52 protein-coding genes and 2 pseudogenes are annotated in these 57,671 nt (G+C 55.1%); 14 read left to right on the top strand and 40 right to left on the bottom strand.

The genetic code is table 11. The annotated features are described in order from the left end of the window. The first annotated feature begins 76 nt into the window (after positions 1 to 76). Genes purM through V3W27_RS20240 form a run of 3 tightly spaced genes read left to right on the top strand, consistent with a single transcriptional unit; the run spans position 77 to position 2,507 of the window. Complete coding sequence (gene purM / locus V3W27_RS20250) at positions 77 to 1,135, top strand: phosphoribosylformylglycinamidine cyclo-ligase (protein ID WP_027614051.1); 1,059 nt, start codon at positions 77 to 79, stop codon at positions 1,133 to 1,135. Continuing rightward, positions 1,135 to 1,785, top strand: a complete 651-nt coding sequence (purN, locus tag V3W27_RS20245; RefSeq protein ID WP_330207377.1) for a phosphoribosylglycinamide formyltransferase — start codon at positions 1,135 to 1,137, stop codon at positions 1,783 to 1,785. The genes purM and purN overlap by 1 nt, the downstream gene beginning before the upstream one ends. Before the next feature lie 8 nt (positions 1,786 to 1,793). Further along, complete coding sequence (locus tag V3W27_RS20240; RefSeq protein ID WP_007962880.1) at positions 1,794 to 2,507, top strand: DUF3108 domain-containing protein; 714 nt, start codon at positions 1,794 to 1,796, stop codon at positions 2,505 to 2,507. Between the two features lie 193 nt (positions 2,508 to 2,700). Here V3W27_RS20240 and V3W27_RS20235 read toward each other — a convergent pair whose 3' ends face one another. Both V3W27_RS20235 and V3W27_RS20230 read right to left on the bottom strand, forming a co-directional pair. Further along, positions 2,701 to 4,326 (bottom strand): methyl-accepting chemotaxis protein, encoded by a 1,626-nt coding sequence (locus V3W27_RS20235; RefSeq protein ID WP_330207376.1) that lies wholly within the window; start codon positions 4,324 to 4,326, stop codon positions 2,701 to 2,703. Between the two features lie 138 nt (positions 4,327 to 4,464). After that, on the bottom strand, positions 4,465 to 5,511 hold the full coding sequence (locus tag V3W27_RS20230) for an amidohydrolase family protein (protein WP_442962672.1): 1,047 nt from the start codon (positions 5,509 to 5,511) through the stop codon (positions 4,465 to 4,467). Between the two features lie 130 nt (positions 5,512 to 5,641). Between V3W27_RS20230 and V3W27_RS20225 the strand changes: the two genes are divergently transcribed. Then, positions 5,642 to 6,058, top strand: coding sequence for an OsmC family protein (locus V3W27_RS20225; protein WP_027614046.1), 417 nt, complete (start codon positions 5,642 to 5,644; stop codon positions 6,056 to 6,058). 61 nt (positions 6,059 to 6,119) lie between these two features. Continuing rightward, the gene (locus tag V3W27_RS20220) at positions 6,120 to 6,983 is read left to right on the top strand and encodes a pirin family protein (protein ID WP_330207374.1); all 864 of its coding nucleotides are present in this window, start codon (positions 6,120 to 6,122) and stop codon (positions 6,981 to 6,983) included. A gap of 145 nt (positions 6,984 to 7,128) precedes the next feature. On the opposite strand, the gene V3W27_RS20215 is transcribed toward V3W27_RS20220, so the two are convergent. The 4 genes from V3W27_RS20215 to V3W27_RS20200 form a co-directional block, all read right to left on the bottom strand. After that, positions 7,129 to 7,857, bottom strand: coding sequence for a dienelactone hydrolase family protein (locus tag V3W27_RS20215; protein WP_258679004.1), 729 nt, complete (start codon positions 7,855 to 7,857; stop codon positions 7,129 to 7,131). Between the two features lie 68 nt (positions 7,858 to 7,925). After that, on the bottom strand, positions 7,926 to 9,830 hold the full coding sequence (gene htpG / locus V3W27_RS20210; RefSeq protein WP_027614043.1) for a molecular chaperone HtpG: 1,905 nt from the start codon (positions 9,828 to 9,830) through the stop codon (positions 7,926 to 7,928). Between the two features lie 82 nt (positions 9,831 to 9,912). Continuing rightward, the gene (locus V3W27_RS20205; protein ID WP_330207373.1) at positions 9,913 to 10,365 is read right to left on the bottom strand and encodes a PaaI family thioesterase; all 453 of its coding nucleotides are present in this window, start codon (positions 10,363 to 10,365) and stop codon (positions 9,913 to 9,915) included. Continuing rightward, positions 10,362 to 10,838, bottom strand: coding sequence for a PaaI family thioesterase (locus V3W27_RS20200; protein WP_330207372.1), 477 nt, complete (start codon positions 10,836 to 10,838; stop codon positions 10,362 to 10,364). Before V3W27_RS20200 ends, V3W27_RS20205 begins: the two co-directional genes overlap by 4 nt. A gap of 158 nt (positions 10,839 to 10,996) precedes the next feature. Here V3W27_RS20200 and V3W27_RS20195 point away from each other — a divergent pair, with 158 nt between their 5' ends. Continuing rightward, positions 10,997 to 11,233, top strand: coding sequence for a hypothetical protein (locus V3W27_RS20195; RefSeq protein WP_007962865.1), 237 nt, complete (start codon positions 10,997 to 10,999; stop codon positions 11,231 to 11,233). A gap of 89 nt (positions 11,234 to 11,322) precedes the next feature. On the opposite strand, the gene V3W27_RS20190 is transcribed toward V3W27_RS20195, so the two are convergent. From V3W27_RS20190 to V3W27_RS20175, 4 genes are all read right to left on the bottom strand, one after another. Continuing rightward, positions 11,323 to 11,724, bottom strand: a complete 402-nt coding sequence (locus tag V3W27_RS20190; RefSeq protein ID WP_007962864.1) for an MAPEG family protein — start codon at positions 11,722 to 11,724, stop codon at positions 11,323 to 11,325. Then, entirely contained in the window at positions 11,724 to 12,461 is a 738-nt protein-coding gene (locus tag V3W27_RS20185; RefSeq protein ID WP_027614039.1) for a DUF599 domain-containing protein, read from the bottom strand. The genes V3W27_RS20190 and V3W27_RS20185 overlap by 1 nt, the downstream gene beginning before the upstream one ends. 256 nt (positions 12,462 to 12,717) lie before the next feature. After that, a complete protein-coding gene (brnQ, locus tag V3W27_RS20180) occupies positions 12,718 to 14,031 on the bottom strand; it encodes a branched-chain amino acid transport system II carrier protein (RefSeq protein WP_330207371.1) in 1,314 nt (437 codons plus the stop codon). A 943-nt stretch (positions 14,032 to 14,974) separates the two neighbouring features. Beyond that, complete coding sequence (locus V3W27_RS20175; protein WP_330207370.1) at positions 14,975 to 15,856, bottom strand: restriction endonuclease; 882 nt, start codon at positions 15,854 to 15,856, stop codon at positions 14,975 to 14,977. A gap of 311 nt (positions 15,857 to 16,167) precedes the next feature. Between V3W27_RS20175 and V3W27_RS20170 the strand changes: the two genes are divergently transcribed. Both V3W27_RS20170 and V3W27_RS20165 read left to right on the top strand, forming a co-directional pair. Beyond that, on the top strand, positions 16,168 to 17,073 hold the full coding sequence (locus V3W27_RS20170) for a hypothetical protein (RefSeq protein WP_330207369.1): 906 nt from the start codon (positions 16,168 to 16,170) through the stop codon (positions 17,071 to 17,073). Positions 17,074 to 17,147: 74 nt separating this feature from the next. Continuing rightward, positions 17,148 to 17,513, top strand: a pseudogene (locus V3W27_RS20165) (Sir2 family NAD-dependent protein deacetylase); the annotation flags it as partial. Positions 17,514 to 17,743: 230 nt separating this feature from the next. Here V3W27_RS20165 and V3W27_RS20160 read toward each other — a convergent pair. The 4 genes and pseudogenes from V3W27_RS20160 to V3W27_RS20145 all read right to left on the bottom strand — a co-directional run bounded on the left by V3W27_RS20160 (position 17,744) and on the right by V3W27_RS20145 (position 20,631). Continuing rightward, positions 17,744 to 18,511, bottom strand: a complete 768-nt coding sequence (locus tag V3W27_RS20160) for a hypothetical protein (protein WP_330207368.1) — start codon at positions 18,509 to 18,511, stop codon at positions 17,744 to 17,746. A 1-nt stretch (position 18,512) separates the two neighbouring features. Continuing rightward, on the bottom strand, positions 18,513 to 19,238 hold the full coding sequence (locus V3W27_RS20155) for a caspase family protein (protein ID WP_330207367.1): 726 nt from the start codon (positions 19,236 to 19,238) through the stop codon (positions 18,513 to 18,515). A gap of 411 nt (positions 19,239 to 19,649) precedes the next feature. Continuing rightward, positions 19,650 to 19,850: pseudogene (locus tag V3W27_RS20150) on the bottom strand (hypothetical protein); the annotation flags it as partial. A gap of 298 nt (positions 19,851 to 20,148) precedes the next feature. Beyond that, positions 20,149 to 20,631 (bottom strand): transcriptional regulator, encoded by a 483-nt coding sequence (locus V3W27_RS20145; protein ID WP_330207366.1) that lies wholly within the window; start codon positions 20,629 to 20,631, stop codon positions 20,149 to 20,151. A 225-nt stretch (positions 20,632 to 20,856) separates the two neighbouring features. Here V3W27_RS20145 and V3W27_RS20140 point away from each other — a divergent pair, with 225 nt between their 5' ends. The 3 genes from V3W27_RS20140 (at position 20,857) to V3W27_RS20130 (ending at position 22,211) form a co-directional block, all read left to right on the top strand. Then, a complete protein-coding gene (locus V3W27_RS20140) occupies positions 20,857 to 21,249 on the top strand; it encodes a DUF6957 family protein (protein ID WP_169902119.1) in 393 nt (130 codons plus the stop codon). Positions 21,250 to 21,290: 41 nt separating this feature from the next. Continuing rightward, positions 21,291 to 21,737, top strand: coding sequence for a hypothetical protein (locus V3W27_RS20135; RefSeq protein WP_330207365.1), 447 nt, complete (start codon positions 21,291 to 21,293; stop codon positions 21,735 to 21,737). A 90-nt stretch (positions 21,738 to 21,827) separates the two neighbouring features. Continuing rightward, positions 21,828 to 22,211 (top strand): hypothetical protein, encoded by a 384-nt coding sequence (locus V3W27_RS20130; RefSeq protein WP_330207364.1) that lies wholly within the window; start codon positions 21,828 to 21,830, stop codon positions 22,209 to 22,211. A gap of 195 nt (positions 22,212 to 22,406) precedes the next feature. On the opposite strand, the gene V3W27_RS20125 is transcribed toward V3W27_RS20130, so the two are convergent. From V3W27_RS20125 to V3W27_RS20090, 8 genes are all read right to left on the bottom strand, one after another. Beyond that, positions 22,407 to 25,163 carry an AAA family ATPase gene (locus V3W27_RS20125; protein WP_330207363.1) on the bottom strand — a complete coding sequence of 919 codons (2,757 nt, stop codon included), beginning with the start codon at positions 25,161 to 25,163 and terminating at the stop codon, positions 22,407 to 22,409. Beyond that, the gene (locus tag V3W27_RS20120; RefSeq protein ID WP_169902233.1) at positions 25,156 to 25,725 is read right to left on the bottom strand and encodes a hypothetical protein; all 570 of its coding nucleotides are present in this window, start codon (positions 25,723 to 25,725) and stop codon (positions 25,156 to 25,158) included. The genes V3W27_RS20125 and V3W27_RS20120 overlap by 8 nt, the downstream gene beginning before the upstream one ends. Further along, entirely contained in the window at positions 25,715 to 28,117 is a 2,403-nt protein-coding gene (locus tag V3W27_RS20115) for an ABC-three component system protein (protein WP_330207362.1), read from the bottom strand. Before V3W27_RS20115 ends, V3W27_RS20120 begins: the two co-directional genes overlap by 11 nt. Positions 28,118 to 28,615: 498 nt before the next feature. Next, entirely contained in the window at positions 28,616 to 29,548 is a 933-nt protein-coding gene (locus tag V3W27_RS20110) for a DUF2971 domain-containing protein (protein ID WP_330207361.1), read from the bottom strand. A gap of 157 nt (positions 29,549 to 29,705) precedes the next feature. Then, positions 29,706 to 30,182, bottom strand: coding sequence for a hypothetical protein (locus V3W27_RS20105; RefSeq protein ID WP_330207360.1), 477 nt, complete (start codon positions 30,180 to 30,182; stop codon positions 29,706 to 29,708). Continuing rightward, positions 30,179 to 30,388: a hypothetical protein gene (locus tag V3W27_RS20100; RefSeq protein WP_177117323.1), complete on the bottom strand. Its 210-nt coding sequence runs from the start codon at positions 30,386 to 30,388 to the stop codon at positions 30,179 to 30,181. The genes V3W27_RS20105 and V3W27_RS20100 overlap by 4 nt, the downstream gene beginning before the upstream one ends. 99 nt (positions 30,389 to 30,487) lie before the next feature. Beyond that, positions 30,488 to 31,168, bottom strand: coding sequence for a competence protein CoiA (locus tag V3W27_RS20095; RefSeq protein WP_330207359.1), 681 nt, complete (start codon positions 31,166 to 31,168; stop codon positions 30,488 to 30,490). Positions 31,169 to 31,334: 166 nt separating this feature from the next. Further along, positions 31,335 to 31,844, bottom strand: coding sequence for a DUF7693 family protein (locus tag V3W27_RS20090; RefSeq protein WP_330207358.1), 510 nt, complete (start codon positions 31,842 to 31,844; stop codon positions 31,335 to 31,337). A gap of 273 nt (positions 31,845 to 32,117) precedes the next feature. On the opposite strand from V3W27_RS20090, the gene V3W27_RS20085 reads away from it, so the two are divergent. Together V3W27_RS20085 and V3W27_RS20080 are read left to right on the top strand one after the other, a co-directional pair. Continuing rightward, the gene (locus V3W27_RS20085) at positions 32,118 to 32,525 is read left to right on the top strand and encodes a hypothetical protein (RefSeq protein WP_330207357.1); all 408 of its coding nucleotides are present in this window, start codon (positions 32,118 to 32,120) and stop codon (positions 32,523 to 32,525) included. Between the two features lie 18 nt (positions 32,526 to 32,543). After that, positions 32,544 to 32,750, top strand: coding sequence for a hypothetical protein (locus tag V3W27_RS20080; protein WP_330207356.1), 207 nt, complete (start codon positions 32,544 to 32,546; stop codon positions 32,748 to 32,750). A gap of 20 nt (positions 32,751 to 32,770) precedes the next feature. Here the strand turns inward: V3W27_RS20080 and V3W27_RS20075 are convergent, their stop codons facing one another. From V3W27_RS20075 to sdhC, 18 genes are all read right to left on the bottom strand, one after another. After that, positions 32,771 to 33,565 (bottom strand): hypothetical protein, encoded by a 795-nt coding sequence (locus V3W27_RS20075; protein ID WP_330207355.1) that lies wholly within the window; start codon positions 33,563 to 33,565, stop codon positions 32,771 to 32,773. 765 nt (positions 33,566 to 34,330) lie between these two features. Continuing rightward, positions 34,331 to 35,185 (bottom strand): ImmA/IrrE family metallo-endopeptidase, encoded by an 855-nt coding sequence (locus V3W27_RS20070; RefSeq protein ID WP_330207354.1) that lies wholly within the window; start codon positions 35,183 to 35,185, stop codon positions 34,331 to 34,333. Then, entirely contained in the window at positions 35,143 to 35,466 is a 324-nt protein-coding gene (locus V3W27_RS20065) for a helix-turn-helix domain-containing protein (protein WP_330207353.1), read from the bottom strand. Before V3W27_RS20065 ends, V3W27_RS20070 begins: the two co-directional genes overlap by 43 nt. Positions 35,467 to 35,790: 324 nt before the next feature. Beyond that, positions 35,791 to 36,342 carry a hypothetical protein gene (locus V3W27_RS20060; RefSeq protein ID WP_330207352.1) on the bottom strand — a complete coding sequence of 184 codons (552 nt, stop codon included), beginning with the start codon at positions 36,340 to 36,342 and terminating at the stop codon, positions 35,791 to 35,793. Between the two features lie 46 nt (positions 36,343 to 36,388). Then, complete coding sequence (locus V3W27_RS20055; RefSeq protein WP_330207351.1) at positions 36,389 to 38,716, bottom strand: AAA family ATPase; 2,328 nt, start codon at positions 38,714 to 38,716, stop codon at positions 36,389 to 36,391. Continuing rightward, positions 38,713 to 39,150, bottom strand: coding sequence for a VPA1267 family protein (locus V3W27_RS20050; protein ID WP_330207350.1), 438 nt, complete (start codon positions 39,148 to 39,150; stop codon positions 38,713 to 38,715). The genes V3W27_RS20055 and V3W27_RS20050 overlap by 4 nt, the downstream gene beginning before the upstream one ends. Positions 39,151 to 39,153: 3 nt before the next feature. Further along, positions 39,154 to 39,816: a gamma-mobile-trio protein GmtX gene (gene gmtX / locus V3W27_RS20045; RefSeq protein WP_330207349.1), complete on the bottom strand. Its 663-nt coding sequence runs from the start codon at positions 39,814 to 39,816 to the stop codon at positions 39,154 to 39,156. Next, positions 39,813 to 42,428 carry a gamma-mobile-trio integrase GmtZ gene (gene gmtZ / locus V3W27_RS20040; RefSeq protein ID WP_330207348.1) on the bottom strand — a complete coding sequence of 872 codons (2,616 nt, stop codon included), beginning with the start codon at positions 42,426 to 42,428 and terminating at the stop codon, positions 39,813 to 39,815. Before gmtZ ends, gmtX begins: the two co-directional genes overlap by 4 nt. 2 nt (positions 42,429 to 42,430) lie before the next feature. After that, positions 42,431 to 43,897, bottom strand: a complete 1,467-nt coding sequence (gene gmtY, locus V3W27_RS20035; protein ID WP_330207347.1) for a gamma-mobile-trio recombinase GmtY — start codon at positions 43,895 to 43,897, stop codon at positions 42,431 to 42,433. A gap of 190 nt (positions 43,898 to 44,087) precedes the next feature. Next, positions 44,088 to 44,969 (bottom strand): succinate--CoA ligase subunit alpha, encoded by an 882-nt coding sequence (gene sucD, locus V3W27_RS20030; protein ID WP_003223019.1) that lies wholly within the window; start codon positions 44,967 to 44,969, stop codon positions 44,088 to 44,090. Continuing rightward, a complete protein-coding gene (gene sucC / locus V3W27_RS20025; protein WP_003223015.1) occupies positions 44,969 to 46,135 on the bottom strand; it encodes an ADP-forming succinate--CoA ligase subunit beta in 1,167 nt (388 codons plus the stop codon). Before sucC ends, sucD begins: the two co-directional genes overlap by 1 nt. A 200-nt stretch (positions 46,136 to 46,335) precedes the next feature. Further along, positions 46,336 to 47,772: a dihydrolipoyl dehydrogenase gene (gene lpdA / locus V3W27_RS20020; protein WP_007962860.1), complete on the bottom strand. Its 1,437-nt coding sequence runs from the start codon at positions 47,770 to 47,772 to the stop codon at positions 46,336 to 46,338. Between the two features lie 97 nt (positions 47,773 to 47,869). After that, positions 47,870 to 49,093: a 2-oxoglutarate dehydrogenase complex dihydrolipoyllysine-residue succinyltransferase gene (gene odhB / locus V3W27_RS20015; protein ID WP_258679000.1), complete on the bottom strand. Its 1,224-nt coding sequence runs from the start codon at positions 49,091 to 49,093 to the stop codon at positions 47,870 to 47,872. A gap of 42 nt (positions 49,094 to 49,135) precedes the next feature. Next, a complete protein-coding gene (locus V3W27_RS20010; RefSeq protein ID WP_027614036.1) occupies positions 49,136 to 51,967 on the bottom strand; it encodes a 2-oxoglutarate dehydrogenase E1 component in 2,832 nt (943 codons plus the stop codon). Between the two features lie 259 nt (positions 51,968 to 52,226). After that, positions 52,227 to 52,931, bottom strand: coding sequence for a succinate dehydrogenase iron-sulfur subunit (locus tag V3W27_RS20005; protein ID WP_003223007.1), 705 nt, complete (start codon positions 52,929 to 52,931; stop codon positions 52,227 to 52,229). 11 nt (positions 52,932 to 52,942) lie between these two features. Continuing rightward, positions 52,943 to 54,715, bottom strand: coding sequence for a succinate dehydrogenase flavoprotein subunit (sdhA, locus tag V3W27_RS20000; protein ID WP_150368038.1), 1,773 nt, complete (start codon positions 54,713 to 54,715; stop codon positions 52,943 to 52,945). 3 nt (positions 54,716 to 54,718) lie between these two features. Beyond that, positions 54,719 to 55,087 carry a succinate dehydrogenase, hydrophobic membrane anchor protein gene (sdhD, locus tag V3W27_RS19995; RefSeq protein WP_003222999.1) on the bottom strand — a complete coding sequence of 123 codons (369 nt, stop codon included), beginning with the start codon at positions 55,085 to 55,087 and terminating at the stop codon, positions 54,719 to 54,721. Next, positions 55,081 to 55,455 (bottom strand): succinate dehydrogenase, cytochrome b556 subunit, encoded by a 375-nt coding sequence (sdhC, locus tag V3W27_RS19990; RefSeq protein WP_016773673.1) that lies wholly within the window; start codon positions 55,453 to 55,455, stop codon positions 55,081 to 55,083. The genes sdhD and sdhC overlap by 7 nt, the downstream gene beginning before the upstream one ends. 363 nt (positions 55,456 to 55,818) lie before the next feature. Between sdhC and gltA the strand changes: the two genes are divergently transcribed. Then, positions 55,819 to 57,108 (top strand): citrate synthase, encoded by a 1,290-nt coding sequence (gene gltA / locus V3W27_RS19985; RefSeq protein ID WP_003222994.1) that lies wholly within the window; start codon positions 55,819 to 55,821, stop codon positions 57,106 to 57,108. Positions 57,109 to 57,671: the final 563 nt, after the last annotated feature.

Raw genomic sequence — 57,671 nt, 5'->3', positions numbered from 1 at the left:
CATCGCCCTCTCGATTTCGATGTTCCCGCTGAACTCGGTCGTTACCCCTGAATCCCCTCCCCTAAAGGCCTGGATCATGAGCAAGCAACCCTCCCTGAGCTACAAGGACGCCGGTGTAGACATCGACGCCGGTGAAGCATTGGTCGAACGCATCAAGAGCGTCGCCAAGCGCACTGCGCGCCCGGAAGTCATGGGCGGCCTGGGCGGTTTCGGCGCCCTCTGCGAGATCCCGGCCGGTTACAAACAGCCGGTGCTGGTTTCCGGTACTGATGGCGTCGGCACCAAGCTGCGCCTGGCGCTGAACCTGAACAAGCACGACAGCATCGGCCAGGACCTGGTCGCCATGTGCGTCAACGATCTGGTGGTGTGCGGCGCAGAACCGCTGTTCTTCCTCGACTACTACGCCACCGGCAAGCTGAACGTCGACGTAGCTGCCACCGTGGTCACCGGTATCGGTGCAGGCTGCGAACTGGCTGGCTGCTCCCTGGTCGGCGGCGAAACCGCTGAAATGCCTGGCATGTACGAAGGCGAAGACTACGACCTGGCCGGTTTCTGCGTCGGCGTCGTGGAAAAAGCCGAAATCATCGACGGCTCGAAAGTCGCCACCGGTGACGCACTGATCGCCCTGCCATCGTCCGGCCCGCACTCCAACGGCTACTCGCTGATCCGCAAGATCATCGAAGTGTCCGGTGCCGACATTGAAACCGTACAGCTCGACGGCAAGCCGCTGACCGAACTGCTGATGGCCCCGACCCGCATCTACGTGAAGCCGCTGCTCAAGCTGATCAAAGACACCGGTGCGGTCAAAGCCATGGCCCACATCACCGGCGGCGGCCTGCTGGACAACATTCCGCGCGTTCTGCCAAAAGGCGCTCAGGCCGTGGTTGACGTGGCCAGCTGGACTCGCCCGGCGGTCTTCGACTGGCTGCAAGAGAAAGGCAACGTCGACGAGACCGAAATGCACCGCGTACTGAACTGCGGCGTCGGCATGGTGATCTGCGTGGCTCAGGAGCACGTTGAAGTGGCCCTGAACACCCTGCGTGATGCCGGCGAGCAGCCTTGGGTCATCGGCCAGATCGCTGCCGCTGCCGAAGGCGCTGCCCAGGTTGATCTGCAGAACCTTAAGGCTCATTAATGTCCGCAACCTGTGATGTCGTGGTGCTGTTGTCCGGCACCGGCAGTAACTTGCAGGCTCTGATCGACAGCACGCGGACCGGCGACAGCCCGGTCCGCATCGCTGCGGTGATTTCCAACCGCGCCGACGCCTACGGCCTGCAACGCGCCAGTGACGCGGGTATCGCCACCCGCTCGCTGGATCACAAGGCTTTCGAAGGTCGCGAGGCCTTCGATGCTGCCCTGATCGAACTGATCGACGAATTCAAACCGAAACTCGTGGTACTGGCCGGCTTCATGCGCATTCTCAGCGCTGATTTCGTGCGTCACTACCAGGGTCGTCTGCTCAACATCCACCCGTCGCTGCTGCCCAAATACAAAGGGTTACACACTCATCAGCGCGCGCTCGAGGCCGGCGATGCGGAGCACGGCTGCTCCGTGCACTTCGTCACCGAGGAACTCGATGGTGGACCACTGGTCGTACAGGCAGTAATACCGGTAGAGTTGCACGACACGCCGCAGACACTTGCGCAGCGAGTGCATATCCAGGAACACCTGATCTACCCGATGGCTGTACGCTGGTTTGCCGAAGGCCGACTGGCACTCGGTGAGCAAGGTGCTTTACTGGATGGCCAGTTACTCGCGGCCAGCGGCCACTTGATTCGACACTAGGAGATTTTATGCGTCGCGCCCTGCTCTTCGCTTGCGCTCTGCTCGCCCTGCCTTTCGCGCAGGCGGCAGACCTTCAACCGTTCTCCGCCAGCTACACCGCCGACTGGAAACAGTTGCCCATGAGCGGCACCGCCGAACGCAGCCTGACCAAGGAAGCCAACGGTGTCTGGAAACTCAGCTTCAAGGCGTCGATGATGATCGCCAGCCTGACCGAAGAAAGCACGCTGACCCTGGACAAGGACACCCTGCTGCCACAGTCCTACCACTTCGAACGTGGTGGTCTGGGCAAAGCAAAAAAGGCTGATCTGGACTTCGACTGGAACAGCAAGATGGTCACCGGCACTGACCGGGGCGACGCGGTGAAGATCCCGCTGAACCGTGGCATGGTCGACAAGTCGACCTATCAGCTGGCGCTGCAGCATGACGTGGCCGCCGGCAAAAAGACCATGAGCTATCAGGTGGTCGACGACGGTGAAGTCGACACCTATGACTTCCGTGTATTGGGTGCCGAGAAAGTCGACACCAAGGCCGGCAAGATCGATGCAATCAAGGTCGAGCGCGTGCGTGACCCGACACAAAGCAAGCGCATCACGGTTCTGTGGTTCGCCAAGGACTGGGATTACCTGCTGGTGCGCCTGCAACAGGTTGAAACCGACGGCAAGGAGTACAACATCATGCTCCAGGACGGTACGGTCAACGGCAAAACCGTTAAAGGCAGCTGATCCGCCGCTACAACGAAAAGCCCCGCAGATGCGGGGCTTTTTTGTGCCTGCGATTTCCAGGCGACACACAAATACTGTGGGAGCGGGCTTGCTCGCGAAGGCGGCCTGCCAGCTAACGAAGATGTATCTGATACAACACCTTCGCGAGCAAGCCCGCTCCCACAGGGGGTGAGTGCAATCGTCAAGGGTCAGCTCAGACCGAAAATCTGGCCACCATATTGTTCAAATCCACCGCCAGCCGCGACAACTCCTGGCTTGCCGCACTGGTCTGATTTGCCCCCGCCGAAGTCTGCATCGCCAGATCGCGGATGTTCATCAGGTTGCGGTCCACCTCCCGCGCCACCGCTGCCTGCTCCTCCGAGGCGCTGGCGATCACCAGGTTGCGCTCGTTGATCAAGGTGAACGCCGAGGCAATTTCCTCCAGCGCCAAACCCGCAGCCTTAGCCAGTTCCAGAGTCGAATTGGCGCGGACGCTGCTCTGTTGCATCGAACTGACCGCCGAATCGGTGCCCTGCTGGATGCCACCGATCATCTGCTCGATTTCCTGGGTCGATTGCTGGGTGCGATGGGCCAGCGCCCGCACCTCATCGGCCACCACCGCGAAGCCACGCCCGGCATCCCCGGCCCGCGCCGCCTCAATCGCTGCGTTCAGTGCCAGCAGATTGGTCTGCTCGGCAATTGAGCGGATCACGTCGAGCACTTTGCTGATGCCGTGAACCTTCTGCGCCAGATCCTCGACCTGCGTGGCATTGGACGTGACGTCGTCAGCCAGGGACTGGATCGAAGTCACCGTCTGGTTGACCTGCTCGCGCCCATGCTGGGCAATCCGGTCAGACTCGCGCGACGCCTCGGAAGTCGCCACGGCGTTGCTCGCCACCTCTTCCACGGCAGCGGTCATCTGATTGACCGCCGTGGCGGCCTGCTCGATCTCCAGGCTTTGCTGGTGCAGCCCGCGCGTGGCGTCCTCGGTGACGCAACTCAGTTCCTCCGAGGCCGACGCCAACTGGCTGGACGACTCGGAAATCTGCCGGATGGTGTCGCGCAGGTTGTGCTGCATGCTTTTCAGCGCCTGCAGCAGCCGCGCCGGTTCGTCCTTGCCGGAGATGTTGATATCGCCCGTCAGATCACCGCCGGCCACCACTTCCGCCACGCCGAGTGATTGCGCCAACGGCAGGACGATGCTGCGGGTCAGCAGCAGCGCCAGACCGATGGTGATCAGCGCGGTAATGCCGATCATCACCCCGACCCACACTCGCGAATTGATGAAAACCAGGCGCGCGGCTTCGGTGGCAAGATTGGCGTTGTGCTTGTTCAGCTCGACCAGCTCCTTCAGGGTGACCGCCATGTCGTCGGCCAACGGGCTCATTTCACCGTTGAGAATCGCCGCCGCCTCCTCCACCCGATTCTGTGCGGACAACTGCATGACCTGCGCCTGAAACTCCAGGTACTTGTGCTCGGCGACCTTGAAGCGGTCGAACAACTTGCGCTCTTCGGGCAGCACGATCAACACGTCATAGCGTTGTTGCGCTTCGCTCAACACACCGCGCAGGTCATTGAGCTTGGCGACATTCTGCGCCAGCGCCTGCGGGTCGCGATTGAGCAGCAGGCGCATGGTCAGCGCACGCAGGCGCAACATGTCCTGACTCATCTCGCCGACCGCCATCACGCTCGGCAGCCAGTTGTTGTCGACCTCATCAGACTGGGCGCGCATGTTCGACATTTGCAGCAGGGCGAACGCCCCCAGGGCAAACACCATCAGCGCCAACACACCAAAACCCAGGCCGGCTCGCGGCGCGATATTGAGACTACGGATGCTCATGACTCTGGTTCCTTCCAAAAGCGCTGCATCAACCCTGCAGCTGGTTGCTTTAGAAGGTATCGGCCCGGCGAAAATTTGCGTAAGACCAAAAGGTGATATCAAAAGGCCTTGATACTTCGAACCCTCGGCATTAACGATTCAGCGCGGTTTCCCGGACTTTGCCGCTGTTCGCGGCAATATCGCCAAGAAGTTATCCCGGGCGACCTTACGCGCAATTTCTTCAGGCAAGGCATCAAGGAACGGCGTGAAGCTGCGCATTTCCTGACCGAGCTTGGTGAAACGGCCTACAACATCCGAACCCACCATAAAGCGCTCAGGGTATTTCTCGACCAATGCCAGCCATTCCGCACGCGGCTTGCCCTGCTCGTCCAACAGATACGGCGTGAGCATGCTCCACGACAGATCAATGAACAGATTCGGATAAGCCTCAAGCATCCGACTCACCGTCGGCAGGAGGAATTTCAGTTGCGTCTGGTGCCGATGAATTTCCGCGCTGGTGCCGGCGTGCGCCCAAATGAACCGGGTGTGCGGGTGATTACGCAGGGGTTCTTCGATTTCCTTCAAGTACAGCGGATTTTTCTCACGCTTGGAGGTGATGTTGGAATGCAGCATCACTGGCAGATCGTTTTCGGCAGCCAGGTGATAAATCCGCTTCATCGCTTCGTTGTTGGCCCGTGGCGTATCGCCAGCGGTCAACGCCGTCAGGTCGTCATGGCGGGTGAACACTTCGCCGATGCCCTGCCACAGCCCCGGATACAGATCGAGCATGCGCTGAATGTGCGCTGCGGAGTTCTTGTCATTGGGGTTGAAGCCCGACAGGAACGGATGAAAGTGCAGACGCTGCTCCGGCGTCAGTTTCTGCACGGCATCAGCGACGATCACGTCGGTGGCGCTGTACCAATAGGCATCGGCGTCATCGCCGGCGTAATAACGCGGACGCTTGGGTTCGTCCTCATGCCATTTCTTCGCCACGGGAATCCCGGAAATCATCACGTGATCGATGGAATTGTCCTTCATCGCTGTGAGCAATTTCGCCATGCCGGCGGTTTCCTGGAAAAAATCCACGTAATGCAGGTGCGCATCGCTGTAGGTGTAATCGCGCGCGCTGGCGCTACCGGCAAATGCCAGCAGGCAGGCAAGACTCAAACGAAACAAGGACACAAGTAATCTCCGGCAGGTAGGCATAGCCTAGACCTTGAGCCGATGACAAGGGTTCATCCTGTAGGAAAGTGGAACGCGGCTCTGTAGGAATGCTCTATAACTGCAAGGTCCTTTTTTGATCGCACGACTTTTTCCTACTGCCAGTGAGGTTGCCATGACTGTTACCGTCAATACCGTCTCCGCCGAAGGTTTTCGTCACACCGTACAGATCGATGACCACGAATTGTTTGCCGACGTGCCGAAGTCTGCCGGCGGCGAAGGCTCGGCCCCCGAGCCACACGACTACTTCGACGCCGCGCTCGGTGCCTGCAAGGCACTGACACTGAAGATGTACGCGAAGAAGAAAGACATCCCGCTGACCGGCGTGGGTGTCGAGGTCAAACGCGACAACAGCGAAGAGCAAAAAGGCAAATACGCCCTGCACGTGACGCTTACCCTCAAGGGCGTCCTCACTGATGCCCAACGTGAAGAGTTACTGCGCGTGGCTGATCGCTGCCCGATCCACAAACTGATGACTACCACCGACGTCAGCATCGAAACCCACGCCCCACAAGGCTTCGACAGCCAGTAATCACCCTCTTGCCAGCGGCGGGTTATGCTTCTGGCATCACCCGCTCAGCCTGGAATGCACCATGGATACGCAACCACTGATCATCCGCCCGCGCGCCGAAGACGTCGAAGGCCAGCCGATCCTGCGCCCGCTGCCGTCAGCCAAATGCCGCAACGTCGGGCCTTTCGTGTTTTTCGACCACATGCTCGAAACGGTTTATCCGACGGGCAAAGGCATGAACATCCGACAGCATCCGCACATTGGTCTCTCGACTCTGACCTACCTGTTCGAAGGACAGATCCAGCACAAGGACAGTCTCGGCTCCGATCAGGTGGTCAGTGCTGGCGATGTCAGCTGGATGACCGCCGGCAGTGCGATTGCCCACGTCGAGCGCACGCCCGAGCCGCTGTGGGAGCAAAGCTTCACCATGCACGGCTTGCAGATCTGGCTGGCTTCGCCCAAGGATCATGAGCAAGGCCCTGGGCATTACAGCCATCACCCGGCCGCAACCTTGCCGGTCAGCGATAACCTTGGCGTGCAGATCCGGATGATTGCCGGGTCAGGCTTTTGCCTGGAATCACCGGTGCCGGTGCTTTCTCCTACGCTCTACGCCGAAGTGAAGATGCAGACCGCGACCACTTTGCTGATCCCGACCGAGCACGCGGAACGCGCGATTTATGTGCTGAGTGGCGATGCGCAGTTGAATGACAAACCCCTCGAACCCCATGCGTTGGCGGTATTGCCGGCCGGGGAAGAGATGAGCCTGTTTGCCGAAAGCGATGTGCACGCAGTGGTGTTTGGTGGCGCTGCGCTGGACGGGCCACGGCGGATCAACTGGAATTTTGTCGCGAGCGATCCGGCGGCGATCGATGAGGCGCGGCGCAAGTGGGCGGCCGGGGATTGGCCGACGGTGCCGGGGGAAGTCGAGCGGATCGAACTGCCCTGAGTGTTGTGTCGCTAGAGGGTAAGCCTTCGCGAGCAAGCCCGCTCCCACAAGGGGAATTGTGGTGTGTATGAGTTCTGAGTACACATCACAATCCCCCTGTGGGAGCGGGCTTGCTCGCGAAGAGGCCAGTAAAGGCGCCGAAAAATCAGCCCTTGAACACTTCTTCCAGCAAGTCATGCATCGACTTGAACGCACGCTTGGCAGTCTTCGCGTCGTACATCATCTTGCCTGGCACATTGGCATGCGGATCGGTGAATGAGTGCACCGCACCGCCATAGCTGAGCAACTGCCAATCGACCTTCGCCGCGTTCATTTCATCTTCGAACGCAGGCAATTGCTCCTTCGGCACCAGCGGGTCGGAGGCACCGTGCAGTACCAGCACCGAGCCCTTGATGTTCTTTGCGTCGGCCGGGTTCGGCGAGTCGAGCGTGCCGTGGAACGACACCGCTGCCTTCACCGGTGCACCGGTGCGCGCCAGGTCCAGTGCACAGCAACCACCGAAGCAGAACCCGAACACCGCCAGCTTCGAGGTATCGACCGCTGCCTCGCCCTGCTTCTGCAATTGTTCGAACGCTGCCTGCATGCGCTTGCGCAGCAGTGCGCGGTCGTTCTTCAGCGGCATCATCGCCGCGCCGGCCTCGTCAGCGTTCTGCGGACGTACTGCCTGGCCATACACGTCAGCAATCAACACCACGTAGCCCTTGGCCGCGACCGATTTGGCGATCTCTTCCGCCCCGGCGCTGACGCCCATCCAGTTCGGCGCCATCAGCAGGCCCGGGCGCGCGCCCTTGTGCTCGGCGTCGAACGCCAGACGACCTTCATAGGGCTGGCCATCCAGCTGATAGACCACGGAACGTACAGTAACTTGGCTCATTTCTGACTCCTGATTAGTTAAACACCAGAATGAAAAAACCCGCCGAAGCGGGTTTTTCTACATCGTGATTAGGCTGACAGCTCAACCAGCAGCTTGTTCAGACGGGTCACGTACGCGGCCGGGTCTTTCAAGCTTTCGCCAGCCGCCAGAGCGGCCTGATCGAAGAGGATGTGCGACAGGTCGCCAAAACGCCCTTCGTTCTGCTCGCCGTCGAGTTTCTCGATCAGCGGGTGGCTCGGGTTGAATTCGAAAATCGGCTTCGACTCCGGCACTTTCTGCCCGCTGGCTTCGAGGATCTGGCGCATTTGCAGGCCCAGGTCCTGTTCGCCGATGGCCAGAATGGCTGGCGAATCGGTCAGACGGTGAGAGACGCGAACCTCGGCAACGGAGTCGCCCAGCGCGGTTTTCAGGCGCTCGACCAGACCTTCTTTGGACTTGGCGACTTCTTCTGCAGCTTTCTTGTCCTCTTCCGAGTCCAGGTTGCCCAGATCAAGGTCACCGCGTGCCACGTCGACAAAGGTCTTGCCGTCGAATTCGCTGAGGTAGCTCATCAGCCACTCGTCGATGCGATCGGTCAGCAGCAGCACTTCGATGCCTTTCTTGCGGAAGACTTCCAGGTGCGGGCTGTTCTTGACCTGCGCGTAGGTTTCTCCGGTGAGGTAGTAGATCTTGTCCTGACCTTCCTTGGCGCGCGCCAGGTAGTCAGCCAGACCGACAACTTGCTCGCCGTCGTCGCCTTGAGTCGATGCGAAACGCAGCAGACCGGCAATTTTTTCCTTGTTGGCGAAATCTTCGGCCGGGCCTTCTTTCATGACCTGACCGAAGTTTTTCCAGAAGCCCTTGTATTGCTCAGGCTCGTTCTTCGCCAGTTTTTCCAGCATGTCCAGCACGCGCTTGGTCAGCGCCGACTTCATCGAGTCGATGATCGGGTCTTTCTGCAGGATTTCCCGCGACACGTTCAGCGACAGGTCGTTGGAATCGACCACGCCCTTGATGAAGCGCAGGTACAGCGGCAGGAACGACTCGGCCTGATCCATCACGAACACGCGCTGCACGTACAGCTTCAGGCCTTTCGGCGCTTCACGCTGGTACAGGTCGAACGGCGCGCGGGCCGGCACGTACAGCAGCGAGCTGTATTCGAGCTTGCCTTCGACCTTGTTGTGGCTCCAGGCCAGCGGGTTTTCGAAGTCGTGAGCGATGTGCTTGTAGAACTCCTGATATTCCTCGTCCTTCACTTCAGTGCGCGGACGGGTCCACAGGGCGCTGGCGCGGTTGACGGTTTCCCATTCAACGGCAGGCTGCTCTTCGCCTTCAGCGGCAGTGACTTCTTTCGGCAGCTCGATCGGCAGCGCGATGTGGTCGGAGTATTTCTTGATGATGTTGCGCAGACGCCAGCCGTCGGCGAACTCGTCTTCAGCGGACTTCAGGTGCAGGACGATACGGGTGCCGCGCTCTGGCTTGTCGATTGTGGCGACTTCGAACTCGCCCTCGCCTTTCGACGACCAGTGCACGCCTTCGCTGGCCGGAGTGCCGGCGCGACGGGAATACACATCAACCTGGTCGGCAACGATGAACGCCGAGTAGAAGCCGACACCGAACTGGCCGATCAGGTGCGAATCTTTCTTCTGATCGCCCGAGAGATTCTTCATGAAATCGGCGGTGCCCGACTTGGCGATGGTCCCCAGGTGGGTGATCACATCGTCACGGTTCATGCCGATACCGTTGTCTTCGAGGGTGACGGTCTTGGCGTCCTTGTCGAAGCTCACACGGATTTTCAGTTCAGCGCCACCTTCGAGCAACTCAGGCTTGGCCAGGGCTTCGAAGCGCAGCTTGTCGACAGCGTCAGAGGCGTTCGAGATCAATTCGCGAAGGAAGATTTCCTTGTTGGAATACAGCGAATGGATCATGAGGTGCAGCAGCTGCTTTACCTCGGTCTGGAAGCCCAGGGTTTCCTTTTGAGTTTCCACACTCATGGTCATCAAACTCCAATCAGATGGCAGTGGCCGCGATCCAGAGGGGTCGGCGGCGGGTTGTTCACTGAGTTGGGGGCAGCGTTCAGGATTTCAAGGGCTCATCAATTTTGAAATGTGCACGGGCGGTGGCAATCGGTTCGCTCTCGGTGCTTTGCCAGGCCGTGATGGCGACGTTGGCCACGCGCCGCCCCTGGCGACAGACCTGACATTTGGCCCAAGTGTCGCGAAACTGCCCGGCGCGCAGATAATCCAGAGAAAAGTCGATGATCTTCGGCACCCCGGGCGAACCGGTGAAGATCAGCAAATGCAACGCGGCTGCCAGCTCCATGAACCCGGCAATCACCCCGCCATGGATCGCCGGCAATAAAGGGTTACCAATGTTGTCCTTGTTCGCCGGCAGCTTGAACAGCAATTCATCGCCGACCCGGGAACATACGACGCCGATCAGCCCGGCGTAAGGAATTATCCGCAACAACGGCGCGTAATCGCCCTGAGCGTGAGCCTGCAGCAGCTGTTGCTTCCAGTCATCGCTCATCGATTTTCTCCTTTGACCTTGCCGCCAAATCCCTGGGTACCTTTCAGGCCCTTACCCATGCGCATGAATGTACCGACGACATGGGCGATCGGCTGATTCGGGTCATCCTGATAGGCAAAGCCGCGAGCGAAGATCACATCGGTGGTGACCCGGTAACACTGGGCAAAGCCATAGACATCCTTCTTCGGCTCGGCGGCATGCATGTAGTCGATACGCAGGTCCAGGGTCGGGCAGACTTCGAATTCCGCCAGCACGCACAACGTGGACATGCCGCACGCGGTGTCCATCAGCGAGGTAATGGCGCCGCCGTGGATGACCCCGGTCTGTGGATTGCCGACGATTTGCGCGTTGTACGGCAACCTCACCGTCAGCCCTTCGCTGCTGGCGCTGTGTACCGTCAAACCGAGCACCTGACAATGGCGCAGGGCCGAAAGAAATCGTGTCGCGCGCTCAAAAACGGGGTTTTCAGCCATTTGATAATTACTCTCGTTAGAGCCTTTTGCCAGTAGTAGGAAATGCCGCAAAAGTTCCACTAAAAAACAAACTTATATATCTGAACGAAATGAGGAACTTAACCTTTGGGCCAGTGCTCTTAAGGCCAGTAGTTATTTTCCATAAGGAGAAACACCCCATGCGTAAGACTTTAGCTATTGCCTTGATGTTGACCGCTTCCCTCGGTCTCGCTGCCTGCGATAAAAAATCCGAGGACAAAGCTCAAGATGCAAACCAACATGCTGAGCAAGCTCAGCAAGACATGAACAAAGCTCAGGATAAAGTGAACGACGCAGCAAAAGAAAACGCCGAAGCTGCCAAAGCTCAGGCTGAATCGAATCAAGCTGCTCAGGAAGAAGCTGCCAAGAAGCAATAATTGCGACTTGATGCAGAAAAAAGGAAACCCGCCAAGTGCGGGTTTTCTTTTGCCTGTGATTTTTTGTCAGTCTTGGCTTAGAAGCTTTCTTAGAGCAATACGGTTCTAAAAGTCGGACTAATCATCAGTAACAAACTGCAGATCAGGCCGACCAGCCACACCAGGCTGCGCAGGGATGGTTTATCCGCCAGGTACAACCACACGTAAAGAATTCGCGCGATCACAAAGATGATTGCCAGGGCATCGATCAACCAGCCTTGGGTTTGCGTGGTGTGCGCCATCAGCACACCTACGGCGAACAGGATGAACGCTTCGATACAGTTCTGGTGTGCCGCCAGCGCCCGCGCGCCGTAACCAGTGAGTTGTGCCTGTTGTTGGCGCGGCAGGTGGTTGTTGTAACCGCCCTGCTCTTTCATGGCCTTGCCCACTGGCATGCGCGCGATGTAAATCAACAGTGCACTGATAAACACACACCAGAACGGAATACTCATCAAGCAGCCTCTTTATTGGTTTCGGGCAAAGGTGCCTCTGTAGGGGTATAGACCATCACATCCAGCACGTCGGAATGAAACTCGCGGCGGTACAACACGATGACCACCCCGGCACTCATCAACATGAACAGCCACGGGCTGACAAACCACGCCAGCATGCTCATGCCGAAGTAATAAGAACGCAGACCGAAGTTGAACTGGTTCGCCGCCATCGAAATCACCCGCGCCGCCCGCAGTGCGAACGCCTTGCGCTCCTGCTCCGAGACCTGACGCTCACCGATCATCGGCGCGGAACCGACCAGCACGGCAGCAAAGTTGTACTGACGCATGCACCAACTGAACGTGAAAAACGCATAGACGAACACCAGCGCCAGACACAGCAACTTGATCTCCGACATGCCCTGCGATGCCTGCTGCACCATCGGGATATCCGCCAGCAACGACACGGCGCGCTCGGATGCACCGAGCACGGTGAGAATGCCGGCGAGGATGATCAGGGTGCTGGAGGCGAAGAACGAGGCGTTGCGCTCAAGATTGCCGATCACGCTGGCGTCGGCGATACGGTTGTCACGCAGCAGCATGCGGCGCATCCAGTCTTCGCGATACAGGTGCAGCACGCTGGCCAGGCACGCGGTGTCGCGGGCCTTCCACGACGCATAACGGGTGTAGCCGCCCCAGCAGATGACAAACCAGAGCGCGGCCAGCAGGTGGATCAGATTGGCTTGGATGAACGACATTCGTTTTCCTGTGAAGTGTTGATGCATTACCTGTAGGAGTGAGCCTGCTCGCGATTCGCTGGCACATCCGGCATTGATCCGACAGGTACGACGCCATCGCGAGCAGGCTCACTCCTACATAAAACCTGTGCAGTGCTTCGACGTTAGCTCGCGGAAAAAGACACTGCCAGACGCCCATAAAAAATGCCCCGTATCGATTGATACGGGGCATTTCTGTTTAAGCGCTGAAGACCCGTTTGTGGCGGGTCAGACAACGTCAGGCAACGGCTTCGCTGCGCTTGCCCAGCAGGCGATCGCAGACCACGGCGACCACCAGGGTCATCACGCATGGCACCAGCCACGCCAGGCCCTGCTCGCTCAGCGGCAGGTGCGACAGCTGCGACGGCATCCAGTCAGCCAGACCGGCGCCCTTGAGCGCGTCGATGGTGCCGAACAGGAACGACACCAGCATCACCGGGCCGAGGATCCGCCCGTGTTCATGCCAGAAGTCCTTGCAGAAGCTCAGAGCTACCAGAACGATGCATGGCGGGTAGATCGCGGTCAGCACCGGGATCGAGAACGCGATCAGCTTGGTCAGGCCCAGGTTCGACACCAGCAGCGAAAACGCGGCGAGGATGATCACCAGGGACTTGTAGGACAGTGGCAGCACGCGGCTGAAGTATTCAGCGCAGGCGCAGGTCAGACCGACCGCCGTCACCAGGCACGCCAGCGAGATCAGCACCGCGAGGAAACCGCTGCCCAGCGAACCGAAGGTGTGTTGCACGTAAGCATGCAGCACCGCCGCACCGTTGGTGGCACCGACCGCGACTTCGTGGCTGCCGGAGCCGAGGCGGAACAGGCTGATGTACACCAGCGCCAGACCGACACCGGCGATGAGGCCGGCAATGATCGCGTAACGGGTGATCAGCGCAGGCGACTCGACGCCACGGGAGCGGATCGCGTTGACGATGACGATACCGAACACCAGCGCGCCGAGGGTATCCATGGTCAGGTAACCATTGATGAAGCCCTGGGAGAACGGTGCCGCGACGTATTCAGGTGTGGCCTGACCGATATCACCAGCCGGCAAGGCGAACGCGGCGATGCCGAGTACCGCCAGGGCGATGATCTTCAATGGCGCGAGGAAACGCCCCACGGTATCGAGCAGACGGCCCGGATACAGCGAGATGAAGAACACCAGCAGGAAGTACACCGAGCTGTAGAGGAACAGCGCCAGAGGGCTTTCGCCGGTCAGCGGCGCCAGACCCACTTCGAACGACACGGTCGCGGTCCGCGGGGTGGCGAACAGCGGGCCGACCGCCAGGTAGCATGCCGCGGCGAGCACACCACCGGCGATCTTGCCGATCGGGCTGCTCAGCGCATCCATCGCACCACCGACCTTGGCCAGGGCGACGACGGTGACCACCGGCAGACCGACGGCCGTGATCAGGAAGCCCAGCGCCGCCATCCAGACGTTAGGTCCGGACTGCAGGCCGACGATAGGCGGGAAAATGATGTTGCCGGCCCCGACGAACAGGGCAAATGTCATAAAGCCCAGTGCCAGGATGTCCTGACCTTTCAAAACTTTCATTAAGGAAATACCACACTACTGAATCGGAATTTAGAGGGGGATTTCCCTGTGGGGTTAGGGAAATGCTGTCAGTCCGTATAAGACTGACCTGTTTAGCGCGTTGCATGCCTTGTGGGCGGCAGACGCAAAAATGGCTGCTAGCCTAACGAATTTGTCTGACAAACGCACTGTTTGAGGGCGAACTATCCGATACACGACGTGTCTGTGTCGCGTTTACGCATTTATTTTTCCTAACCACAACCCTGTGGCGAGGGAGCTTGCTCCCGCTGGGTTGCGAAGCAGCCCCAATGCAGACGATTGGGTTCTGGCTGTTAGATGGTTCTACGCCTGCTGCGCAGTCGAGCGGGAGCAAGCTCCCTCGCCACAAAAATCCACTCAAATCCCATATGCCAGAAACAACAAAGGCCACCCGAAGTTCTTAGCAGCACAATTTTGTACTAAACATCAGCGAGTGAGTGAGTGCTTGATTTTCAGCCACTCTTTATTTTTAGTACATGTACTATTGTTTATACTACTCAAGGTAGGCGCAAGCCACTGGGAGTTGTCTCCCCCCTATGCAGCTGCGCGAACCGACATCGCCGGTCTTTACGATAACTGTCCTGTCCCCTTTCGATGTGCTACCCCCTGCCATGTCGCCTCCCCTACCACCGGATGCTAGAACCTACCATTGCTGATGCGCTGCGTTTGGTAAATGCCATTCTTGCTGACGTGAACACTGCGTATCCTGGATTTGAAACTCGCTTCAGAATCGAGGACGCACCACGCGATGAGGAGAGTAATGCAGCGGCTTCTAAAGATTCTGCATAGGCTAAGGTCTGGAATAAACGGGATTAATCTGCAAGGTCATAATGATCCCGAATCGGGACATTAATCCTAAAAAACTGGCTTAGTGTCCCTTTTCGGGCACATTACACGGCCACCTTTAATCCAGAGCCGTGTTTGGTCATTGCTTGAACAACTCATCCAGCGGCACGAACGCAGCCCCAGTTTCTGCAGCAGCTCTAACCTTCCGGTCAATCACCTCCGCAATGGGTATCCGCCGTCCCAGTGCTTTATAGATGTCCTCGCCGGACATGCAGATCACCTTTCGTCCTCTGCCAAACGCGTGGAGGCCTTCTTGGGTGAACCCGCCATAGCTGATGAAAACACCACGCGCCCAGGCAGCCTTTTGATCAAGCTTGCCTTGAAACGTATGGAGTTCGGCTGCCCCAATCGGATCTCTGACCCATTTGGCCTCGATCAAATACGTTTCGTTTCCTAGCTGGAAGCTACCGTCTATTTGCTCACCAACTAGGCTAAACGGCGAGCGGGCCTGGAGCCTGGAAGAGTCGAAAAGCTCTTTGAGAAATTGTTCGAATTCGTAACCACGTTTCTGAGGAGGCAGATCACGTAGATCGAAAAGCTGCTGTTTCAAAGCGTCGAGGATTGGGCCCTGATCAACCACCGCTGCCGCAGCGAAAGGATTTCGTACCACATCGGAGTGCTGCCCTAGCGATCTTATTGACTCGAGCAGGGAGAGAAAGCGGCCTTCGGCGTTCACGACGTCTTCCTCAGCCTTACTCTCTTCCCGAATAGTTTGTCGGTACTTCCAGAGGGCTTCGAGCACTCGGACAACCGTGGGGTGATCGGCGTTCTGCAGAAGGCATCTGACACGCCTGGCCTTGGAGGTGCCATCCTTGGAGAACATCTCGTGAGAGATGTCGATCTCTAGCTCCTCCATGAAGAACTCGTCCATCGTACGGTTGGAGAAGTCGAGGACGTATCCGCCGCCCATGTCGAAGATCGAATCCAAAAACCGCATCTCAGTTGATTTGAAATTCGCCACGCCTATCCTCATTTCTCAGTTCGCTGAAATCATTATCAAAACCCAGATCGCGCAAAAGGCCTACTCACCACTATGGCCAAAGGTGGGGAATAAAGCGGTTCTGCGGCTTAACGAGCACAGCCCCATATTTTAGAGCCTATCGTAGACGCACTGCAGATTTGCATGCTAGCTTTGCCGCCTCCCCTGATCTTCCTGGATCAAACGGTCGGCTCGTGAAGGCTCAAATGCCACAGGTTGCAACACCCTCTTTATCGCACGCATTTCGACGATAGTCAGCGGGCAGCCGACACCCTGGCGACCGGAGAATTGCTATGCGCGTCCCAGTCTATCCAAACGACCTGATCCGTAATCGTGGCTTCAAAAGCCTGGCCAAGCAGTTGCAAAAGCAATGGTGTGGCCCATCCCCAATCTCGCTTGCAAATGCTCAAGAAGTGCTCGCGCAAGGATTGGGTTATCAGAACTTCCACGATCTCGAAAAAGCCTCAAAGATCTGCCCGACAGATGAGCCTGCGCCACCAGAAGCAATCGTCAGGCGAGCGATTCGTTCAGCCATCCGAGCTACCCTTCAGCCGGAGGTAGGGCTATATGCAGATCAACTCAAGCTGAAACCGCTCGTAGAAGATCTTCCCCTTACAAACCTTGTAGCCTTCAAACGTGTGCAGGCTTCTCCAGATCCGGGTCGAGACCCGCTTCTTAAACTGGTTAGCAGGGCTCAGTTAGGATTGACCAGAGAACAAGTTCAGACGCTGGAAAGGATCCTTTCCGAATCTGGCGGCTTGAGAGATCGGGCGCTGTTCGCATGCATGCAAGGTGCGCTGCGGCCAGGCGAGTACCTATCAGCAAGAATGCGGCGCAATGCAGCGGTCTATAGCGTGAAGAGCCTTGATACCAAGAAGGTACATGAAGCAATTCCCGAGAGTCACAGGGTTATCTTTGATCACTACGTCAAGGCCTCAAAGTTGTCGGACGGTGAGTACCTGTTCCATGCGGCTAATGCCCCTGATCGTCCATTATCGTCTGACACGCTAAGAAGGATCTGTGTCTCGTGGGCTCGCAAAGCGAACATCAATGTGAGCCTGCTCACCCCCCATAGCATTCACAAGACCACGGATGATTACGCCGACTTAATGCACCAAATGAGCCAAAGAATGGGACACAACAAAGCAATTATGTCCTTGGCATATGTAGCTGGACGACCGACAACCAGGATCCTTTAGTTTTTGATCAACTGGCTGCCAAACCAACGTACATAATGTCGGCACCCAACTGAATGCGGGCTCAAGAAATACTCATGACCACCAGTACCCTGGCTCAGAAATCGAGGGAGGCTCAGCATGTTGTTGCCCTCATCGGTGCTGGTGCGCCAGCCGAGAGTGGCATCCCGACATTCAGAGATGCTCTGACGGGACTATGGGGGCGTTTCGATCCTGCCCAACTTGCCACCAGCGAAGCATTCAGAGACGACCCGGCGCTGTGTTGGGGATGGTATGAGTGGCGTCGAAGTAAGGTGATCCAGGCCCGGCCAAATGGTGCGAATATGGCTATCGCTGAGCTCGCTAGGCATGTGCCCAAGCTGACCGTGGCGACCCAAAATGTTGACGACCTTCATGAACGAGCCGGCAGCCAGGATGTGATTCATCTGCACGGCACCCTGTACGCGACGCCTTTGGCGACCTGGTGCATGCTACGAATCTACTAGGCTGAGCAGCGAATGAGCCCGAAGACTAATGAGTCGAAGAGATCCTTGAGAGCCTTTTCGAGTCCGTGATCGCGGATTTATTTATAGGTCTTGCAGAGCCCAAGGCGGCTCCCGCAAGGCCACCCTAGTTGTTCACTGGATAGAGCTGCCGAGGGGAGAGTTCCTGTGGCTATCGCCTATTCAATTCCTTACGTTTTTTCAGCATCAGTTGCTTTTGCGGAAATGCTTGGCGCAAGACGCTCAGTGAGCCCTGATAAGAAACCGATAAACAAGAAGCCAGCAACACCCTTATCGGCGAAGGAGAAAGCCAAGCCAGACTTAACCGCAAGATAGACAAATATTGCTGAAAGCATGCCCGCTACTATCCGGTAGCGGCTTTCGAGTTCGTGGATGTTTTTCCCAACATGACAGTCAAGCTTCTCGCCGCCCATGCGCATGATGATCGACAGTAAAGCCCCCATTGCCCCAGCAACCGCTGTCAAAATCAACTGAAAAGCCATGCTACCGATCACAGATTTTACCGTATCTCTAAATACCCAGATCGCGATGCCCGTGAGTAAAATGACAGCTACCGTCCTACCTGCTTCTGTCAAATACCATTCCCGCGATATCTCTTCACTACGATTTTTTAGATAAATCTCTGCGTTTGCGAGTATTCCCGAAGCCGTATCGAACTCGCCCTCAAGTGCACAGGCAAGGGCTTCCCCCAGCAACCTCTTAAAATCTAGGGAGAATTTATCCGGAAGGTGACTATTAGGTTTGCACTCTAATATCCCTATCTGAGATAGAGTTTTTTGCCGCCCCGCCTGACTATGCGAGTTAACCCTGTCGTACTCTTCGCTAGTTTGCCAATCCAGAGTGCTGGACGAGTCAACGAATACAATGTAGCCGTCTGTTTCGACTACTAAGTATTTGACATCCATTGCGCCCCATTTGGCTTCGTCGTAGTCTGGCATTTTATTTTGTTATCACGGCGAACGGATAATAGTCCAGACGGCGCCCGGCATTAAATACGGGAGTTTGAGCGGAGCTTTTCTTAGTAAGTTGGCCATGAGCCCAATCGAAGGCTTGCTTAACATTTACAATGCCATGACTCCTTTCAGGTAGGTAAGCATTGGGGCTAGCAATAAGAGCCTGAGTAAATGCACCACCCTTTTCATCTTCACCTGCGGACTGATTCACGCTACAGGAATAAGCGACAATTCTTCCCTCAGAGCAGCTCATCACCGCAGAGTCGAAAGCAGCGCGATAATCAAATTTGTCTTCCGCACTGTAACTCTCCATAGCAGCTTTTAGAAGGCTCTCCGATATAGTGATCTTGCGCTCGTGCCTACATACATCCGCAATCACAAACTGGCGCTTGCCGCGAGTGTTTATAGAGTCGATGCTTAGCGTATCTTCTTCTGTTAAATAAATTACGGTGCTACCGTTAGTGCCAAGCACCTGGTGCTCTCCGTGCCCTGCACAGAGGATAAAGACATAATCCACGTCAGCACATGAGTTGAGGTGTTTGGTAACCGTGGCTTTGGACTGGTCTACGAGTGTGATTATCTCATTCTCTCGCCAGGCTCCACCAGTAGGAGAGCATAGAAATGCCTTCATATCCTTAATATCTTGGACAACGCCTGGCAGATATGTCTCTACGCTAGGAGCCCCAATCAAAATAGCTTTCCTGCTCAGCATTCCATCACCTATCAAAAAAGTCTCATACTGTTCGTTGCCCTCAACCCAGCAAGAGTTGAGGAAGTTAAGCCTTGGGGATGCACCCAAACCAGCTAGGAAGGTGGATCGTCAAGCGACCAAAGCTACTAAAATGCCATCATTATGTCCATAGGATCACACTTACCATAGGTGTCATCTAGGCACTGCCAATTCCCATACCTCACCTGAGCGAGCTCGGGAAATCCCAGAGCATCGCCGTCCAGCTTAAGATTGCCATGGGGTCATGTGTTGGCGAGGAAGTAGGCAGAGTCCGGAGTCTGGACTCACATCTTATTGAGGCAAGCGATGCGTGGAGGAGCAAGGATGAAAAACCGCAGAGCGTCTAGCCTGCCGTGAACAGGTAGCTTGGCCGACTAGAGCTGCTCAGCCTAGTCATTTTGGAGCGACTACAGAGATCACTTCCACATACCTGTACTTCTTCCTAGCAGCCTTCACAGCCTCTTGTTCGGCAAACTGCGAGCTCAAAGTGTCTGCCTCGTGAATCAGCTCGTATGTTGCCCCCTCGAATTCGTTTCCAACCCGGAGCGTGACCCTGAGCCTTGGCGTGAATGCTTTCGCCGCTTTCTTCTTGGCTATGCAAGGTGCTCAGCATGAAGGGAATAGATATCGATTCGCCCCGCTCAACCGTCCTATAGGCAACAATCGCCCTTGCAGCGGCCTGAGCAATCCTCAGAATATTCAACACATCATCGCAACGAGGTTGCCGTCGAGATAATCGACTATTTTACCAACGATTGACCGGACATCCGTCCATGACGCGATTTCAACTTGATGGAGATCCGTTGGGCCGAAGGGCTCATCCGCAATTTCCCACAGGAGGACTTCACGCGAACACATAAGCCAGGCTGGCTCATTTAAAGGTCATTCGAAATCACGGCTGCTCGGGCGTGGTTGTTTGCAGGTATCTGCGGACGGTTGTTTTTGAAAGCCCCAATGACTCTGCAATTTTGGATACAGATACACCTGCACCGCTTAAGCGATTTGCCTCAGCCGCCTTTTGCGCCGCATCGGATCGTACGGGTCGACCAGGCGGCAGCTTCCCGGCTCGTGCCATTGACTCCATTTCCTGATCAACACTTTCTTTTTTAATTTTGCTCAGCTGCTTGGAAATGCGTTTAAGGCCCTCAGCGAACGGCTCATTAGATTGGAGGGACGTCGCCATTAGAATCAGCGAGGCCGGCTCAACTTCCATTATCGCTGCAAGACGAATGAGCACATCAATCGTGATGTTCACCTCGCCACGCTCTATCCGCCCCCAGTAGGAACGATCAATTGTGATCAGATTTTCCTGCGTAAAACCCTTTCTTCTACGCAGTGCTCGTACTACTACAGCCAGGGCTTCTGCGGCCTCCATGACATTTCCCCAAGCAAATCGAGGATGAGGCCATATTGCGCAGCACCATAACACGGACTATCATCCTCATTATGGTGCGATCTGCACTTTCAGGCTGTCTTCCCGTGATCCAACTGACGTTTCCAAGCCAACCCGACTGGCGTGCAGACAGATTCTCGCGAGGGGCAAGCGCAAACAAGCGGAGTTGAATTGTCAATTTCCGGGTTATTAATTGAGGTAAACCGTATGGCTAGCGTCCAAGAGCCCGACTTTATGAAAGGGCCGAGAACCCCCTTGGAAGGCCTGGCTGGCACTTCTGAAGCTCGAGCTTTAGCAGCCGACCGCTTTGCTAAAAAGCCTTACTGCCTAGTTCGAGATTGGACAATATTTCGCATTGAAGTCACCCGCGACGAGCTCTTCAAATGTCATGCAGCGGGCCAGCTACCGTTGATCTTGTTTGCTCACAACGTGGCCGAAGACAGTCAAGGTCGTTTCGAACGGGGTGACTGGGTTCGTTCAAGCATGTGTACCGATTTTCACGAGGGTGTTGTGTTCGAAACGAGAAATACGATTTACGTTTTGATTGGCCCAGGTCATGAACAACCCGCGAGCCTGAAAGACGTGTTCTCCCTCTTCTAACTACGCTCTGTATCGGAGCCCATTCAGGCTAAGGACACACGATGTTTAAAACACACGACGCCGACATGCTGGGCCTACCGGGCATGTTCGGTGAGGGTCAATACCAATGGCATCAGGTATCCAAAGTGCTTCGTAATCACTGGTATCACGTAACTGTCCAGGCCATGTACGAGGACAGAATTTCAGAGGCGGTTCTGCTGATCGACAGCGAACCACGGCTTCAGCAACTGCTGATTGCCCAGGACGCCGAGACGATCATCACAGAGGTGCAAGTAGTCACACCTGCCCACATGAATGGCACGGGAGTTTGGCGCATGGAGAAACTGACCAAGGTGACGCTTGGTGAAGACCAAAACGAGTGTGTTGTGTGCCTGCTGGAGGTCGAGACCGGCTCCAAATACCACAGCTCTCACCAACCTGGCTTCAACACTGATGTGCTGAGCAACCTTCGTCCGATCTATCACGCGAACATGATTCGTACAGCCTGAGATTTACCAAGAATCCTTCACGATACCAGCACAGATGGTTCCGTGAAGATTCCCTGGTAACGCCATACTGACTGCGAAAGGAACGCAATTATGCTGAACACAATTGATGTAAATCTGCATGGAAAACGACATACAGATTTCGATCTCGCACGAATCCTAAAAGCACAAGCGCAAGGCTTCGAAAAACCGATAACAGCCTATCTCTGCGGAGTATCCATAAAGGCTCGTGCTGGCATCGGCGTGGTTTTTGGCCACAAGCGAAAAGACCAATATGGTCGGTTTGGCGATGGTCATCTGATCAGGACTTCTGACGTCATTAAGGCGGAGCGCGAGGGCCGATTTTGGGTGCTGACAACAGTCAACTCTAGGTACGTTCTCGCTACGTTCCAGAGGGGTAATGGTAGGGCTAGCCTGCGCGAGTTTCAGCGTCTTGCGGCGGGGCTGCACCATTTCACCCCATGGGCGTTGCAGTGATCTTTTACGGGGCGACTGGGCGCTTTGTATGAGGCCATGGTGGAACCCAGACCCTGCAAGTCTTGGCTCTGACGGGCTTACATCCTCACGTCTCTGCCGAGTTGCCTGCGTGCTCCGCTTGCCTAAACCTAGGAGGAGCAATTGAACGACCAGTGATCATTCCTTTCACTGGCCGTTTCTCACACCTGTATCGGGCTATTCTGCTGCAGTTGAAGTGTTTCTTGTCACCGTTGCCTTGACACCTGTCCGAGGATTGCCCTCAAGGTGGATAGTATTCAAAAGGTATTCGTCGGGCAGACTGGAGAACTTCTGCGCCAGATGTCTTGCCAGGGTGTCGCTTGCGGTCGTCAGGATCAGGTTCATGTGATCCATCGAAGTAGCTACGAGCCTGAATATGTCAAGCATGGCGACCCTGTTGAGGTCGTCCAAGTGTGCGATTGGCTCATCAAGCAGGAAGCTGCCTCCAGTAGACTTAGCCCTCGCCAGGTAAAGTGACAGGGCCAAATCCTGTCGCTGGCCTTGACTCAACTTTTCCTGCGCTGCAAGCGGAGTATCGTTACCTTCCGCAAGCACCATCCAGTTCAGATCGTCCCCAGATACGCTTAGCTTGTGATAAACCTCGTTAGCATGCATTCGAGAGAATAGTTCTGTCGCCGGGCTCAAGAGCGGAGACAGGCTTGATACAGTCACATCGCGAACATGATCACCATATCGATTGATAGCCTCATCCGCTGTGAGGATGTGATTTTGACCTGTTTGTAGCCTTTTGCTCACAGCCGACTTTTCTTTCTGAAGCTCGATCAATTTTCCAGAGTCGTCGTCGACACTCAGCAACACTTGGCATTCGGCGATTTCCGATTCGTATCCTTCCGCCCTGATGAGTTCCGCCTCTACGCGAGTTTGGGTGGCCGCGTGCAGTTCTTTCGAAATTGGATGGCCATCGTTAACCTGGTTCCACTGGTTTTGAAACTGGTTTACAACCTGGGAAACAGCCGCAATGCTGGCGTTGAGTTGATTGGACTCTTGGGCCTTGGCTTGGATGGCCCGAAGCTTTTCGTCTACAGACCGAGCAAGGTTTGTGCGCTCTAATGTAGTCACCTCCAATTGGCGCTGGTAGTGCTGCGAATACTGAGCCAGTCTTTGACGCGCCTCCAAAACTCTGGTGATCGCGTTGGGAGAGGATGGGGACTTAAAGAAATCTTCAACCTCTAGCAGTGATCGAGCAACCTTTTTCGTCCCGATCACAACTATGACTCGAGCTCTCAGGCCTTCAAAATGAATAATGTCAGACTCTAAAAATTCGTCCTTACCCATGATGGAGAGGTAGCCCGTTTTCGACGCAAATGCCTTCAAACTATCGCGTACTGACTCGAGCAGAGCGGTGTAGTTCTCGGCGGACTTTTGCTGCGAGCGCGCAGCCTGTAATAAGTCGCTCCAAAGCTTCTCCGTTTTCTGAGCAGTCTCCAGTTTGGTCTTAGCAACCTGTATCTCTGGAGTTATCGCAGCGTAGGTGAGGTGCTGGCGCAAGGCTTCTGCATCCCCCCAATCGTGGCTGCAGAGTGGACAATGACCGGTTATCGAATTCTCCGCTGCTTCATGCCCTAGCGCCCTCAAGCGGTCTAATACATTTGATAGCGCGTCGAATTCGGATTGAGCCTTCTCGCGCTCTCGCGAGGCGTCACTGGCAGATTTTGATATTTGGATGAAGTTTGCAGGAGGAGGTACAGGGCTGCGCAGAAGGTCAGACCTTTGCTGTAGGAGGCCAAGCAGCGTGTCTTTGTTGTGGATCAGATACTCCAGGGCGCTCAGCCATTCCTGCTGTCGGCTGTCGTCCCAGTTGTATTCGACAAACTCATCCTCCACAGCCTTGAAAAAATTGACGGCGTTATGGTCTCTTTGAGCGATGATTTCGCTCTTGGCAACGTTATCCCATTGGGCAAGAATGGCGGTTTGTGACTGCGCCCACACCACGCCTAGTTTGGCTTGGCCGACGCTTATATCGACCTCAGAAATTTGCCCCGAGAGTTGGCGATGTTCCTTGGTCAAAGTTTCGCTGGTGTCTGTGGTTTCGTTAAGCTGCTTTCTGCTAGTCACGAGCTGCTGCATGCTTGACTCATATCCTGCCCACCCTTCGAGCAGGTGGTCTAATATCCCCTTTTGTTGCCTGGTGCTTTGTAGCAGCCTGGCGACTTTCAGCTGGGCATTTTTGAAGTCATCCAACACGTTCCCAGAAGGCTGACTGTCTGGAAATCCAGACAACACTGCGTTCAGCTTCGGAATGGCTTGATCACGCCCTTGCTGACTTTGAGCCAACCTCGCCTCTAGGATTTCGATGCTTGCCAAAACGCTCTTGAGCTTTGTCTCCAAACCCTGGGTCTTGGGTAACTCGTTTCGATACTCCTTCAGGTTGCTTAGCGTGCTAGCGAGATGACCAAGACCGAGTATGTCGGCAAATATTTGCTGTCGGGTTGCTGATTCGCTGTTGTCTACAAGAAGGGCTAAGGAGTTTGCGTACAACCATCGGCTGTTGCGCAGCCAATCCCGTCTGGCTTTGCTGGTAGCCTGCGCTGTACCACCCGAGACTGAGGTAGGAGTTAACATCCCTAGCAGGTCAGAATCTTTAATCTGCCTCATCTTCTTGTCGGTTGCGGCTTTGATCCAGGCTTTGCCCTTGATTCGTTTTAGCTCGTACCTGACGCCGTTTATTTCGCATTCAACGTGGACAGCAGTGTCACCAGATCCCCACTCGCACGAAAAATCAGTAGTCGTTGGAAGGTCATTCACTTTGTTTGTCAGCAGCCACTCCAACGCATAGCAAATGGTGCTTTTGCCGGTTCCATTTGCAGCGTGGATAACGGTGAGACGTGCGTCGAGAGGGATTTTTAAGACTTTCGGGACGCCCCGGAAATTTCTGATCTCGACCGAGAGGAATTTTATGGCTGAGTTATTCATTCAAATCCCACTTCTTTCCATGTTGGCGGGCTAAAACCTTTCCGGTCGACCCGGCGATTGCCTGCAGCAAGCTAGTAACACTATCGTTGTCAGTGTCGAATACTGAGAATTCGGTCTGCGCTGATGGCGCCGCCAATCCAAGCGGGGTAACGCGCTGACAACGTTGCCAACCAGTGGCATCAGAGTACACAACATGCTTTCTCACGAATCGTGTGTCTTTTTCGACTTCGTTCATGAAGTGCTTCAGCTCATTGGTCATTCCTGAGAGCGCCAGGACTAAGTATCCGTCTACGACTGAACCTTTTTTTTCCAGTCGCAGAAGCCCTGCGTCCAGGAAAGCTTCAGCCTGTCTGGTTTCTGCCCAGACTTCATCTGGCGTAGTGCCTTCAATCCGTACCAGTAGAACCGCCGCAAATTTTGTAGACCAATATTTCACTTGATTCGGTAATGGTGGGCCAGGCCAGTGAGGGTCGTTATCAAATATCAGGAGTTCTTCTTGAGGCGATACGAAGCCAGCATCGATAGCTCGCTCATCCAAGAGCTTTATTAGTTCATTGAGCATCTAGAGTTTTCCTGCGAGTGGCAATGTCATCCATGAAGTCCTCGACCGCCATTGTTTCCTCTTCGTCACAGCACGAATGAACTTCATCAAGTGGAAATACGTAGACTCGATTCACCATGCCGACGTCCGTGAATGACCCCCTTAGACGCGGGCCTGTCGTGAAGTCCAGGCGTTCTTCGCTTTCATTTTTGAGTTCACCCAGTTTTTGGTCTTTGATTTTGCCCTCAGCATTGGCAAAGACCACGAGGTGAGGATGGTTGGCAGTGTCTCTCGCCCACTCGTAAAGCTCTACCGTCATCTGTCTTACGAGGTAATCGTCGTTTGTCCACGCGAGCACGTTGTATTCACCTTCGCTCGGTGTGCTGAGCTGGAGATGACCTTTCGACCCAGGCTCGGTTATCCATGTGGCACTGCCGTGTGACTTGAGATAACTGAGGGCGCAAACCGCCTTCATTACATATTTTCCAGAGGCGGCGAGTTCTTCCAAGGAGAATGCTTTTTCTGGCGCCACGCCATGACGCGTCTGATACGCAAACGACTGGGCGTCTTTCAGCCCTCCTTGCTCAATCAAGTCGTCCAAAATAGCTAGTTGATCCCTAACCTCTGGAATGTAGTAGCTAGAGGGTGGGTGTCGATCAAAGAGCTCATGCAGCTCGACGGCTGATGGCATCAGGTCATACGTGATCCCCCCTGCCTGCAATCGATGGCCTCTAACACGCTTGAGAGTGATATTAGTACCCCAATTGAGCGTCAGGGTAAGACTGCCGCTCGTACTCCTGCGCATCACGCGACTGGGGGGCTGCATGGAAGGTGGGCTTGATCGCGTATTTAGATCGGTTTCGGTGGCAGGAAAAATACCGGTAGCACTGTGAAGCTGCAACTTACAGTCCTGAAGTCTGGCGCTGTTCGCTGACGCTATCGCAACCGGGGAAATCAATCGGCGTGCATGGTAATCGGCGAGTGATGTCACGACATCCATAAGATCGTCGATGTGCTGGGAAGCTAAAACCAGATTCGGGCGTTTGAATTTATCCTCGGCTTGACTGGCGATTAGCCTACGTAAATGAGAGTTTCTGTTCGAGGCCGGATTGACGAAATCATCACCTAACGTTGGCCATATGATCATGTCCTTGAAGGCGAGTCGAAGTGAGAAGCTGCCGTGATCAAGGGTCGGATCTTTAGGGGCGGTTTCAACCAGCACATGGCAGCTGATCTCACCTTCCGCGCCATTTGTAACCCAGCACCATCCTGCTCTGTAGTCTTGAGCTGATGCGGGCTCCCAGAGCGGATCGATCCAAGAGATGTTGTCTGCAACTCGCCAAGCGTTGAGTTGCACCCCCGTCACCGCTCCGCACCCCACTAGAAGTACGAGCGGGCTTGGATACGCTTCTACCAATTCGTTTATTTCTAGCCACTGCGCTGGCGTGGCTGCTGCCGAACCGGCAGTTACAACTACAGGTCTGCTGCCAAATACCTCTTTAAGAGTTCCGGATTTTGGGCTAAGCATGCCCTGCAAGAATGGCAATAGATCTTGGCCTTGGATCAGGCATACGTTGAGGTCATCTCCATCTCTTAGCTCCCAACTGATGTACTCCGTACGAATCTTGCTCAGGGATGCCTCTTCTCCGGCAGGCAATGTCCCTCCAAGAGACGCTAAGTAATCCCGCACGACCTTTAAGGTTTCTCCGGCATCCGAGTCCAATTTGAAGTATGTATTTCTTACCGAAGGGTGCTTACCTACCAAGGCCGATAAGCTATCTTTTCTCAGAGCCCTAGTTTCTAAGGTAGGTATCCGCTGCCACACAATTGCGCATAGTTCGGCAGGGGTTAGTTTGTTGAGGGCATCGTTTTTCTGAAAAGTCTTGGATTTGTTGAAGACTTTTTCACAAGCTTCTTGGAAGGCATCCAGCCTGTCGTTGAATCGCTTGACACCTTCCCCTTGCAGGAACTCAAAAGCATCCGTGGCTACGTCATCAGCCGCCGCAAAGTAGTATCGAAACGTTCCACCGATAGGGGGCGCAATTTGCGGTCGGATGTGTGCATAAAGGAAGAACTTGCAGGTTTCGTAAATCACCGTACCGAGATCAAGCTTTTTCTTTAGACGCTTACATTGGATAACCCCAGCTGGAACGCCTGCCTTGAAGAGAATGACGTCTCGACCTTGGTCGGCTCCATCGTTGAGACGACCCACCACGTCGTACCAGGTGTCATTGTCGCGCTCGTATTCGGCCCGATATACGTCTGCGACTAAAAGCTCAAAATGAGCATCACCCATGCGTTCGAATGGGAGTTGCCCGCAATCCATAGCGAATAGATCAGGAGCGATGGTCTTGTCCGCTCTAACCTTCGCCTCCTCGTCAGGGCTGATGAGTGAGATCTCTTCTTCGGCCAATTTCCGCTCCTAGCGTTCAGTGACTGGCATCGTGCTGAGCCTGGCGTTTCCGTTAAGACAGTGGCGGGCAACTGGCTGAGCAGAGTCCTTGCTGTGTTTGGAAGTCGTGTGACTCAACGTCCGTATTTGAGAGGCTGGCGATGCCAAGCGGCCATCATCATAAGTCGTGCAGGAGCGTGAAGATAGCCGCTGAACTAATACGCTCTCCCTCTTCCGATAAGCGTCAGCGAACCCAACCGGCTCGAACATCCCTCCATCGGCTTAAAAGTAAATATATAGGCTCCGCTCTTCAAGATCGCTTGGGTAGCTCCAAAGGCGGGTATCCGCACCCGCAGTCTCAGAATGAGGCATCCTGGGGGATGCAGCTAAGGACTATAGGGCGATGGCTATGAATAGCCATCGCTGGATGAGCTTACCCGATATTCACCTGCGGCTCCTCATAGAGCCAGTGAACTCGCAGGGTAGCGGTGAGCGGTAAATCACTTAACGAACGCCCGTTTATTCCAGTCGGTCAAAAAACTCTGCTGCAGAACGCGCGCGGTGGGGATATGAGACTGCAAGCTCCTGTTCGTTCAATGCGAACCTTTTGAGTTTAAAGGTTCCATAAATCTCACGCATCTCATACATTTTAATAGGTTTATCCCGCCCCTCTAATGCTTTGATAACCGTGTGTTTGACCGAGTCTATGCAACGCGTGCCAAAGGTCACGTCAGTTACTTCCAGCGGTGAGTCTGATAGGCCTCGGCGTCCTATCAATCTCCATTCTTTCTCATACCGCCAGTCTTGAGCTTTACGCAGTAACACCGAAGCATCCACTTCCTTTCGGGCCGCATCATCGCCGTCAAGCATTGCGGCCACTCTGCTTGCGTCAATGAGCCGGCTTCCCCCATATTCCACTTTATGAAGATTCTTCTGAGCGTCTACAGGAACTTCGTAACCGATACAAAGGCCATGGTGCTGGTCTCCATAGTGGCTCCACATAAGAGGGCAGGAGTTTCTTGTTGCGAGCGAGAGCACTCCCTTGTCGTATGCTTGAATGAGCTCAATCTGTAACTGGTAGGTTAAGAGCTGAACTTGTGGACTGGGAGAAATATTACGATATTCAGGATTGGTCGCATTATAAGCAATGTCCGCAATAATCCGCTCTGCTTGACGCTTACTATGCCGCTGGATGTGACCTACGGTCTTAGGGCCTCGATACATTATCGCCTTAGCAGCGGCTGCCATCTCCGCAGAGATCCTGTTCTCTATTAGCTTTCGAAGTGTGTGTTCGAGCTGATCAACAGGAAGATCCGGGTTAATACAGGGCTTTGTGTCAAGCGGGTCATTGAACGAAGCAGGATCGGCAAAGTAGATCTTGTCCGATACCAGTAAATCGACGGTTAGCGCACTGAATGCTTTGTATTTGTACAACCGTTTTGGAGCTTCCATTTTGGCATCCTTGGCAAATCGTAAGAAATATCAAACAGCATAATTTCGTCGTAACACGCTTACTCCAGCCTGATTTTTTGCCCAACTCCGGACACCTTGATGCGTCCGTTCTACTCCTAGAAATTCATGCTGCGTCCTGACCCACAATGCAGCGACATCACTGGGAATCCAGCCAAGTCTCCACTTTGTAGATCCTGCCAACCTCAAAAAGCTTCGGCTTGGCCAAGTCGAGCATCTTGAGTAGTCGCTGCTTTTCCGTCAGGGATGGAAACCACTCGTCAATCTCGATATTGCAGTGCTCGGATTCGCTCAGGGCCCATCTCACAATCATATCCCCCGCCGCTCGGTAGTGATCCGCCATGAAGAGCAGTTGCCCGTCTAAAAACCAACCGCGCTTGGCCAGTTGTTCAGTTACGTCAATGACGCCCGCGTCGCCAAAAAATCCCGTGGTGTCAGGATAGTGAATACCTGCCAAAGACACTTTCGCTACGCCCGAATCCCGGTCGAAGTAGGACAGGAAATGCCACCCACCAGTGGGGCTTTCATGGTGCGGGAAGTTGATAGCAGCTTTCCCAGTAATATAATGCTCAAGTGAAACGCGTTTGAGATCAAAATCGAAGAGCGGCTGGGTCATGGAAGCTTTTTGAGCCGGGCCAGCCCCTGTTTGATATGACCAGCATTCTCACCAATCGTGTAAAGCGCACCACGAACGTTGTCGCCAACTTCCGCATGTCCCTGGGCCTCCACATGGAGGGTTAGCTCCATGAGAGCCGCCTCGAGGGCTAGCTGGTTTTGGCACATTCTTTCCAGAACGTCTGACAGCGAGTATTCACCGGGCATCTACGTGGACTCCTTGATTACGACCCAGCATAGCTCAGAGAGAAGTCAGCAACTTTGAACTAATCATGACGACCATTCCCCTATGCACTTGGTCGGTTTTTATTGATCCGCCGTAACGGATCTATCAGAGGCCGGGCCTCCGTTGAAGCTGAAATCGGTGGTGCCGTGGGTGATCCATTCGACCAGCTTTTCCTTCGGTGTGTAAGCCACCACTCCATGCTTTTGAGTCGGATCGAATCTTAAGACGCGCCATATACCAAAATCGGGGCCAAAGTCGATGAACACGGGTTTGGAAACCAACCAGCGAGCAAAGAGCTTGCTGCGGGAATACCAGCTAAATGAAGCCAGTCCATTCTCCGACACTTTCGACAAACCCATTCTGAAGTTGTACCTGTCGAACTCAGTTCGCGTGCCATCGATCACCCAGATCATATTTTGATAGAAGTTTTGCCTCGCGTTGACCTCTTCGGGATGTATCGTCGATCTCTGAAACTCAATAACCATCCCTGAAGGAGTTCGGACATCTGCTATATGTCGCTCCCCTGAGGATGCTTGCAACACAACTTCCTGCCACTCGGTTGGGAACATATTCTTCCAATCGCGATGCCATGCCGTTTCCGTTTCCCACCACGGATCGCAATTGTCCAAACGTTTATGAGCCCAATGCCAGACGACATGGTTCCCGCATTTAGCGACGGTCTGGGAACCACAAAAACTGCAAACACCACGTGCTTTTGGAGTGGCCTCTACACGAGCGCCTTCAAGCAATGAGTATTTCATTTTCTTCCTTGATGATAAAAATGGGGGCGGTAGCTCTTAACTTCCTAGTTGTCAGTACCTTGTGACCCACAGGACGAAAGACAATATCTGAACACGGAAGTCGTCCTAGCAGCCCGGCAGGCCTGCGTAAATGCGTAAAGAAGCAGGAGGCGGAGGGTGCTCCCACTTAAATCGCCTTCAGGAGACGCTCAAGCGTTTGATGCTCCCATGTGCTAAGCATAGCAATGGGATCTGTGCCAAAGCGATCTCCCGAGTCAAAAGACCAGCGCCGCCCGTCAGGGCTTATGCACTCCTCGCAGTAGTCCAGCTCATCGCGGTCGTTATGAATAGAAATTCGCCAACCTTCGACATTAACTTGGAAGCGCTCCGCATAAATTTCGTCCCATCCCCGCTCGCAGGCTCTAACCATAATTAGCCGGCCAAGAGCTACCTCCCTCAGCACTTGGCTGACCTCTCGCGCTGAGAGTGGAGTCTCTTCGGTAACGCCATCGAGCTGCGACGAACGAGCTGCCGCTCTGGCCTCTTTCAACAATTGCTCAGCGTACATAGCCGGATCATCATCTGGCAACGGGTAGCCTGCAGCAGATAGAGCTTCGGCGCGCTCTTCAATGAGCAGACGCTCGGGATCGCGAACCGTTTGGTAGGCTCTGCCTGGTACGCGTCGAGTTGTGTCCATTCCCGGCTCCCCAGAAGGCTGATGACTAAGAGCGACTTAATTACTTTTAGAACGATAACAGAACGCTTCGAATAGCGATGCCGAGCTCCGAATCATGAGGGTACGATGCGTTGCGATCTATGCTTCACAGAGGCTCAGACGCCAAGCAAGCGGAGCGCGCAGGCGTGAGGGATGCGAGCCCGCAGGGGGCGAGACAAGCCTTGGCGGGGCTCGATTCACGGCAGCCTGACGCCGCAGGCGGCATGCCATCAACGCTAACAATAGGTAACTCGAATGCCCGACGATGAACTCCGCGAACTGGAGGCCAAGAGACGAAAGGCTTTGTGGATGATTGAGAACATAGCTCCAGGTGATCCGAAGGCGTTCGAAGCTTTATCCATCCTTGATGACCTTGAGCTTCAAGAACGTAAATACTCCCCCAATGCTGACAAGGCACTTGAGCTCAACAAGCTTCGGGATTGTGTCACGGTGCAGCATCACCACTCTGGAATCGACATCATTTTGGAGCAGACTATCCCGCAGCCCTGGAGGGAGCGCTTCGTTCAGGCAAGTATCGGCTCCACCAGGTTGCTTGATAGGCCATACGCCTCAGACTGGGATAAATTTTTGGCTTGCTGGGAAACAGAGATGCAACACCTCGAGGCACACAGAGCTGCCTGCAGTAAGCCCAAGCTGGATTGATGCAAACGGAGAATAGACGTGGAGCGAGACGGCGATGACACCGTGTATTGCGATATCCAAATGCCGGTGGCTCAAGGGCGGGAGCTATTGGAGTTTGTGAACGCCCTGCGAGAGTCGAAAGCTCATCCACGTCTCGACAGAGTCTTCGAACACATTCAGTACGAGCTCAGCACGTCCATCGATATCGTGGATAACCCGCCAACGTGGGGGCCCTGGTGCGAGTAAAACTCCTCACCGTCGAGTTGTTAAGCTATAGCGAAGCCGCTATAGCGCGTCGAGGGTTGAATTTCGAAAAACTTATTTCTGGCATCTATGGTAGGTGTGGATGTGCGCAAGAATAGCGTTACTTTTTCGCCATCTTTTAGGAGGTCAAAATAGGGCTCACTAGATCTTACTCTAATCCGGATTTGTGCTCTGTTAGCATCACTCGAAAACTTACGGAATGTTTTGATGTAGAACGAGCCGTTAAACAACTCAACCGATGCGGCTCCAAAAACAATAGAACTGTTCCAGCTTGCTGAGTTGATATCCTCCCCAGCGTGACTCAACGGAACGAATGCATCAAAGTAATTAGATGGCTCATTTTCAACATGGAGCTGATGCTCGATTCGTTCGTTCATGCTCAAAATTCTCCAAGCATCGACAACTTCCTGTAGCGTGCCAGGGTGGATTGCTGGAGAGCTCTGAACTTGTTGGGCAAGCGCAAGCATTTGTGCTCGCGTAGGCATGGCCTTTTTTTTCGTAGTAGGAACTGCGCCTAAGTGGCTTGGGATAATTGTAGGGGCTACTGCCATTGCAACTTTTTTTTGTTCTCCCTGAACATTGGAGGTCTCAATGGACTCTTTTTCGTTCTTACATCCCGTGACATGCCTGTTTGGTGCCCTAAAGAATTTGTTGTTCCTTTGCGCAGGGACGACCTTTTCCAAGCAGTTCGGTTCAGGACAAAAATAATAGAAAGCGGAGTTGTCTTTTGCGTACTCTGCCGACACGTTGGCGCCCACCTCCCAGCACACTGCGGTGGTCATCAATTCAGAGCTCATATTTCTTATTCCTTAATTATGTGATGTTACAAGCTTTGCTCGCCTGAAAACTCATCCTATCCACAGTGATGGCCCATGACTATCTGTGGTTTTCATCTTGTCCTGAAATGGAGGGTGAATTGAGGGACTATCAAGGTCGCGTCAAACTTAAAGAGCTCATTACTGAGCAAGCGACATCTACGCTAAGCCTGCTTAGGTTCTGGAGGATGCGCGTTCCGAGCGCACTGCAAAGCTAAGCCGTAGGCGTCTGCGAGGTGAGGCGCAATACAGCCCTCCATGCTTATGTGTTGTGTCATCACGTTGGAATGATCTGCGTCATCCAATTTGCGATGAAAAATCAGCCAACTGTGCAGGTGCGGAGTCGTCTGCGTGGGATGGCTCCCTGCTGCCGCCGAAAGCTTTCTAGCACCCTGATCGTCGGTCATCACAGCCAAACCACGACTCATGGCGAATGCGATAGAGGACAACTCCCCCTTTCCAAGACGCCTAAGGTTTTCCAACCTACTGATGGCTTGAAGATCATCGAGACTGCAAGCATGTACCGGGAACTGGCCCTTTTCACGCGCATCAATTAGTCGACGCTGCAGCTCGCGGCCAGCGTCGGTTGGTGATGTGCGGGGCTTTACTAGACACTCGTAGTTCACGAACTCCGTGACGCAGAAGTGGCATTGCGCAGCCAGCGCAGCGCGGTACAGGGTGCTAGACGATAGGACATTCCATACCGAACAGGTGTCTGTCACATTGATCAAATGGAAGCGGGACGGGTCAATGGCCATTGGAGGATCTTCCATAAAGGCTGAGCAACTCTTGAAGCCCTCCCAAGTCACAAAGCAAGGCTTCAGCCAGACGCCCCTGGGTTATGACGCCACGACTCTCAGCGTCCAGACATAGCGCTACGTAACTATCAGATAGCCCCTTCTCCAGTAACCTGGCCTTACGTTCACGTTGATGCGTCGTCAACTGAGCCGGTAATTCGGGATCAATCTTAAGTTCTCTCGGCACGCGGTAAGACTTTATTCGCTGCAATGCTAGCGCGCTAATAAGTCCCTCTGACTTCAGACCTACGCCCAACGCAACGCAGCTGACACGCAATTGATTAGCCCAATGCTCGGTATTTGCCTGCGTCCATTGTTCTGGGTCAGGGAGCTGTCGAAGGAACTCTGGAGGCATTAAATACCGGGAAGCAAAAGCGTTTGCTCTCACTTCTACAAGATCATCCTTAGCCGCACGGGAATACGTGATACTGGGGCCAGTTTGCGCATCAAAAAGAGCGTGAGCAAACTCATGTGCCGCGCTAAACCGTTGCCGGTATACGTCTTCGCTGTAGTTGACCAGAATGCACTTCCCAGCCGTAGGGTGAGCTAGGAAGAGCCCTGATATGTTGGAATTGCCAAGCTTCCGACGAAATACGTGCACGCCGGTCTGGCGAATCTCTTGGTACACATCCCGAGGAACGGCATTGCTAGCGTGCTGGTTGAAGCGGCGAAAGGCTTCAGCCGCTCGGATCCCATCATTTTTAAAATGCCCGGAAGCCTGGGGCGCGGGAAACTCGAGCTGCCTTGCATTAAGCTCTCTCATCAAGAAGTCTTCTGTTTCGCAGAGGTACAGGAATTCCTGCACAGATCGTCGATCCTCCTTGGTGAATTCAGCGCCGTGCCTGCGATACAGGATTTCGGTCTGTTCAAAAGGGGCGAGTGCTCGTTCGAGATGAAGAATTTGAAGTTGCAGTGGTAGAAGTCGGCCAGGATAAGCACTTCATCACCAGTAGGCGCTTGGGAGCCAGCTTCAACTGACAGCAGGCGCTCAAGGGGGATGCGGGTGGCTGCACTTACCTCCTCCTTGCTCATCGCAAGCTGCTCGCGATACCGAGACAGCTTTGAACCCAAAACAGTTAGATTCATTGCTACACCCACTCTCCTGATCGGGACCGTCTGATCCTAAATGTATTTGGCATGGTCTGGCTATAGCCCCACCCGATGGGCGCAGGTCAGCGGCCAGCTATCAGAACCTGGGCAAATAGCGTTTGCAGTTCGACTGGGGAGGTAATCACGCTGCCTGACGCATCTCCGCCGTCACCGGAAAATCAATGCAAGGAACCAGCGGGTAAGCGGAGCGCGCAGGCGTGAGGACGGAAGCCCGAAGAGCCGAGACCTTGGCACCGCCGAGGCTCGGTACAAGACAGCCGCTTCCAGTAGGGACACGCCCCAACCGAAAGCGCAGGGTCATCAAAGCTCGGCATCCCAAGCATCCATCGCCTCACTCAAAGCCGCGTACCACTGGAGATCACCGGGCTGTAGAGCATTCGCGATTTGCCTGTTGGTATTACCGTCAACCCAAGTCGGTAGACACTCTATGGCTTCTGTGAACAGACTGGCTGTAGCGACAGCAAATCGCCCCGTACTTGTAGACTGAAGGCACACGTATCGCACGGTAGCGCCGGTCTCCAACCGACGCCAAGCCACCACCTCGATACAGTCCATGGCACTCACTGGAGCCTCAACGGCGGGACTCGCTTCCTGCTCCACCTGGACGTCCCCTGCTGCCTTGAATGATCCGCTAGGCGCTCCTGGATTGTGGACAAGATGCTTCAACTGCTCACGTGAGGCGATTATCTGTTCGCGGAACTCTTCGGGATCGATAGACATGCCGCCCCGGTCGGTGACCGAAAGGGTCTTCAGGCTGTTTGCTGCCAAGATGAACTCGCGTTCACGAGCTTTTTCCCGCTCGGAACGGCGGTCGGGGAATAGCCAGGCATTTAGCCGCCGGAGGTTGGTCATTGTTGCTCCAGATGCTGTCTTGGTTTAGCAGTGGTGAGTACAAAGGCTACCACTGACATGGCTCATCGCCTGAGGCTGGCTCAAAAGGTGTGATATGGGCGGTATCTTTATTTCTGGCAATTAACATTTGGCTAAGGCCAACCTGTCGACTAAATGCCTTCGGCGGCAGCGCGACCGCCTCCTTCACTGCTTCGATGTCCCCAACCAGAATCACCTGAACCTCAGCTCGGGACGTAGCCGTGTAGATGAAGGTGCGATCAAGCACTCGTGATTTGCGTACTGGCACAATCACCCGTTTGAACTGGCTACCCTGGCCTTTGTGAACGGTGATTGCATAAGCGTGCTGGATTATGTCCACGTCGCTGTCGAGGACGTAGTGGTCTACACCTTCGTAGATCGCTCGCCCCAACCCTATTCGAATGTCAGGGTTCTCATCGTCACCCAGGTTTATGTTTTGCGGTTTATCGAAAACCTCAATGAGCTTGCCCAACGAGCCGTTCTGCAAGTTGCGCTGCCAGCTATTAGCGGTGTACAGCAGCAGATCGCCTTCGCAGAAGCCGGTCGCTTCAACATCGCCGGTTGACGGATTGACGGCCATTAGATGACGTCCGTGTCCAGCGTACCGGACGTGACAGATCCGATTGATGGCCTCTACCCCAGCAAATTGACATGAGCGCGTTGCGGCGAGTATTTGGGTGTCGTCACGATCCTGTTCGTAGAGCTTTAGGATGGTCGGGATGACCTGATCATCGGAGCAACGGATGAACACTACATCGTCCGCTGTATTTGTCGAGAACGCTGGCCAGCGACCTTCCCTGATCGCCTTCGCTGCAGCGGGAATGGCAGATCCTTTAGCCTGGCGTTTAACTTCAGTGAGCTCCGTCTTCGGCATGCTTGGCAAATCACAAAGCACGTGCAAGACAAGACCAGCCCCAATAGGTGGAAGTTGATACGGGTCTCCCACAAGGATGAGGTGAGCGCCAGCTGGAAGCTTACAGACCAGGCGATGGAAAGCCACCAAGTCGAGCATTGAGGCTTCGTCGATCACGATGATTGGGGATGGCCCCATGTCTTTATTAGTGACGCGGCGCAAAAAGCCCGCAATGGTGATCGCCTCTCTGTGAGTCGCCTCTGCCATACGGGCTGTTGCCCGCCCCGCCAGTGCCATCTGGAAGCATGGCCGACCCAATGTATCCAAGACTCGGTACAACGCTTTGAGTACCGTTGTCTTACCAACTCCAGCTCCGCCCGTGATGATGCTGAAGCGATTTTCGAAAGACGTCCGGATTGCTGCCTTTTGAGCCTCGTTCAGAGCAAAGCTTGGAACCCCGAGGTGCGTTCGTTCATGACTTTCAAAGTCATCGATCACAGCATCGATGTCAGCTGGAAAGAGTTGTTGCGGTGTATCCAGGTTACGGAGCAGCTCAGTGATGAACTCAGCACATTGACGCTCCATGAGGAAGGCACCGGGGGCGTGCAAAAACAGATCACCGTTGACTGCTTGACGCGTTACGAATTGGCCAGTGGTTTTGCCCCGAAGAAGTGCTTCGTCCAAAGCTGCTTCGGGAGCTAGATACGGCGCAACTAGCCGATTGACCGTGCCAAGAAGGTCTTTCAAGGTGGCACAGGTGTGACCTTTGCTAGCTACTCGATAGAGAGCTTCTTCCAAAGCTGCAGCGAGCCTGCGCGGGTCATTGAGGACTACGCCGAATTTGGCTCGAGCGATGCTGTCGACACGATCCCAGCTTCCCTCAAAGCTCAGAAGCCGGTAAGGATCTTCAGTCAGCGCACCGGTGGTGTTCTTCTTGTGAAATTTGATTACCTTCCTGGCCAGATCTAGAGGTATATCGTGCTCCTGGACGAAGCGCAGAGTATTGGAGTCTCCATCTTCGGCCCACTTATCGAAGAGGCCCGAGCGAAGGTGTTCAGACGGAATGACCGACTGCACTGCGTCGTGATCCCGATTATCCAGCATGTCATACAGCCGCTCGCCATGAGCATCCCATAGCTTGGTGGCTTTGACCTCACGGATACCGGTCACATGATCAGCAATCCACTGAATTACTTGACTACCGGAAGGGCGAACAAGGCGAATGTCCTGAACCGCTATCTGCGTTTCCGTGACGATATAGGAGCCATGGGCATGTTGGATGCTCCGTGTCTCACCATAGACCTCGTAGATACCCCCAACGGAGATGTTTCCAGGATCGATGATGGTACTGGGAACGCTGATCACCAGCGCAGTGGCGCGGTCGCACAGGCCGGCTGAGAGGTCGACACGGTGTCCGAAGGCGATACAGCTACGACGGCTCTTCGACCGCACACGGGTGATACGAATTGTGGCATTGAGCAATTTTTGGGCGGGGGCATTCATCGTGGCAGCCGTCCAGTTTCTTCCAGGAAGGAAGACATCAACTTGTATCTCTCAAGCAGGGCTTTAACTTGGTTTAACTCAGTACGCAGAGACGCGTTTTCGAACTCCAAGGAATTCAGCCGTTGGCTATCCTGATGGTGTTGCTTGGCTTCACGATCACGCATTGGTGGCTCTTGGCTAGAGAGAGAAACTGCGGGATTTTGATCGGCCAAGACGCCAGCGTCCTTAAGTCGCGCCTCAAGCGCTTCCAGCGCACTTTTGATAGCTGGATTCTGTATCAGTGCGCTCTTACCGAAGCCGCATTCTGCGGAAATTACTGAACGCTTGAGCTTGCCTCGGTGGACATACTCACAAAAGTCATCGTCTGACTTCGATGCTGACCAAGATAAGAAAGCTTTCAGATTCTGCGCGGCTACCTGTTGACCACTTGCCATAGCTCAGATCTCCTTGAGAACCTTTTTGATGGCATTCACGTATCCGTGCTTGTAGATTTCGCGCTTATTTTCGTCCTTGACCTGGCCGGCTGCGCTGACAGTCCATTCATGGTACTCAAAAAACTCGTCCGAAATAGCAGCCTTCAACGCTTCGACTTCCATTTCATTGAGGTTCAATGTCTGGACGAGCTGTACGGCACCGCTTTCTATGGGCTGATCGAAATGTTGCACGGGTCTCCTGTCCACAATCAGCTCACTGTGCGCCTTGAGGGTATTGAGCTCATTGCGATAGCGGTTACGCTCAGCAATGATCTGACCAAAGATGGCTCGCATAGCGGGATCCGAGAGTCGCGTAAGTAGCTCGTAATCCTTCGGAACCCGATTAGCCTTGGACAGAGGATTGAAGGGGGCTTTCATTGAGGCGCCAGCGTGGGCAGCCCAAGCCTCAATGAGCTGCCGAAAGACCAGCCCCGTCTTATTTCGAATAGTTTGGGCGCTCGGGCCTCCTCGCTGTACCGACAAGCGCGCAATTTCTGCAATCGAGAAATTCCGCTCGCCTGCCGCATGCCGCGCCTTCAGCACGTCATTGAGAACGCTGAGCGATCTCGCCTGTCGGGTTGAGGCTTGCGATTTGAGATCTTCGAAGATCGCCTGAGCATCAATCATGGGTCGAGTCCAGAAACGGTTTTCCCTGAAGTTGCGATTAGATCGGACAACTTCATCACCGGGCCTTGGTATACCTCTTTTAGGGCTTTGATGCCCTCTGGGAGGAGTTTCATGTGTTGTCCGGCCTCAAGTAGCCCTGATACGCAGGTAAAGCCTTCCAGCTGGTCATTTGGCGCTACTTTCCGGGCCATCGCTCGCATCATGGCATTGCCAGCAATGAGCTGCATACGCTCATCCATTTGCATGAAAACAGGCGTATAGCCATTTTTCATTAGCAGCCGATTCAGTGTTCTTGAGCGCTTTTCAATCGCCGGAGTCTTTCTGAGATCGTCAGCCAAATCGGGATAAATCTCAGCGTCGTTGCAGATCTGCGACAATTGAAGCAGCTCTGAATCAGTTTCGATGAAGCTAATCGGCTGATGAATATCTTGCATGCTACCCACAGCAACTATTTTCTTGCTGTTGTCACCGCTTTCCCTAGCTTGCTCTACTGAAATTAGGCGCCCAATCAATTGAAAACAGGCCACCAGATCTTTAGCCAGTAAATCCGCAAGTACAATTTGCTTTTCATATCGCCGCTCTGCCTCCTGCAGCAGACTTTGATCTAAAAATGGAAGTCCTTGCTCTACTGCATGGTATCGGGCATCTAAAAGACTATCCCGAACCTGCTCATGCTCAACCGCCAAGTTAGCCGCAAGGGAAGCTTTGTAGCTGATCGAGTTAAAGTGTGCCCTCAAGGCGTCCAGATAGGTTGCGTCGGTGATAAACCAGCGGCACCGAATACAATTTTCAGGGCCGTTAGGAACAGGGCCATAAACATCTCTGATGGGCTCTCCACCATTCCAACACCCACCCACACTGCCAACCTCATCAGATCTTGATGTGTTCCCACCAACCAGACACAACCCAATGTGGCGATATTCCCAGCCAACCGGGTTGCGGTTCACCAGCACTGCTTGCAGTGAAGCCTCATCTCGATATGCAGTTCGTGAACTAATTTGTCGAAGGTCTGCATCACGCAGAAAAATACGGAGGGTGTCAGCCTGATGAGCTTCCAGCCTTACAGTCGCAATGTCCATAGCCTCGGACATCATTGCTACAGTGGGCTTGACATAATAGAGCGTCATAAGAAGTCGTGAGTGGCCTGCCAAGAGTTTTGACAAAACCGGCATAGGCACCTGCCCCTCCATTGCATAGCACGTCAGCAAAGACACTCTTAGGCTGTGCATTGGAAATTCTGTTACAACTTTCACCTCGTTAGAATCAGCTGGGTATTGCCGAACGAAGCGAATGCGGGAGCCGTCGCTAAGGGTCTGTCCCCGCTCAGCGATTTGCTCCTCTAATGCACTCAGCAGCCGATACCAATGAGTTGATAGCTGAGCGGAAGTGATAGGCTTATCCCGATCTCCTTCTCTCTCACAAGGATTGCGAAAAAGGAAACAGATCGAACCCATCTCGCGGCGCGCTTGCTCCGACTTCGCCTTGCCAAAAAACTTAGATTGCAAATCCGTGCAAGCAGTTTGCTCACAGATAGGATTATAGTTTTCTTGCCAGTTCCTAAGCTTTTCCAGCCAATGCAATACTTCTGCATGCTGCCAGGGAATTGTATAACCACGCTCGCGATCATCTTTATTTTGATCGGCAGTCTTATTGGTATTAACGTACAATCCAGTCATAATATCGCCGATATCCGCACTACGAATACGGCAAAACACACCACGATTCCATGGATTCTTTTCAGTGCCTAACTTGAAACCATGCTTATCATTAATCACCCATTCGCCTTGATGGTATCGCCAGGTGTCGGCCTCTCCTGAGTCCAAAAAACGAACCTGATAGGTACGCAATGGTAAGTGCAACTTTACCAGCAAAGCAACTGAGCGAACAGGAGACCACATTTCGTAAATTTGTATTTTCCGCGCCACCGTACTACCATCACGCCGCAACACAGTACGTGTGCGCCACACACAGTCGAGATCAGACGTATCAATAAGAGACTGATTAACTTCAAACCAGTCCCCAGCATTATTCGCTGAGCTTCCATCTGATCGTTCATGAGTAAACACTCCATGCGACCAACTCCAGTCGGAAAAATTTCCGAACGGCTGAGGACAAAGGATCTTCCTCACATCCTTAATGTAGGCATAAGGCAATGGATTGCTTACAGCCTCAGTAAAATTAAGCCCTTTTTTGCTAGCCTTCGTGAAAGGATTGTTTACGATTGGCAACATACGGCCTTCGTCATCAGGCTCGCTAAAATGATTAGCGATCACCCAGTCAAGAAAATCAACGATATAGTTCTGAGTTCTCGCTGCTCCTGCTAGCTGTTGAGACCCCTGGAGCATTTGTGACAGATCTGGTAGAGCATTATTCTTGCCCATCGTGAAAAAATCATACGGATTATGGGCGCCGGTCACAATTGGCAAATAATCTTTAGAAAGTATTATCAGCGCTCTAATCTTCCAACTAAGTGCCTCATGCTGACTCACAATCCAACTGGATATCAAAGCACGCCAACTTTCCCATTTAGCGCCGTGCTCACTGGTCAACCAAGAAAACGTAATATCGGTGCTTCTACCATTCTTTTTTGAAATCTTTTGTGGCGAAACCATTATTATTTCCTTAGTTTGGCGTTTGCGCCTGACAGAAGTCCAGCTGGATCGATGTCTTCAAATCCGGTTTTCAGCAACTCGTCCCAGTTGGTAAAGGAAGAAACGGGGCTACCTTGAGGCTCTGGTGAAGCTTCCAGACGCTGGCTAGCCTCAGTCAAAGCGTGACTGACATCTGCGATTCCTGGGGACGTGTATACGGCTTGAGATTCAAGCGATGAATGATGCAGGGCCTTCTTGCGCATGACCGGATCAATTCCAGCGCGAGTCATTCGTCGTCCATAAGCGTGCCGATGACCATGCGGGGAGCGACCTTCAACTTTGGCCGGTAACATGCCGAGTCGGGCCAGCGCTGCTGCGTAGTTCTCGTTGAAAGCATTAAGAGTGTAGGGCTGCCCTAAACTTTTCTTTTCGTAAGATACAAACGCATAAGGGTGGTAGCGTTCAACGCCTACTAGGTAACGTAAATGCTCGCGCCACAATTTGAGAAAAAGGCGAGAAAAATCAGATGGGAACCAGTAAAGCTGGATGAAGCCATCACGATGGTCTGGCGACCGGTTTTTCCAGCCTACGCGCTTAGTACCTCTCAACCGGTTACGTGGAGGAAGCGCGTATACCTCTCGCAGGTAGGCCGAGCGATTGGACTTTCCTGTACGACTCTTCCAGCCATCAGGCGCTTTTCCGTCCTCCGGATGATAGATACGAACAATGACTTTCGTATCATCGTGCGGGTCGTCGGTGACATCCTGTACCCAGAGATGGAGCGGTTCACTTTCACGAAGACCGGCACCGTGCATCATGATTGCGATTAATTGGTCTCGGACAGCGCAACGACGATCCTTAGCGCCGCCAAGGCCTTCCAGATAAAAACGCTCAAACAAAGGCTCTGGAAAGGCAACTGCATCATCCTCAACCCGACTTAAAGCCCGCCGACCTTTGACATACCTAACCCTGCCAACTGTATCGTTCACGGTTTTGTTCGCTACATGGCCTAAAAAATCGTTCTGATTCCTGCGGTGCCATGCGGCATACATAAGGCGCTGATCATGAGTGTTGGCAGTGATCAACGGGTTCATGTGATCGACACCATGATGATCGGCGAGGTAATCCGTCAGTCCCTTGAGAGCATTCAGATGCTTATTGGCGTTCGCAGTGCTTGCGGGGATCCAATAGAGACCAGAAGGGTCGAGCCCATCATCTCCTACTGTCCCGCTGTATAACCGAGCAGCGAAGGTCTGAAAAAGTACCCTAGGACTTGAAAACATCCCTTCGTTAGCCTCCATGTACTCAACCAGCAGTTTGGTCGCTTTAACAACCATGCTCAGCCAACCCTGACTGCGCTCCGCATGCATGAGCAGGAGATAGTCAAGCAAAGGCGTTACAACACCTTGTTCGGTGAGCAAAATAGGAATTTCGCTACGGAAACCCGAATTGTCGACCACGATCTTCGCATAGGTATTCAGTGCCGGCACTCGGATTCCCTCTGGAGTCTGCTCAGAGACGATAGTAACAATAGTACACTTTCAGCTATCAAGAAGATAAAACTGCAAGCATTAAAAAAGCCCTCTACAAGAGGGCTTTTCGTACATCTAGTACATCTTGAACCGCTGCAAAGAACCGAAGGTGGCCTTTGTCTGGTGAAGCGTCAGTCAAGCACGAGGCTTACTTGACAGCCCAACCGGTCAGCTCGGCCAGGGCCTTGCCGATGTCTGCCAGCGAACGCACGGTTTTTACGCCTGCGTCTTGCAGCGCAGCGAATTTCTCGTCTGCAGTGCCTTTGCCGCCAGAGATGATTGCGCCAGCATGGCCCATGCGCTTGCCCGGAGGAGCAGTCACACCAGCGATGTAGGAAACAACCGGCTTGGTCACGTGTGCCTTGATGTAGGCAGCCGCTTCTTCTTCAGCCGAACCGCCGATCTCGCCGATCATCACGATCGCTTCGGTCTTCGGGTCTTCCTGGAACAGCTTCAGGATGTCGATGAAGTTCGAACCCGGGATCGGGTCACCACCGATGCCGACGCAGGTCGACTGACCGAAACCGGCGTCAGTGGTCTGCTTCACAGCTTCGTAGGTCAGGGTGCCGGAACGCGAAACGATACCGACCTTGCCTGGCAAGTGAATGTGACCTGGCATGATGCCGATCTTGCATTCGCCTGGGGTGATCACGCCTGGGCAGTTAGGGCCGATCAGGGTAACACCCAGCTCGTCGCACTTAACTTTGGCGTCCAGCATGTCCAGGGTAGGAATGCCTTCGGTGATGCAGACGATCAGCTTGATGCCGCCGAAAGCAGCTTCCAGGATCGAGTCCTTGCAGAAAGGAGCCGGAACGTAGATCACGCTGGCGGTAGCGCCAGTGGCTGCGACTGCGTCTTTAACGGTGTTGAACACTGGCAGACCCAGGTGCTCGGTGCCGCCTTTGCCCGGAGTTACGCCACCCACCATCTTGGTGCCGTATTCGATGGCTTGCTGGGTGTGGAAACTACCTTGCGAACCGGTAATACCCTGGCAGATAACTTTGGTGTCTTTATTGATCAGGACGCTCATTATTTGCCCTCCGCAGCTTTGACAACTTGTTGAGCAGCGTCGGTCAGGCTGGTAGCAGCGATGATGTTCAAACCGCTTTCTGCCAGTACTTTAGCGCCCAGCTCAGCGTTGTTGCCTTCAAGGCGAACAACAACCGGGATTTTCACGCCGACTTCTTTCACGGCGCCGATGATGCCTTCGGCAATCATGTCGCAGCGAACGATGCCGCCGAAGATGTTGACCAGTACTGCAGCGACGTTGGTGTCGGACAGGATGATCTTGAAGGCTTCGGTCACGCGCTCTTTGGTAGCACCACCACCTACGTCGAGGAAGTTGGCTGGCTTGCCGCCGTGCAGGTTGACGATGTCCATGGTACCCATGGCCAGGCCGGCACCGTTGACCATGCAGCCGATGTTGCCTTCCAGGGCTACGTAGTTCAGTTCGAACTTGGCAGCGTGCGCTTCGCGCGGATCGTCTTGCGACGGATCGTGGAAAGTCTTCAGCTTAGGCTGACGGTACATGGCGTTGGCGTCGATGTTGATCTTGGCGTCCAGGCAGTGCAGATCGCCGTCAGCCTTGATCACCAGCGGGTTCACTTCCAGCAGGGCCAGATCGTGATCCTGGAACAGTTTGGCCAGACCGACGAAGATCTTGGCGAACTGGGCAACTTGCTTGCCTTCCAGACCCAGTTGGAACGCCAGCTCGCGACCCTGGAATGGCTGAGCGCCAACCAGTGGATCGATAGTGGCTTTCAGAATTTTTTCTGGGGTGTCGTGAGCGATTTTCTCGATGTCCACGCCACCTTCGGTGGAAGCCATGAACACGATGCGACGGCTCGAACGGTCAACGACAGCGCCCAGGTACAGCTCTTTAGCGATATCAGTGCACGATTCAACCAGGATCTTGGTGACTGGCTGACCATTGGCGTCAGTCTGGTAAGTCACCAGACGCTTGCCCAGCCACTGCTGTGCGAAGGCCTTGGCGTCTTCTTTGTTGCGAACCAGCTTGACGCCGCCCGCTTTACCGCGACCACCGGCGTGGACCTGGGCTTTGACAACCCACTCGCTGCCGCCGATTTTGTCGCAAGCTTCTGCTGCTGCTTCCGGGGTGTCTACTGCGTAACCAGTGGAAACTGGCAGGCCGTATTCAGCGAACAGCTGCTTACCCTGATACTCGTGAAGATTCATGCTTTTTACCGTCTTCGTTAGGTACTGCGCATTCGGCGCTGCGCTCTTGATGAGTGCCGCGCCACCTGTGACTGCTGCTTGCGTAGCCTTTCCGGATACCCGGTGCAGCTACGCAAGACTGCGTCCAGCGGACATTCCGCGGTGAGACTTGCTCGCAAGGCTCACGACGGGCCGCAACCGCCGTGGTTTCTTATTGTGTCTTAACGCTTCTTGCGGTTGGCAATGTGGATGGCGCCGCCATTCACAGCCAGAGCAGCTTCGTGCAAGGCTTCAGACAGGGTCGGATGGGAGAAAACCATCATGCCCAGGTCTTCAGCGCTGGTGCCGAATTCCATACCGATCGCGCCCTGCTGAACCAGTTCTGCAGCGCTCGGGCCAATCACGTGCACGCCCAATACGCGGTCAGTCTTGGCATCAGCGATGACCTTGACGAAACCACCGGTATCGTTGGCGGCCATGGCACGGCCGGAAGCGGCGAACGGGAAGGTGCCGACGTTAACTTCAACGCCTTCGGCTTTCAAGGCCTGCTCGGTTTTGCCAACCCACGCGATTTCCGGGTGAGTATAAATAACCGAAGGGATCAGGTCATAGTTCATCTGAGCCTTGTGGCCCTTGATGCGCTCGACAACCATGATGCCCTCTTCCGAGGCCTTGTGCGCCAGCATCATGCCGCGAACCACGTCACCGATGGCGTAAACGCCCGGTACGGTGGTGGCGCAGTGATCGTCAACGTGCACGAAACCGCGCTCGTCCAGGGTCACGCCGCTGTCGGCAGCCAGCAGATCAGTGGTCACCGGACGGCGACCAACGGCTACGATCAGCTTGTCGAAAGTGATGGACTGTTCGCCGTTGGCATCGGTGTAGTTAACCACGACTTCGTCGCCGTTCACTTTCGAACCGGTTACGCGAGCACCCAGCTTGATGTCCAGACCTTGCTTGGTCAGGGTTTTCAGCGCTTCCTTGGAAACAGCGGTGTCCGCTGCCATCAGGAAGGTGTCCAGTGCTTCGAGGACAACCACTTCGGAACCCAGACGCGACCACACCGAACCCAGTTCCAGACCGATCACGCCAGCGCCGATCACGCCCAGACGCTTAGGTACGGACTGGAATTCCAGAGCGCCAGTCGAATCGACGATGACTTTCTGATCGACCGGAGCCGGTGGGATGTCGATCGGACGCGAACCTGGAGCCAGGATGACGTTTTCGGCTTCGATGACTTCAACCGAACCGTCCGGCTTGGTGACTTCAACTTTCTTGCCAGCCAGCAGCTTGCCGTGGCCCTGGATCGAAGTAACGCCGTTAGCCTTGAACAGGGTGGCAACGCCGCCAGTCAGGTTCTTGACGATGCCAGCCTTACGGCCAACCATCGCAGCGACGTCCATTTTGACTTCGCCGGTCGAGATACCGTGAACGTTGAAGCTCTCTTTGGCTTCCTTGTACTTCCAGGAGCTGTCCAGCAGCGCCTTGGACGGAATGCAGCCGACGTTCAGGCAAGTACCGCCGAGGGCCTGTTTGCCTTCAGCGTCGGTGTACTTCTCGATGCAGGCAGTGGTGAGACCCAGCTGCGCGGCCTTGATGGCAGCAACATAGCCGCCAGGGCCGGCACCGATCACTACTACGTCAAATTTCTGCGACATTCAAAAAATCCTCTTTAGCGAAAAGCTTCAAGCCGCGCGCTGCGGGCCGTACCGCCGTTGCCGACGGTACGCCACCCGCAGCGCATGGCTGCTTCTATCAGATATCCAGCAACAGACGAGCCGGATCTTCCAGCAGGTTCTTGATGGTCACCAGGAAGGTTACAGCTTCTTTGCCATCGATCAGACGGTGATCGTAGGACAGTGCCAGGTACATCATCGGACGGATCACGACCTGACCGTTGATGGCCATAGGACGCTGGATGATGTTGTGCATGCCCAGAATCGCTGCCTGCGGCGGGTTGACGATCGGAGTCGACATCATCGAACCGAAGGTACCACCGTTGGTGATGGTGAAGGTACCGCCGGTCATCTCTTCCATCGACAGTTTGCCGTCACGGGCTTTCTTGCCGAACGTGGCGATGCCGCCTTCGATTTCAGCCAAGCTCATCAGCTCGGCGTTACGCAGAACCGGAACGACCAGACCACGGTCGCTGGAAACGGCAACACCGATGTCGGCGTAGCCGTGGTAAACGATGTCTGCACCGTCGATCGAAGCGTTGACCGCCGGGAAGCGTTTCAGCGCTTCGGTGGCAGCCTTGACGAAGAACGACATGAAGCCCAGGCGTACGCCGTTGTGGGACTTCTCGAACAGGTCCTTGTACTTCGAACGCAGCGCCATGACTTCGGTCATGTCGACTTCGTTGAAAGTGGTCAGCATTGCCATGTTCGACTGGGCTTCAACCAGACGCTCGGCAACCTTGGCACGCAGACGGGTCATCGGTACGCGCTTCTCAACGCGATCACCGGCAGCGAATACCGGAGCAGCAGCGGCTGGAGCAGTGGCTTTTGCAGGAGCAGCAGCCGGAGCGGCTTTCTTCGCGGCTACAGCAGCGACCACGTCTTCCTTGGTCACACGACCGCCTTTGCCGGTACCGGCAACGGAAGCGATGTTGATGCCGTTTTCTTCAGCCAGCTTGCGCGCAGCCGGAGCAGCAACAGGATCGTCTTCGCCTTCGGCAGCAGCCGGGGCAGCGGCAGCAGCGGCCGGAGCAGCAGCGGCGGCTGGAGCAGCGGCAGCAGCGCCGCCCGCTTCGATGGAGCCCAGGACTTCGTCGGACAGAACGGTGTCGCCTTCGTTTTTGACGATTGCGCCCAGCACGCCGTCAGCGGTCGCCAGCACTTCCAGTACGACTTTGTCGGTTTCGATGTCGACGATCAGGTCGTCACGCTTGACGGCGTCGCCCGGTTTTTTGTGCCAGGTGGCAACGGTGCCATCGGCAACCGATTCCGGGAAAGTGGGGGCTTTGATCTCGATAGCCATTATCTGTGGTTCCTTAAATTCGGTTTCAGGTGCGCGAAGGCGTTAAACGGTAAACGCGTCTTGCAGCAGTTTTTCCTGCTGCTCGGCGTGCATCGATGCGTAACCACATGCTGGGGCAGCAGAAGCCTCGCGGCCCGCGTACTCGAGTACGAGAGATTTGTCGAGGTTACCGATGCTGCGACGCAGGTGGTGCTGGCTGCAGTACCAGGCGCCCTGGTTCATCGGCTCTTCCTGACACCAGACGGCATGCTTGACGTTGGTGTAAGGCGCCAGGACTTCTTTCAAGTCGTCCTCAGGGAATGGATACAGCTGCTCGATACGCACGATGGCGATATCGTCACGGCCTTCGGCACGACGTTTTTCCAGCAGGTCGTAGTAGACCTTGCCGCTACACAGAACAACGCGCTCGACCTTTTTCGGGTCCAGGGCATCGATTTCCGGGATCACGGTCTGGAACGAACCTTCAGCCAGATCTTCCAGGGTCGAGACGGCCAGCTTGTGGCGCAGCAGCGACTTCGGCGTCAGCACTACCAGAGGTTTGCGCAGCGGGCGAATCACCTGACGACGCAGCAAGTGGTAGATCTGGGCCGGGGTGGTCGGCATGCACACCTGAATGTTGTGCTCGGCGCACAGCTGCAGGTAACGCTCAAGACGAGCCGAGCTGTGCTCAGGGCCCTGACCTTCGTAGCCGTGTGGCAACAGCATGGTCAGACCGCAGAGACGGCCCCACTTGTGTTCGCCGCTGGTGATGAACTGGTCGATAACAACCTGTGCACCGTTGGCGAAGTCGCCGAACTGGGCTTCCCAGATCACCAGCGCGTTTGGCGTGGTGGTCGAGTAACCATATTCGAAAGCCAGTACCGCTTCTTCCGAGAGGAACGAGTCGTACAGGTCAAAGCGTGGCTGACCGTCGTACAGGTTCTGCAGCGGAATGTAGGTGCCCGCGTCTTTCTGATTGTGCAGTACAGCGTGACGGTGCGAGAACGTACCGCGGCCGATGTCCTGACCGGTCATGCGGATCGGGTGACCTTCGAACGCCAGGGTCGCGTACGCCATGGTTTCGGCGTAACCCCAGTTGATCGGCAGGCCGCCGGCTTGCATCTTCTGACGGTCTTCGTAGATCTTCGCGACCTGACGCTGAACCACGAAGCCTTCCGGAATTTCCAGCAGCTTGGCGGACAGTTCCTGCAGGGTCTTCAGATCGAAACGGGTGTCGTGACGCGCAGTCCAGGCGTGGCCCAGATACGGACGCCAGTCCACGAACAGCTCTTTGTTCGGCTCTTTGACCAGCGATTTCACTACGTGCAGACCGTTGTCCAGCGCATTGCGGTACTCGTCGACCTTGGCCTGAACACGTTCAGCGTCCAGTACACCGGCCTGAGTCAGACGATCAGCGTACAGCTCACGGGTGGTGCGCTGCTTGGTGATCTGCTGATACATCAGCGGCTGGGTGCCGCTTGGCTCGTCGGCCTCGTTGTGGCCGCGACGACGGTAGCAGACCAGGTCGATCACCACGTCACGCTTGAACTGCATGCGGTAATCGATGGCCAGCTGGGTCACGAACAGCACGGCTTCCGGATCATCACCATTCACATGGAGGATCGGCGCCTGGATCATCTTCGCAACGTCGGTGGCGTACTCGGTGGAACGCGAGTCCAGCGGGTTGCTGATGGTGAAACCAACCTGGTTGTTGATCACGATGTGCACGGTACCGCCGGTCTTGAAACCGCGGGTCTGCGACATCTGGAAGGTTTCCATGACCACGCCCTGACCTGCGAATGCAGCGTCACCGTGGATGGAGATCGGCAGCACCTTCTCACCGGTCGGGTCGTTACGACGATCCTGACGGGCGCGAACCGAACCTTCTACCACCGGGGAAACGATTTCCAGGTGGGACGGGTTGAACGCCATGGCCAGGTGAACTTCACCGCCGGTGGTCATCACGTTGGACGAGAAGCCCTGGTGGTATTTGACGTCACCGGAACCCAGCTCGACCTTCTTCTTGCCTTCGAACTCGTCGAACAGCTCGCGCGGGTTCTTGCCGAAGGTGTTGACCAGCACGTTCAGACGGCCACGGTGGGCCATGCCGATGACGACTTCCTTGGTGCCGTAGGAACCGGAACGCTGGATCAGCTCGTCGAGCATCGGGATCAGGCTTTCGCCGCCTTCCAGACCGAAACGCTTGGTGCCCGGGTATTTGGTGCCCAGGTATTTTTCCAGGCCTTCACCGGCAGTCACGCGCTCAAGCAGGTGGCTCTTGATGTCGGCGGAGTACGTCGGACGACCACGCACGCTTTCCAGACGCTGCTGGAACCACTGGCGCTGCTCGGAATCGGTGATGTGCGTAAATTCAGCGCCGATGGTGCGGCAATATGTCTGCTGCAACGCTTCGTGAATTTCGCGTAGGCTCGCTTCCTCTTTGCCGATGAACAGGTCGCCGGCACGGAAGGTCGTATCAAGATCGGCATTGGTCAAGCCGTAATGATTGATCGACAGGTCTGCAGGTGCAGGACGCTGCCACAGCCCCAGCGGGTCAAGCTGGGCTGCCTGGTGGCCACGCATACGGTAGGCCTGGATCAATCGCAGCACTTCAACTTGCTTCTTCTCGTGCTCACTGCTCACGCTCCCGGCGGAAACCGGTTGAGCGCGGCGCTGGTTCTTTGCCAGCAGCACGAAATGATCGCGAATTGTGGAGTGCGAAACATCAGTGGCAGAGCTGCCGTCGGCAGGCAGCTTCTGAAAGTAGGTGCGCCACTCTTCTGGCACAGCGTTAGGGTCGTGCAGGTAGAGCTCATAAAGCTCTTCCACATAGGCAGCGTTTCCACCTGAAAGGTAGGCGCTGTTCCACATGCGCTGCATCACGCTTTCTTGCATGCTTGGTCACCCTCGGTTAGGGGAACACCATCGGCGTCAATACCGAGCAAACTTGCAGAAGTCCGAATGCAGCGACCAAAACAAGCCACTTAGGATCACGCTGATAGTCCGGGTACCAGCCCGGATGCCCCTGCTTGTCTCATTTCTTCAAAATAAGAGCTGCAGCTTGTGGCTACTGCTCTGGTTATAGCCATGACGCGGGTTGAAGCCCGCGCCACAGCCTCTTCGTTACAGCGGTTCTACGGTTACAGCAGCTGAATCACACGCCGCTCGAAAGCAGCATGTTACGGATGTGACCGATGGCCTTAGTCGGGTTCAGGCCTTTCGGACATACGTTGACGCAGTTCATGATGCCCCGGCAGCGGAAGACGCTGAACGGGTCATCGAGCGAAGCCAGACGCTCGGACGTCTTGGTGTCACGGCTGTCTGCCAGGAAGCGGTACGCTTGCAGCAGGGCAGCCGGGCCCAGGAACTTGTCCGGGTTCCACCAGAAGGACGGGCACGAGGTCGAGCAGCAGGCGCACAGGATGCACTCGTACAGACCGTCGAGCTTTTCACGCTCTTCAGGGGACTGCAGACGCTCGATGGCCGGAGCCGGCGTGTCGTTCTGCAGGTAAGGCTTAACCTTCTCGTATTGCTTGTAGAAGATGCTCATATCGACAACCAGGTCACGGATGACCGGCAAACCTGGCAGCGGACGAACGATCAACTTGTTGCCTTTTACGACAGCGGACAGCGGCGTGATGCACGCCAGGCCGTTCTTGCCGTTGATGTTCATGCCGTCGGAGCCGCAGACGCCTTCACGGCAAGAGCGACGATAGGAGAAACCCTCGTCCTGCTCTTTGATCAGGGCCAGCACGTCCAGCACCATCAGGTCTTTACCACCGGTATCGACCTGGAATTCCTGCATGAACGGCGCAGCGTCCTGATCAGGGTTGTAGCGATAAACACTGACTTGCAACATGGCGGTCACCCTTAATAAGTCCGGACTTTAGGTTCGAAAGTCGGAACAGTCTTCGGCGAGAAGTTTACGGCACGTTTGGCGACGCGTTTCTCACCCGGGAAGTACAGGGTGTGGCACAGCCAGTTTTCGTCGTCACGGTCTTCGAAGTCTTCACGGGCGTGAGCGCCGCGGGACTCTTTACGTACTTCGGCCGCGATGGCGGTAGCTTCAGCCACTTCCAGCAGGTTTTGCAGTTCCAGAGCTTCGATACGCGCGGTGTTGAACGCTTGCGACTTATCGTTGATCTTCACGTTGGCGATGCGCTTGCGCAGATCGGCCAGCTGAGCGATACCCTTCTGCATGTATTCGCCAGTGCGGAATACACCGAAGTAGTTCTGCATGCAGCTTTGCAGCTCGCGACGCAGGGTAGCCACGTCTTCGCCATCGGTACGGCCGTTCAGCGCGTTCAAACGCGACAGGGCAGCTTCGATGTCGGCTTCGGTAGCGTCGTCGTATTCGATGCCGTCGGTCAGCGCCTTTTCCAGGTGCAGGCCGGCAGCGCGGCCGAATACCACCAGGTCGAGCAGCGAGTTGCCGCCCAGACGGTTGGCACCGTGTACCGATACGCAAGCCACTTCACCTACGGCGAACAGACCAGGAATGATCTGATCCACGCCATCGGCGTTCTGGGTGATCGCCTGACCATGAATGTTGGTGGCAACGCCGCCCATCATGTAGTGGCAGGTCGGTACAACAGGAACCGGAGCAACCACCGGGTCAACGTGTGCGAAAGTCTTCGACAGTTCGCAGATACCTGGCAGACGGCTGTGCAGCACTTCCTCGCCCAAGTGGTCGAGTTTGAGCATTACGTGGTCGCCATTCGGACCGCAACCGTTGCCGGCGATGATTTCTTTAACCATCGAGCGGGCAACCACGTCACGACCCGCGAGGTCTTTCGCGTTCGGAGCATAACGCTCCATGAAACGCTCGCCGTGCTTGTTGATCAGGTAACCACCTTCACCACGGCAACCTTCGGTCACCAGTACACCGGCGCCAGCGATGCCGGTCGGGTGGAACTGCCACATTTCGATGTCTTGTACCGGCACGCCAGCACGCAGCGCCATGCCAACGCCGTCACCGGTGTTGATCAGGGCGTTGGTGGTGGAGGCGTAGATACGGCCAGCACCACCAGTGGCCAGTACGGTGGCCTTGGCGCGAATGTACGAAGTTTCGCCGGTTTCGATGCAGATCGCGATCACACCGACAAACTCGCCTTCCTGGTTTTTTACCAGATCAACAGCGTAGTACTCGTTCAGGAACGTGGTGCCGGCTTTCAGGTTGCCCTGATAAAGGGTGTGCAGCAGTGCGTGACCGGTACGGTCGGACGCTGCGCAGGTACGGGCAGCCTGACCACCTTTACCGTAGTCCTTGGACTGACCACCGAACGGACGCTGGTAGATACGGCCTTGCTCGGTACGCGAGAACGGCAGACCCATGTGGTCCAGCTCGAAAACGGCAGCCGGGCCTTCCTGACACATGTATTCGATAGCGTCCTGGTCACCGATGTAGTCGGACCCCTTGACGGTATCGTACATGTGCCAGCGCCAGTCATCGTTCGGGTCAGCGGACGCGATCGCGCAGGTGATGCCGCCCTGGGCGGATACAGTGTGCGAACGGGTCGGGAAAACCTTGGTGATCACCGCAGTCTTGTGACCGCCCTGCGCCAGCTGCAGCGCAGCGCGCATGCCGGCACCGCCGCCACCAATAATGATGGCGTCGAAAGAAATCGTTGGAATGTTAGCCATGACTCAGATACCCCAGAGAATCTGCACACCCCAGACGAAGTAAGCGAACATCGCAACGCCGCATACTGCCTGGAAAAGGAAACGTATAGCCGTCGCGGACTTGCCGAACGCCATTGGCGTCAGGTAGTCAGTCGCGATGGTCCACATGCCGACCCAGGCGTGAGCGCCGAGAGCAACAAGGGCCAGGAGGCTGAAAATACGCATCCCGTTGTGGGCGAACAGTTCATGCCACTGGGCGTACTCGAGGCCTGGGTGGGCCACGACGTATCCGATCAGAAAAATGAAGTAAGCCGCGAGAACGACCGCCGACACACGTTGCGCCATCCAGTCATAGAGGCCCGAACGCGAGAGGTTCGTGACGTTAGTTACCATATCCAGACTCCTGCCAGAACGATTACCACCACGGAAACGGCGATAACGATTTTCGAGCCCAGCTTGCCGCCTTCCAGCGTCTCACCGATGCCCATGTCCATGATCAAATGGCGCACACCGGCAACCAGGTGATACAGCAGAGCGGACAGGATGCCCCAAATCACTAGCTTGGCTAGCGGACTGGTCAGACACGCTTTCACCTGACCGAAGCCTTCCTCGGAGCTCAGCGACTTGTCCAATGCGTAAAGCATGATGGCAAGGCACACGAAGAGGATGACACCGGAGATACGGTGAAGAATGGACGTGTAAGCAGTGACTGGGAGTTTGATGGTCCTTAGGTCTAGGTTTACAGGTCGTTGGCTTTTCACGGCTTTTTTTTCACACTGAAGAGCCCCTAACAATCAGGGCAAAGTTGTTGGGGAGTGCACTGGTCAGGTAACCACCACCCAGGGATGCGACCCCCAATGAAAGCAAGCCCAAAAGCCCTTGGCGGTCGGTGGCCGAGTATAGACAGTTAGGCTACTAATGACAACGCAATCACCTACCCCCAATAGCTGATTGCACAAGTCGCATAAAAGGCGTAAATGGCAGTCAATTTCGAGGAAAAAGTGCGCTTAAAGCCTTCTGGAGCAAGACTTTAGGCAAATTGACATTCGAATTTATCTCACTATAGTGGTGCGGGCCCTGCGTGGGGGGTCTGTCTGATGGTTCAAGCATAAATAGGAGGCCACATGGCTGACAAAAAAGCGCAGTTGATCATCGAGGGCGCAGCCCCCGTCGAGCTGCCCATTTTAACCGGCACCGTTGGTCCCGATGTAATCGATGTTCGGGGCCTGACGGCCACGGGCCGCTTCACTTTCGACCCGGGTTTCATGTCGACCGCCTCGTGCGAATCGAAGATCACCTATATCGACGGCGACAACGGCATTCTGTTGCACCGCGGCTACCCGATCGAACAGCTGGCTGAAAAATCGGACTACCTGGAAACCTGCTACCTGCTGCTCAACGGCGAATTGCCGACTGCAGAACAGAAGGCCCAGTTCGTCAGCACCGTGAAAAACCACACCATGGTTCACGAGCAGCTGAAAACCTTCTTCAACGGCTTCCGTCGCGACGCCCACCCGATGGCCGTCATGTGCGGCGTAGTCGGCGCCCTCTCGGCCTTCTACCACGACTCCCTGGACATCAATAACCCGCAGCATCGCGAAATCTCCGCGATCCGTCTGGTCGCCAAGATGCCAACCCTGGCAGCGATGGTTTACAAGTACTCCATGGGCCAACCCATGATGTACCCGCGCAACGACCTGACGTACGCGGAAAACTTCCTGCACATGATGTTCAACACCCCGTGCGAGATCAAACCGATCAGCCCGGTACTCGCCAAGGCCATGGACCGGATCTTCATCCTCCACGCCGACCACGAGCAGAACGCATCGACGTCCACCGTGCGCCTGGCAGGTTCCTCGGGTGCCAACCCGTTCGCCTGTATCGCCGCCGGTATCGCCGCACTGTGGGGCCCTGCCCACGGCGGTGCGAACGAAGCCGTTCTGACCATGCTTGACGAGATTGGCGATGTGTCCAACATCGACAAGTTCATCGCCAAGGCCAAGGACAAGAACGATCCGTTCAAGCTGATGGGCTTCGGTCACCGTGTTTACAAGAACCGCGACCCTCGCGCGACTGTCATGAAGCAGACCTGCGACGAAGTACTGAAGGAACTGGGCATCAACAACGATCCGCAACTCGAACTGGCCATGCGCCTGGAAGAGATCGCGCTGACCGACCCGTACTTCATCGAGCGCTCGCTGTACCCGAACGTCGACTTCTACTCGGGGATCATCCTCAAGGCGATCGGCATTCCTACCAGCATGTTCACCGTGATCTTCGCACTGGCCCGTACTGTGGGCTGGATTTCGCACTGGAAAGAAATGCTCTCCAGCCCGTACAAGATTGGCCGTCCGCGCCAGTTGTACACTGGCTACGAGTCGCGTGATATCACCAAGCTGGAAGACCGCAAATAAGGCTTGTCTTGCGATAACGTCTTTGAGTTGTATCGGGAACGGCCTCTTATATAGAGGCCGTTTTTGTTTGTCTGGTCGCAGCGGCCTGTGGGCCGACTGGTTTTTTGGTTTTTTGGGTGTATATCCGTTGCTTCGGGTGTTGCTGATTACGGTTCCGCCCTTACGGCGGGTCACTTTTTCCAAACGCCGAAAAAGTAACCAAAAAGGCTTCCCCCGGCGTACGGCACTTCGCTGAGGCTCATTGTTCCCTCGCTACGGTGTCCATCCGGGGGCATCGCCTCCGGTTTGCTTCGCTGCACCTCCTCTCGATGTATGCGGCTCCGCCGCATGGCGCTGCGCGCCTACCCCCCTGATGGACACCTACGCTCGGCCTGCCGAAGGGGCAAAAGATCAAAAGCCAAAGCAAGATCAAAAACCAGATCAAGAGCCCCTCACCCTAGCCCTCTCCCGGAGGGAGAGGGGACTGATCGCGGTGTTTGGGAGAGTTACGCCGACGTGAAACACCCTGTCGAACTCAGGTTCTGAAAGGCTCAAAAATCGGCTCCCTCCCCTCGGGAGAGGGC

Origin of the sequence: Pseudomonas sp. AM14(2022) (assembly GCF_036346455.1) — a bacterium.
Lineage (GTDB): Bacteria > Pseudomonadota > Gammaproteobacteria > Pseudomonadales > Pseudomonadaceae > Aquipseudomonas > Aquipseudomonas putida_A.
This window is presented reverse-complemented; position numbering and strand designations above follow the sequence as displayed.

Coding starts and splice junctions, on each gene's coding strand:
- V3W27_RS20200 (WP_330207372.1), bottom strand. CDS start 10,838: ATGGCTGAAAACCCCGTTTTTGAGCGCGCGACACGATTTCTTTCGGCC.
- sdhD (WP_003222999.1), bottom strand. CDS start 55,087: ATGGTAACTAACGTCACGAACCTCTCGCGTTCGGGCCTCTATGACTGG.
- V3W27_RS20060 (WP_330207352.1), bottom strand. CDS start 36,342: ATGACCAACCTCCGGCGGCTAAATGCCTGGCTATTCCCCGACCGCCGT.
- V3W27_RS20215 (WP_258679004.1), bottom strand. CDS start 7,857: ATGAGCCAAGTTACTGTACGTTCCGTGGTCTATCAGCTGGATGGCCAG.
- V3W27_RS20065 (WP_330207353.1), bottom strand. CDS start 35,466: ATGAATCTAACTGTTTTGGGTTCAAAGCTGTCTCGGTATCGCGAGCAG.
- V3W27_RS20095 (WP_330207359.1), bottom strand. CDS start 31,168: ATGAAATACTCATTGCTTGAAGGCGCTCGTGTAGAGGCCACTCCAAAA.
- sdhA (WP_150368038.1), bottom strand. CDS start 54,715: ATGGCTAACATTCCAACGATTTCTTTCGACGCCATCATTATTGGTGGC.
- V3W27_RS20185 (WP_027614039.1), bottom strand. CDS start 12,461: ATGTCGTTCATCCAAGCCAATCTGATCCACCTGCTGGCCGCGCTCTGG.
- V3W27_RS20050 (WP_330207350.1), bottom strand. CDS start 39,150: ATGGCAAGTGGTCAACAGGTAGCCGCGCAGAATCTGAAAGCTTTCTTA.
- gmtZ (WP_330207348.1), bottom strand. CDS start 42,428: ATGGTTTCGCCACAAAAGATTTCAAAAAAGAATGGTAGAAGCACCGAT.
- V3W27_RS20145 (WP_330207366.1), bottom strand. CDS start 20,631: ATGGAGGCCGCAGAAGCCCTGGCTGTAGTAGTACGAGCACTGCGTAGA.
- V3W27_RS20075 (WP_330207355.1), bottom strand. CDS start 33,565: ATGAGCTCTGAATTGATGACCACCGCAGTGTGCTGGGAGGTGGGCGCC.
- lpdA (WP_007962860.1), bottom strand. CDS start 47,772: ATGTCGCAGAAATTTGACGTAGTAGTGATCGGTGCCGGCCCTGGCGGC.
- odhB (WP_258679000.1), bottom strand. CDS start 49,093: ATGGCTATCGAGATCAAAGCCCCCACTTTCCCGGAATCGGTTGCCGAT.
- sucC (WP_003223015.1), bottom strand. CDS start 46,135: ATGAATCTTCACGAGTATCAGGGTAAGCAGCTGTTCGCTGAATACGGC.
- V3W27_RS20160 (WP_330207368.1), bottom strand. CDS start 18,511: ATGCCAGACTACGACGAAGCCAAATGGGGCGCAATGGATGTCAAATAC.
- V3W27_RS20240 (WP_007962880.1), top strand. CDS start 1,794: ATGCGTCGCGCCCTGCTCTTCGCTTGCGCTCTGCTCGCCCTGCCTTTC.
- sucD (WP_003223019.1), bottom strand. CDS start 44,969: ATGAGCGTCCTGATCAATAAAGACACCAAAGTTATCTGCCAGGGTATT.
- V3W27_RS20110 (WP_330207361.1), bottom strand. CDS start 29,548: ATGGAAGCTCCAAAACGGTTGTACAAATACAAAGCATTCAGTGCGCTA.
- V3W27_RS20195 (WP_007962865.1), top strand. CDS start 10,997: ATGCGTAAGACTTTAGCTATTGCCTTGATGTTGACCGCTTCCCTCGGT.
- V3W27_RS20235 (WP_330207376.1), bottom strand. CDS start 4,326: ATGAGCATCCGTAGTCTCAATATCGCGCCGCGAGCCGGCCTGGGTTTT.
- V3W27_RS20130 (WP_330207364.1), top strand. CDS start 21,828: ATGCTGAACACAATTGATGTAAATCTGCATGGAAAACGACATACAGAT.
- V3W27_RS20155 (WP_330207367.1), bottom strand. CDS start 19,238: ATGCTGAGCAGGAAAGCTATTTTGATTGGGGCTCCTAGCGTAGAGACA.
- V3W27_RS20090 (WP_330207358.1), bottom strand. CDS start 31,844: ATGGACACAACTCGACGCGTACCAGGCAGAGCCTACCAAACGGTTCGC.
- V3W27_RS20135 (WP_330207365.1), top strand. CDS start 21,291: ATGTTTAAAACACACGACGCCGACATGCTGGGCCTACCGGGCATGTTC.
- purN (WP_330207377.1), top strand. CDS start 1,135: ATGTCCGCAACCTGTGATGTCGTGGTGCTGTTGTCCGGCACCGGCAGT.
- V3W27_RS20225 (WP_027614046.1), top strand. CDS start 5,642: ATGACTGTTACCGTCAATACCGTCTCCGCCGAAGGTTTTCGTCACACC.
- V3W27_RS20005 (WP_003223007.1), bottom strand. CDS start 52,931: ATGTTGCAAGTCAGTGTTTATCGCTACAACCCTGATCAGGACGCTGCG.
- V3W27_RS20105 (WP_330207360.1), bottom strand. CDS start 30,182: ATGACCCAGCCGCTCTTCGATTTTGATCTCAAACGCGTTTCACTTGAG.
- V3W27_RS20085 (WP_330207357.1), top strand. CDS start 32,118: ATGCCCGACGATGAACTCCGCGAACTGGAGGCCAAGAGACGAAAGGCT.
- brnQ (WP_330207371.1), bottom strand. CDS start 14,031: ATGAAAGTTTTGAAAGGTCAGGACATCCTGGCACTGGGCTTTATGACA.
- gmtX (WP_330207349.1), bottom strand. CDS start 39,816: ATGATTGATGCTCAGGCGATCTTCGAAGATCTCAAATCGCAAGCCTCA.
- V3W27_RS20100 (WP_177117323.1), bottom strand. CDS start 30,388: ATGCCCGGTGAATACTCGCTGTCAGACGTTCTGGAAAGAATGTGCCAA.
- purM (WP_027614051.1), top strand. CDS start 77: ATGAGCAAGCAACCCTCCCTGAGCTACAAGGACGCCGGTGTAGACATC.
- V3W27_RS20125 (WP_330207363.1), bottom strand. CDS start 25,163: ATGAATAACTCAGCCATAAAATTCCTCTCGGTCGAGATCAGAAATTTC.
- V3W27_RS20190 (WP_007962864.1), bottom strand. CDS start 11,724: ATGAGTATTCCGTTCTGGTGTGTGTTTATCAGTGCACTGTTGATTTAC.
- V3W27_RS20055 (WP_330207351.1), bottom strand. CDS start 38,716: ATGAATGCCCCCGCCCAAAAATTGCTCAATGCCACAATTCGTATCACC.
- V3W27_RS20205 (WP_330207373.1), bottom strand. CDS start 10,365: ATGAGCGATGACTGGAAGCAACAGCTGCTGCAGGCTCACGCTCAGGGC.
- V3W27_RS20170 (WP_330207369.1), top strand. CDS start 16,168: ATGCGCGTCCCAGTCTATCCAAACGACCTGATCCGTAATCGTGGCTTC.
- V3W27_RS20010 (WP_027614036.1), bottom strand. CDS start 51,967: ATGCAAGAAAGCGTGATGCAGCGCATGTGGAACAGCGCCTACCTTTCA.
- htpG (WP_027614043.1), bottom strand. CDS start 9,830: ATGAGTGTGGAAACTCAAAAGGAAACCCTGGGCTTCCAGACCGAGGTA.
- V3W27_RS20140 (WP_169902119.1), top strand. CDS start 20,857: ATGGCTAGCGTCCAAGAGCCCGACTTTATGAAAGGGCCGAGAACCCCC.
- V3W27_RS20120 (WP_169902233.1), bottom strand. CDS start 25,725: ATGCTCAATGAACTAATAAAGCTCTTGGATGAGCGAGCTATCGATGCT.
- V3W27_RS20230 (WP_442962672.1), bottom strand. CDS start 5,511: ATGCCTACCTGCCGGAGATTACTTGTGTCCTTGTTTCGTTTGAGTCTT.
- gltA (WP_003222994.1), top strand. CDS start 55,819: ATGGCTGACAAAAAAGCGCAGTTGATCATCGAGGGCGCAGCCCCCGTC.
- V3W27_RS20220 (WP_330207374.1), top strand. CDS start 6,120: ATGGATACGCAACCACTGATCATCCGCCCGCGCGCCGAAGACGTCGAA.